Genomic DNA, 56,841 nt, shown 5'->3' with positions numbered 1-56,841 from the left:
AAGCCGGGGATCGTGGGCGTACCACTTCCGCAGTTCGGTGGACGGGGCTACGCCTTTGCACCAGTCATCGAGATGCGCCTTTTCCTTGGTCAATCCGCGTGGCCAGAGCCGGTCCACAAGGACGCGGGTGCCGTCTGCCGGAAGCGGATCGTCATAGATCCGCCGTACCCTCACTGGATGCTGCATCGCCATGAGCCGGCCTCCTCTGCGCGGCACCCCCCGTATCGGTTGATCCAATGTGGAGAAATCCCGCTCACCCAAACGCTAACTCTTCACTTGGGCCAGGGCTGGTGCCGGCGGGTTTCCGGCCGGGAACACCGGGCCGGCGAACGGGCGTTTGGCGCGCAGCTCCCCATCCGTTCCGTGGGGCCGGACCTGCCTGACCACCCAGGGGACAAGGTATGCCCTGGCCCAGGACAGGTCGCTCGCCCTTGCCTGGCGCCAGCTGCTTGCCGGCAGGCTCTTGGGCTCCAGGGGCTGCAGGGTGTGCGGGACGTTGAGGGCTTCCAGTACCGCCATGGCCACGGTGTGATGTCCCAGCGGCGAGAGGTGCAGCCGGTCAGGGTCCCACATCCGGGGTTCCCTGAGTTGGGTCAGCGCCCAGAGATCTGCGATGAGTGCGCCGTGGCGGGCAGCGAGGGCGCGGACGTTTTCGTTGAAGATGGCCACCTTCGCACGGTTGCGGCCCAGGACCAGGGTGGAACCCCAGTCCGGTCCGGTGAACAACACGATCGTTGGGCCTGCCTGAGCCAGTTGGCTTACGCCGGCCTCGAGTCTTGCGGCCAGCTTGTCCGGATCAGTGCCGTGAAACACCATGTCGTTTCCGCCGGCTGACAGGGTGACCAAGTCAGGCTGAAGGGCCAGTGCCTTGCCGATCTGCTGGTCCATGATCTGCTGCAGCAACAGGCCCCGTACTGCCAGGTTGGCGTAGCCGAAATTGGTCCGACCCGCAGCCAGTTCTTCGGCAACCCGGTCAGCCCACCCCCGCAGTCCTCCTGCGCTGGCCGGTTCCGGATCCCCGACCCCCTCGGTGAAGGAATCACCCAGTGCCACGTACCGGCTCCACGGGTGCACGCGGTCGTCAGTCTGCAGGCTTCGGGCAACGTTGCGGCGCTCCGCGCGGGAGGGCCGGGCGCCTGCTGGTCCATCATCCTGAACCAGACTCCGGGCAGCGGCTGGGCCACGCCACCTCATCGCCGTGCCTCCCTCGGTGTGGAAGAACGTTCTTATATGGTGATAACCGTCTGACCCGCAATGATGTTCCCGTTCCTCCCGCCTAACGGCCCACAATCTCCTGTAAGGTCCGTGCACAGGCAATGACCCGGCGGGTGGCCTCTTGCCGGAGGCAACAGGATCTCCGATAGTTAGTGGAGATGTTTCGACCGTGAAGTGCTGTGGAAGAAGCCGAAGATGGCCAACGGGGATGTCGAGAATAACGCCGGCTCCGTTGGTCCCGGAGCAGTCACCCTGATCCAGGGGACTTCATTCTGCATTTCGTCCTCCAACGGGGATATGGCAGCGGGCCTCCCTCACGGAGTGTTCTTCCAGGACACCCGCTTCATCAGTGATTGGGCCCTGAAAGTCCAGGGCCTGCCGGTTGAAGCGTTGTCGGCGAGTACGCCGGACCCCTTCCACGGAGTCTTCGTCGGAAGGGCCCGCAGGCCCGATCATGCCGATACCTCCCTCCTCATTGACCGGGAACGAAAGCTGGGGACAAGCCTGACGGAGATAGTCACGGTGCATAACTACTCCAGGATTCCGCAGCACTGCCATGTGGAGCTGTTTGTTGACGCCGACTTTGCCAGCCTGTTCGAGGTGAAGGAAGGTAAGCGGGTTCCCCGGCACCGGTCGCGTCGATTCATTCAGGACGGAGTAACGCTGGAGTCAGTGCGGGATGGCCACACCCGGCGCATCACCGTCGCCTGCCCTGGTGCCAGGGTCGAGGGGGACAGGCTGGTGCTGGCCGCCACCATCGAAGCCCACGGGCACTGGTCATTCACCATCTCGGCCACACCCCTGCTGGAAGGGACTGCCGGGGAGCCGGACGCCGAAACAGGCGCGCCCGCAGCCGATGCCGTCCGCCGTGTCATGGAATGGCGCAAGTCCATGCCGACGGCCAACCTGCGGAACCGCTCGGTGGAGAAGATCATCAGGCGCAGCCAGGAAGACCTGGGGTCCCTTCGCATTTTCAACCCGGAGCACCCTGACCGGGCTGTGGTTGCTGCAGGTGCACCCTGGTTCATGGCACTGTTTGGCAGGGACAGCCTCCTTGCCTCTTTTATGTCCCTGCTCCTGGATCCTTCCCTGGCGAAGGGGACGCTCCTGACCCTGGCGGATTACCAGGGAACAAAAGTGGATGCAGCCTCCGAGGAAGAGCCGGGGAAAATCCTCCATGAAGTACGCCTCGGCGCCAGCGCCGGGCTCGCACTGGGCGGCAGCGGCGTGTACTACGGGAGCGTCGACGCGACCCCGCTGTTCGTCGTCGTCCTGGCCGAGCTGAGCAGGTGGGGGCTTGACGATGACGCCACCCGCCGGCTGCTTCCGGCGGCAGACCGGGCCATCCGGTGGATGGAGGACTGTGGTGACAGCGACGGCGACGGCTTCATCGAATACCAGCGGAAAACGGAGAAGGGCCTGCGCAACCAGGGCTGGAAGGATTCCGCGGACGGAGTGAATTTCGCGGATGGGTCCCTCGCGGAGCCGCCCATCGCCCTCTGCGAAGTCCAGGGGTATGCCTATGCCGCCTACCTCGGCCGGGCGCTGATGGCGATCGCCGCGGGTGACGGAGCGACGGCTGATGCCTGCCTGGCCAAAGCGTCCACACTTAAACGAAAATTCAACGACCAGTTCTGGCTCCCGGACCGCGGCTATTACGCGATCGCCCTTGACCGGGACAAGAAACCCGTTGACGCCCTGGCTTCGAACATGGCGCATTGCCTGTGGACCGGGATCGTTGATGATTCCAAGGCGCCGCAAGTGGTGGAACACCTGATGTCCCCCGAAATGTTTACCGGATGGGGGATACGGACACTGGCATCGAACATGGGCGCCTACAATCCAGCCACCTACCACAACGGATCAGTGTGGCCGCACGACAATGCGATCGCCGCTGCAGGGCTGATGCGGCACGGCTTCGTCAAGGAGGCCCGGAAAGTGGCGTACTCCCTCCTGGAGGCGGCCGACCGTTTCGGCGGGCGGCTGCCGGAACTCTTCTGCGGACTGGACCGTGCAGCCTACCCCGACCCCGTCCCGTACCCTGCCTCCTGTTCCCCGCAGGCCTGGGCGTCGGCCGCCCCCGTTCAGCTCATCCGGACCCTGCTGCGGTTCGATCCCGGGCTGCCCTGGGACGAGGTCTGGCTTGCACCCACGTTGCCCCCGCACAACACCTACTTCCACTTCGACAACGTTCCCTTTTCCGGCGATGACAACCGGCTCTCAATCCACATCGACGGTGAAACAGTCAACGTCCGGGGCCTGCCCGAAAACATCAGGCTGCGTCGTGAGCCGCGCCCGCCGCTGAACGAACTGGTCAAGATGCGTTCGGCCCTGGCCACCGACTAAGACTGGCGCCGGCCTGGCGCGGAACCGTCACAAGCTATCCCTTCGCCGCGTACGCCTTCGGCACGGAACACGGGGGAGACGGCGTCGGGCGGCTGCGCCAGGCTCGGCAGGTAAGGCGCCGGCCTGTAAACGAGTACCGGCTACTCGTGCCGCACCCGGAGGGTGTTGCATAAGCTTGCTGCACAGCGCAGTTGAGATTCACGGCGCTGAGGTCTCCGCCCGTTGAACTTCCTGAGGGCATTCTCAGGTACCAGGCCGGGGCCGGCGACGAGAGTGTCCGTCTGAGACCGCGGGCACCACCCCCCAGCCGTCGCCGGCTCCTTTCTTTGGGGCTCGCAAGAGGCAGAAGCCTTAGCAGGTACCCGCCGCCGGACAGCCGTTAAGCACGTAGCCGGACGCCGGAAAACGGGTAAGCCCCGTGCAGGGTCCCGCGCCTAAACTGAGCCATGGATGCGATCCCGGCGGTGTTCCTTATTTTTGGTGTGGCATTGGCCTGGCTGGGCTTGACCGTATTCGTACTCCTCAGGCTGCGGCGCCGCAGGCATGGATCGTCGCTGGTCGCAACAGCATCCCCTCCTGCGGACCCCACCGTCAGCCACGTTCACAGGCCCTGGCGCCGCATCCACCCCGCAACGGGCCACCCGCCGGGGCGGCGGCGCAGGTTGGGTGCCAGGGGAATCCGCAGTTGAGCCGGGCTGGAGCGGGCCGGACCAGTATCGGAATAGCGCCCGGCCGTTCAGTGTGACTCTTCGGGTTCCCTTACGGGCCGCGGGCTCTTCCACGTGGACTCGCGCGGGCCCGGCGGGTAGGCCGCCGTCTTCCCCGCCCAAGCGATCACCAGCGCTGCAAGAACCGGGACCGCAGCCGCCGCGGGAACCAGCAAAGGCCCGGCAATAACCAGCGAGGCCGAGCCGTAGAGGGCGCCGATAGTGATGCCCAGCTGGATGGTCAGGACCGTCAGCCCGTTGGCTGCGTCCTTGTTCTCACGGCCGGCCCGGAGGATGGCGGACTGGTTGTAGATGCCGATGGCCCCCAGCCCCGCGCCCCACACGGTCATCAAAGCCAGGGCGAAGAAGAGGCTGCCACCCACAAACGGCAAGGCAAGCATCGAAGCCGCAATTGCCGCCGTCGTCATCAGCAGCGAACGGCGCGGGTGGGAATCAACGGTGATGCCAGCGATCCAGATGCCCAGCAGGCCGGAGACGCCCAGGACGGTGAGGGAGAGGCTGATGGCGTAGTCCGGCAGGCCGGCTTCGCGGATGTACGGGGCGATATAGGTGAAGAGCGCGAAGTGCGCCAGGACAAGCAATGGCCACGCGATGGCCACGGACTTCACGCCCGGCTGGGCGATGGCCGCGCGCATGGAGGGGCGGGCTTCGCCGGCGCCGCGCTTGACGGACGGGAGGAAGAAAAAGCCCAGGACCGCGAGGGCCACACCGAATCCGGCGAGGGCAAGGAACGCCGAGCGCCAGCCGAGGACTGTGCCCAGCGCAGTGCCAATGGGTGCACCAATAGCCAGGCCCAGGCTGTTGCCGCTGAACACAATTGCCAAAGCCTTGCCCACCTTGTCCGCCGGCACTACGCGGGCGACGTACGGGGCCATGGTGGTCCACAGGAGCCCGTGCGCCAGGCCACCCACCAGCCGTGCCACCATCGCGAAGGTGAAGTCCGGGGCCAGGCCCACCAGGGCGTTGCTCAGGGCGAAGGTCAGGACAAGCGCCACCAGCAAGGGCCGCTTGGGGATGTTGGCCAGCAGCCGTGCGGCGGGCACCACGGTGACCACGATGACGGCGGCGTAGGCCGCGGCGAGGTAGCCGGCCACCGGTTCGGACACGTTCAACCCGGTGCTGATCTGGGGGAGCAGGCCGGACGGGAGCAGCTCGGTGGTGATGGCGGTGAAGGCGATGGTGGCCAGGACCATCATGGCGGCCAGCGGGAAACGCTGGGGCGCCGGCGCGGAAATCGCGGAGGACATTAAGGGGTGTTCCATTCAAGGGGGAGGGAGTGTGGAACCGGGCGCTTCTGGCCTAACAATTCCTCCAACAAGTTTACCCGGTGAACTAAGGGCTTCCGTCGACGACGCGCTGCCCGGCTTGCCCGCGACCGGCCGTAGCGCCGGCCGCCAATGTGCGGAGTAAGGAATTGCGCTTGGGCAAGCAGTCTGCACGGCTCATAGTGGACCGCAAGCGCTTGCAATAACGTCACAGGAATGGTTACCGTGGGAAGGTGTCCCCAACAGTTGAGCAAGTAGCCGCGCGAGCCGAAGTGTCGGTTTCCACCGTTTCCCGAGCCTTGCGGGACGTCCCTGGCATATCTGCAGCAACTCGCAAGCGCGTGCGAGAAGCTGCTGAAGACTTGGGATATGTCATCTCCCCGAGCGCCTCCAGGCTTGCCACCGGACGCACGCGCACCGTGGCTGTGGTGGTGCCGCTGTTGTCCAAGTGGTTCTTCGCCGAGGTCATTGCTGCCGCCGGCCGGGTGCTCAGCCGGGAGGGCTACGATGTGCTGCTGGTGGAGCTCTCCTCGGCCGGGCTGCGGGAGGACTTTTTTGCCAGTCCACGGCTCCAGGGCCGGTCCGACGGGGTTCTGGTGGTTGCCCTCCAGCTGACGCCCGGCGAACTGGCGGCACTGCAGGGGCAGGGCCAGGCCGTAGCGCTGGTCGGATCCGAGAGGGCAGGTTCCTCATCGGTCCGGGTGGAAGACAGGGCGGGCGGACGCGCAGCAACCAGGCACCTGCTCAACCTCGGACATGAACGGATAGCCTTTCTTGGCATCCGGCAGGCGGAAGGATCACCGCTTGGCGGAGTGCCGCCGGCCGAACGCCTCCTGGGTTACCGGGAGGCGCTCGCCGAGGCGGGCCTTCCGGAGGAGCCGGACCTTGAGGCGGCCGTGGACAACACCGTCGACGCCGGAGCGGCAGCCATGGCTGCGTTGCTCACCACCGCTGAACCGCCGACGGCGCTGGTCGCCGCCTCTGACGAGCTCGCCTTTGGCGCGATGTCCACCCTCCGCGGCGCGGGGATGAGCGTCCCGGCCGACTTTTCCGTTGTTGGCTACGACAACCATGAACTCGCTGGGGCCATCGGGCTCACCACCATGGACCACGGCGTATCCGAACAGGGCCGGCTGGCGGCAGAAGCAATCCTCGCCACCCTTTCGGGCGCACCGGCCTCGGCCGGACTCATCACGCCCCGCCTCGTGGTCCGGGGAACAACTGCACCGCCCCGGCGCCTCCGCCGCAGCTAACAGCCAGTCAGACACTCCGAGAGGAAACGATGGAATACCGCAAGCTTGGCAAGTCAGGCATGTACGTCAGCGAGATCGCGTACGGCAACTGGACCACCCACGGCGAACAGATCGACCAGGACGCGGCCACCAGCTGTGTAAGGACGGCGCTCGACCTCGGCATCACCACTTTCGACACGGCTGACGCCTACGCGGGGACGCGTGCCGAGACAGCGCTGAGGGAAGCCCTGGACGGGGTCCGCCGCGAAAGCCTGGAGATCTTCACCAAGGTCTATTTCCCCACGGGCGACGGCAAAAATGACCGCGGCCTGTCCCGAAAGCACGTCATGGAGTCCATCAACGGTTCACTGCGCCGCCTCCGCACCGATTATGTGGACCTGTACCAGGCCCACCGGTACGACTACGAGACTCCGCTGGAAGAGACGATGCAGGCCTTTGCGGACATTGTCCGGGCAGGGAAAGCACACTACATCGGCGTCTCGGAGTGGACTATGGACGAGATCCGCAGGGGGGTAAAGCTCGCGGACGAACTCGGCATCCACCTCGTCTCCAACCAGCCGCAGTACAACATGCTCTGGCGGGTCATCGAACCTGAAATCGTGCCGCTAAGCCAGGAACTGGGGCTGTCCCAGATCGTGTGGTCACCCATCGCCCAGGGCGTCCTGACGGGCAAGTACCTTCCGGGAGGAAGCGGGCCGGTTGCCTCACGCTTCACCACCGCCGACGGCGACGCCAAGACCGAGCACCGTTACATGCAGGAGGCGGTGCTGGAGCGCGTGCAGCAGCTGAGGCCGCTGGCTGAGGATGCAGGCCTGTCCACGGCCGCCTTCGCCGTGGCCTGGGTGCTGCAGAACCAGAACGTCGCCTCCGCCATCGTCGGAGCTTCCCGCCCGGAACAGCTGCGCGACAACGTGACTGCGGCCGGGGTAACCCTTGACCCGGCCCTCCTCACCCGCGCCGACGCCATCCTGGGCGACCTGGTGGAGCGGGATCCCGCCAAGGTGGAGTCCTTTCCCGAGCGCGTCTGAGTCCGTCCACTGCGGCGTGCAGGTTGCCGGGGCGGTTATGTGGTCAGCTCGGCGGCAGCGAAAGACACAGTGAAACGGGCGCACCAGATGCTGACCGACGTGTAGTCGCCCAGGTTCGCCGCCGCCGGGATCTCATAGTTCTGGTTGCCTTTGTTGGCCTTGAGAGAGCCCAGGTCGAGGTAGCGGCCGTCGTCGAACAGGTACCAGCCTGCTGTCCCCTCAACCACCGGTGCATCAGTGAGCCATACGTGCAGATCGGGGCCGTCTGAGGTGTCCAGGCCTTCGAAGCGGAGGACCCGGCTCCCGTCAGGGAGCTCGAGGATTTTCACCGTTCCCGAGCTGGCGTGTTCGTGGGAGATGAGTTGGCCTGTTGCCAGTTCCCGCGGAGCGGCGACGGCGGAGGGTGCGGTACCAGCGGAGGGTGCGGTACCGGCCGAAGGCGCAGCGCCGGCGGACGGCGTTTCAGTGGGTCCCTGCGACTGGGAGGCCGGGGCGGGGGCAACCGGAAGATCCTCGATGACCGTTGAGCTGGTGAAGATCCGCCAGGGCTGGAACAGGTAGAGGCCTACGGCCACCACGATGGCGGCAATGAGAAGCGCAGCCGGAAGGATTCTGCGCTTTCTCATGTAACGTCAACGTCCGGCTTCGCGGCGCCGTTCCGGCCTGGAAGACCGTTCGCCAAGGAGCTGCCCGGCGTGTCCCCGGCGGCCTCCCGATCCGTAGAAGCATCATCAGGCGTGACCGTCCCGGCGTCGCCATCCACGAGGATCCGCTGGCCGGTGGCCAGCCGCTGGGTGGCCACGCCGGTACCAAGGACGGCGGGGATCCCGTACTCGCGGGCCACGATGGAGCTGTGGCTCAGCGGACCGCCCACATCGGTCACTACGGCGGAAGCCATCGCGAACAGCGACGTCCATGCGGGAGTGGTGATGCGGGCCACCAGGACGTCGCCGGGCCGCATGGTGCCGAAGTCCTGGGGACCTGTCAGGACGCGGGCGAGAGCAGTGACCTTCCCCGCACTTGCTCCCACACCCTTGATCACGCCGCCGGGCTTTTGCCGGGGGCCGGCCGGCATCATCGATCCGAAGGCCTTGTCCATCCAGCGGCTTTCCGGAAGCATCTGCGGCGCGGCGGCCTTCGCCTGGCCCCGCCACAGCATCCTGCGTTCCTCGACGGCGGCGGCGCGGACGGGCCGTTCGGCTCCGGCAATAACGACGGCGGCCCGCGCCCCGGGCTCAGCAAGGCCGAACTCCACCGCGCTCCGCAGCTCCTGGTGCCGGAGCCAGAACACGTCGTCCGGGGCAGCGATGACGCCGGAGCCCACCAGCCGCTGCCCGAGTTCCAGCAGCATTTGCCGCAGAAGCGGCCAGGCCAGGCCGACGTCGGCCAGCGCGTCCTCGCGGATAGGAGCTGTGTCCTGCGCCCACCGAAGCAGGCGGAGGAAGGCGGCCCGGCGGCGCGGCCCCAGCCGCGCAGCCATCTGCTCACTGAGCGATTCCCGGCGCTCGGTCAGCAGCCGTTGACGCTCATGCGGGTCGGTGCCCTGCCCGCCCAGGTAGAACTTCACCGTTTCCAGCAGGGCGGACGGATCGTCGGCAGGTACCGGGCTGGCGAAATCCAGGTTGTAGACGGCATGGCCGTAGAGGGCCAGGTGCTCCCTGAACGCGAAACGCCATTCCTGCCACAGGCCATCGTTCACGCCGGCGGGCGGGGTGCCCGTGTGGTGGGACTCGGCCAGCGCCGCCGTCGGCTCGTCCAGCAGGGCCGAGGTCAGCTCGGGATCGCTGCGGGCCCAGCCGGCGAGGTCGTAGAGCGACTTTTCTGCACGGATGGGTTCGCTGTCGTAGCCCAGGAGGAATGTCTGGGCCGGTGGATCGCCGTCACGCCGGACCAGTTTGTCGTAGAAGGCCTGGAAGGAGATCTCGCTGGTGGCGGCGAGCGGAATGATGGACTGCACGGCCGTGTAGTAGACGGTGCCGGCGTCGAGAAGGGCCTGCACTCCCGCCAGCAGTTCCTCGCCGGTGAGCTCCGCCGTCGGCCTGGTGGACCAGTCCTTGATCGCGTTGACATACCGCGGGTGCGAAAAACCCCGCCAGCCGGCCACGCCCATGTGCGCCTTGCCGCGGACCAGAGCGCCCAGGGCCTTTGGCAGCTTGCGCATCATCCGCCACATGCCCGAGTTGCGGTAATAGTAGTAGGCGTAGCCGTTGATGGTGGGCAGCCCGACGTCGCCCTCGCGGATCACGGTCTTGCCCAGGGCTTCGGCCATCAGGGATTTCAGCGACCGCGCCACGGAGCCGTCAATCATATCGGCGAACAGTGGTGAGAGCGGGTCCGGCAGCTGTTCCACAATGCTCGCTCGGAAATAGAGCCCGTTCGGATAGGGCAGGGGCCACGTGTCCGGGGTGTCTGCCGCTGGCTCGGGCAGTGCTGTGATGGGCCGGGATTGCAGAATGTGGAACCGGCCGCCGGCCCGCGCCCACTCGATGTCCTGCGGCGTGCCGAAATGGTCTGCGATCTGCCGGCCGTACCGGGCCAGCTGGGCGGCGGTGTGGTCATCGAGCACTGGCTCACGACGGCGGGCTGCCGCCACCGGCTGCTCCTGCGTTCCGTTCTCCGCGTAGACGGTCATAACGTCCTTGTCCGCTGTCTGCCGGGAGACCACAGCACCGGTCCCGGCGTCGACCACCACGTCATCGGTGCTGACCGTCCCGCCCACCACCGATTCGCCCAGGCCCCACGCGGCACTGATCACCGCCTGGTCCCGCCGCCCGTTGGTGGGGTTGGCGGTGAACATCACCCCGGCCGCGTCCGCCTCCACCATCTGTTGAATGACGACGGCGAGGCGCACCTGGTCAGGCGCCACGCCTTCGCGGGCACGGTACGCCATGGCGCGCGCCGTCCAGAGCGAAGCCCAGCAGTCGATGACCGCTTTCATCAGGGCTTCCGCGCCCCGCACGTTCAGGTAGGTGTCCTGCTGGCCCGCGAAACTGGCCGACTCCAGGTCCTCTGCGGTGGCGGAGGAGCGCACTGCCACAGCTGCATCGCCGATGCCGAGGCGGCCGTAGGCTTCGGCCAGTTCGGCTGCGATCCCGGCGGGCATGGTGCCGCCTTGGAACAGTGAGCTGATTCGCTCCGAGGCCTCCTCATAGTCCCGGGGCTGCGCGTGCGGCGGGAGCGTGGCCAGGTCCTGGATTGCCGCCGCGAGGTTGTTGTCGGTGACGAAATCCGCGTAGGCGGCAGTGGTGAGGACGAACCCCGGCGGGACCGGCAGCCCGGCCTGGATGAGGCCGCCGAGGCCCACTGCCTTGCCGCCGGCCCCGGCGACGTCGCCGCGACCCACCTTGGCTAGATCATTGATATAGCTCATGAACGCGTCCTTGTTGCCCGGATGGGGCGGCTGGAGTTGAACTGGTTCTCCACATACTGGCACTGCCGCGGGCGGGTGGCCATAACTTCGGGGCATGACCGGGCTCCGCCGGCCCCCCACAATGGAGGATCCATGACCCGAAGGGATGGCTGTCGCCGGGCCTCGGCTGGACTTAACCGCAGCAGCGCCTGAAGGATGAACACCATGGCTGATGACCTGGCACCCGCCGCCCCCTTCGACCGTTTAGTCCTGATCTTCAATCCAGGCAGGGCCGGAATGGCCGGGCGCATAGAAACGCTGCAGCGGGATTTGGCCCTCGACCTGCAGGGCCTGCCCGTTGAGCTGCTCCCAACAGGCTTTGCGGGGCACGCCCGCGACCTGGCGAGGTCCGAGGCCGGGCGAGGAGCCCCGCTCATCGTGTCCGTCAGCGGCGATGGCGGATACAACGAGGTAGTCAACGGGGTGATGGACGTTCCCGGCAGCAGGGCGGTGTGCACGGTGCTTCCTGCAGGCAATGCCAATGACCATCACCGGAGCTTGCCCGCAAGGCCGCTGACGGACGCCATCCGCGAGCGCCGGCTACGGCATATTGACCTGCTGCGCATCACATTCCGCCGCGCAGGCGGTGAACAAATCCAGTACGCCCACTCCTACGTCGGGTTCGGGCTCACGCCGTTGATGGCGATCGGCATCGAGAAGGGCGGAAAAGGAAAGGTCCTGGAACTCATCTCCGTTGCCCGGACCCTCTCCGGACTGCGGCCGTTCGAGCTTGTACGGGATGACGGGGCCACGGCGCAGTTCGACAGCCTGATCCTGGCCAACATCTCCCGGATGGCGAAGTACGGAACAGTCAGCGAAGCGCACCACCCGGACGATGGCCGGTTCGAGGTGGTGACGCTGCCCCATGCCGGTCGGTGGAAGATGGCGCTGATGACACTGCGCGCCGTCACGCTGGGCCTAGGCCATCAACCCGCGGTCAGCAGTTATGCCTTCACCACGCGCAATGCGGTTCCCTGCCAGATCGATGGCGAAGTTGTGCATCTCCAGGCGGGCACGCACGTCCTAGTGGAGAGCGCCAAGGGCGCCCTCACCACCATCTGACGGATCTTCGCCGGGGTGCTTTCCTGGCGCTGCCTAGGGTTGCACGGAGTCGAAGAACGTGTACCCGGAATCTGGCTTCGCGGCCTCGGCTTCGTGCGACTTCATGCGGATGAAATCCACGTCCTCCTGGCAGAGCGTAGTCTCGCCGTGCGGGTCCCCGTTGAGGGGGTGGCCGGTGGCTGCACTGATTTCTGCAGACAAGGTCCGGGGAAGGATCATGCAGCCGGGGTTTTCGATCAACCACTGCGTAACCGCTGAAGGAAGCCGGTGCCACTGGTCTTGGATAAAAGTGTCGGTCATTGCGTGCCAACGATCTTGTGGATCCACTGTCCGTCCGCAGGAAACGTGGAACGGTTGTGGCTGGGGGCAGCGACCCGGGTCCGGATCACCGCAGGGAGGGGCGACGGTTGATGCCCGTTCCGGCCTGTGGTGCCATCAGGGCCGTCCTCGTTAATCAGGGACCGGATGTCCAGTCACGGCGTCCCCGACGTACAGCGAGTCTACGCTCCAACAGCGCACATTCAGCGGGTGCAGCCGGGGCAATCTACGCCGAGCTAAGGGACCGCCGGAGCCAGCGTGAAAGAAGGGGCGGAATCACCGAAGGAAGGACGCCGGCCGGATCGGTAAGCGGACTCGATGACCGGTTCGAGCTCGTCCAAAACGGTGTGGTTCCCGGGGAGAACCACGTGGGCCAGAAATTCGGATTCCAGAGTGGCAAGGCCTGCCGCCACCGCTGCCAGTTTGGCCTCTATTGACACGGACAGGGCGTGCCAAAACCTGCGGTTGGCGCGTTCAAGTGCCTTTTCCTTCGCTTCGCCGATGGGGCCCTGCGCTGTGTCCCCCGGGATCATCACGCTCCCGTCAGAGTCCGGCAAGGAAACTACTATCCGGAAGTGCCTTCCGCCGCCCCTGAAGGCGATGGCACTCTGATGACCGCGCTGACTGAAAAGAACGTCGGTGGCGCCGTAATTTACGAGCGCTAGCCTGATGCGTTCCCGGGAAGCGCCGCTGCTCAACGAGTCGCCGCGGGTGTAAGGACTGGTCATGGTTCAACTATGCGCCCTTTGGCCACTCCTTCCTACGCCGGGCAGCCGCGGGTCTCCCTGGCCGGCGTCGCCAGCAGGAGGCCATAGACTCGGAGCCATGTCAGCTTCTGGGGGAGTGCCGGCACGGCGCGGAGGAATGGATATGGTTTCCGGTGCCTGTGCCGGGACGTACGGAGCCAAGCTGACCATCGTGAAGGGTGACGGCGAACCGGAGGCCTCCAGCTTTGAGTGCGGCTCCACCTTGGACCGCTTTGTCAGGCACGACGGCGGGCCCATCACCATCAGCGCGGTCCCGCCGTCGGGCAAGCCTGCCGCAACAGGGGTCAAAGTCCAGACCAATCCGGACCGCAGGGCCTCCGAGCTGGAGGATCTGTCCGAGTGGTCGGAGGAGCAGCTGCAGCCGCGGCTGCCCGGCGAGTTTCGCGGCACCAGCAGCGGAAACACCACCAGCACCGCCAGTTTGATGGCAGCACCGGGCCAGTACGAGCTCCAGTTCGTCTGCGACTGGCTGCCGGGGGCCCAGCTGTCCGTGTCCACGGCGGCAGGCGTTGAAGTCCTGGCCCCGGTGCAGGTGCCCTGCACGGGGACGATGTTCAAGGCGCCAGTGCAGCTGCCTACCGAGGGAGTGGGCCTAACTATGATCCGGGACGGTGGGCTGGAGGGCCGCTTCGCCTACCGGCTTGTTCCAGGCGGCCAGCCCTGAGGAGTACTACCTCAGCCTGTTTCGTAGGGGCAGTCCCTGGATCCGGCTGTATCCTTTCCTAAGCATGCTTACCATCGGCATTTCGCGGATGCCGGGCACGGACGGGCATTATTAAGCTCTGCGTTTGCCCTGATGGGTAGATTGCCGCAGGCACGCAGGACGGACGAACAGGGGCTTGAATTGGCAGGGAATGCAACCTTCCGGCACAGCAACACCGCGCTGCTCTCGGTGAGCAGCGTCGAAGCTCCGAGGATCGTGAGCTCTACGGATTTTGACCGCCGGTTGGCTTCCACCCTGCAGCGGCTGAAGTTCCCGCCCCGGCTGCTGGAACGCGTAGCCGGCGTCACGCATAGGCGCTGGTGGGCGGCCGGAACGTCCTTTGATGATGCTGCCGCCGAAGCGGGGGCAAAGGCCTTGGCGGAGGCCGGCGTTGAAGCGTCCGATGTGGGCCTGCTGATCAATACCTCCGTCACGCGGCGCAACCTGGAGCCGTCAGTGGCCGTGAAGATCCACCACGGACTTGGCCTGCCGTCGTCGGCCATGAACTTCGACCTCGCTAACGCCTGCCTGGGATTCGTCAACGGCCTGACCCTGGCGGCCAACATGATCGATTCCGGCCAGATCAAGTACGCCATGATCGTCAACGGCGAGGACGCCGAGGCAACGCAGGAGGCCACGCTGGCCCGTCTGCAGCGGCCCGAAACCACGCGCGAGGACTTCAACCGGGAGTTCGCCACACTCACCCTGGGCTCCGGCGCCGCCGCCGCCGTCCTGGGCCCCGCGGACCAGCACCCCGGTTCACACCGGGTGGTGGGCGGCGTGATGCGCGCCGGCACCGAACACCACGAGCTCTGCGTGGGCGGCATTGACGGCATGGCCACCGACACCAAGGGACTGCTCGACGGCGGCCTGCAGCTCGTCGTCGACGCCTGGCACGAGGCGCGGGCAGAGTGGGACTGGGCCGCCATGGACCGGTATGTCACGCACCAGGTGAGCAACGCCTACACGCAGGCGATCATTGACGCGATCGACCTGGACCCTGCCAGGGTGCCCATCACGTTCCCGCACTGGGGCAACGTGGGCCCGGCGTCGCTGCCCATGACCCTCGCGGCCGAGGCGCAGTCCCTGGAAGCGGGGGACCGGGTGCTTTGCATGGGCGTCGGATCCGGATTGAACACCGCCATGATGGAAATCGTTTGGTAGCCGCCAGCTGGCCCGGCGTGGACCCGGAGTGGTCGCGTGACATCGAGGTTGCTTCCACGTCCGACGCCGATCGGCCTGGCACAGTGCGCCGCTGGCACCTGCTGGACAACGGCGCGCAGCTGTCCCGCCGTGGCCTGGTCCCCGCCGGCACCCTGCTGTGCGTGCACGGCAACCCCACCTGGTCCTATCTGTGGCGGACGCTGCTGGCTGCCGGATCCGATCCGGCCCGCCCGTGGCGCGTTGTGGCGGTGGACCAGCTGGACATGGGCTACTCGGAGCGCACCGGCACTTTCCGGCGGCTGGCCCACCGGATCAACGACCTCGGCGACCTCACGGACGCCCTGGGCCTGGACGGGCCGGTTGTCACTGTGGGCCACGACTGGGGCGGCGTCATCAGCCTGGGCTGGGCGCTCGCGCACCCGCAACAGTTGGCCGGGGTAGTGCTGACCAACACCGCTGTCCACCAGCCCGCCGGGTCGGAAATCCCGCCGGCCCTGCGGCTTGCCCTGCACCCCGCCGTGCACAAGTGGGGAACCACGACGTCGGACGCTTTCCTGCGCGTGACGCACTCGCTGGCGCACCCGCCGCTGCCCGCCGAGATCCGAGACGCCTACATGGCCCCCTACCGCGGAGCCGACCGCCGGGCCGGGGTGGGGAACTTCGTTGCCGACATCCCCGCTGACGCCTCCCACCCCAGCTTTCCGACGCTCACTGGCGTGGCGGAAGGGCTGCGCGGGTTGAAAGTCCCGGCGCTGATGCTCTGGGGCCCGCGGGATCCCATCTTCTCGGACCGGTACCTCAAGGACCTCATCAACAGGCTCCCGCACGCGGAGGTGCACCGCTTCGAAGGTGCCGGCCATCTTGTGGCGGAGGACCGGGACATCGCAACGCCGGTTTTCCAGTGGCTTGCCGGGAACGTTGATGGCAACGAAGGCGAGTCCACGAAACCTGTAACCACGCCTGCCGGCGGCCAGCAGCAGGACGCGGCCCAGCCCGCGCCGGCCGAATTCCGGCCCCTCTGGCACCCGCTCCAGCAGCAGGCATCAGGACCGGCGGGAGCGGACACCGCCGTCGTGGAAATGGCTCCCAACGGTACGGCCGCCCGCTCGCTCAGCTGGCGGCAGCTGGACCGCAACATCCTGGACCTCGCCGCTGGGCTGCGGGAAGCCGGCGTGGAAAGCGGCAGCCGGGTCAGCCTGATGGTTCCGCCCGGGGTGGACCTGACCGTGGCCCTCTACGCCTGCCTCCGGCTGGGCGCCGTGGTGGTGGTGGCCGACGCCGGACTGGGAACCAGGGGCCTGAGCCGCGCCGTCAAAGGCGCCACCCCTGATGTCCTCATCGGCATCGACAAGGCCCTCGCGGCCGCTTCACTACTGGGCTGGCCCGGGCGGCGGATCAGCGTGCGGGACCTCCCGGCTGCCCGCCGTCGGATCCTGGGCGTGGAGACCTCCCTCGACACCCTGGCCCGCTCCGGAGCCGGCGGCGGACCGGGGCATTCAGCAGACATGGTGGACCCGGACGCCCCGGCCGCCGTGCTCTTCACCTCCGGCTCCACCGGCCCCGCCAAGGGTGTGCTTTATACGCACCGGAAGCTGGCGGCGATGCGGGACACGGTTGCTGAAACGTTCGGGATCCGTCCCGGTGCCCGGCTCGTGGCAGGGTTCGCGCCCTTCGCGCTGCTGGGACCGGCGCTCGGTGCGGTGTCAGTGACGCCGGCCATGGACGTCACCGCGCCGCGCACCTTGACGGCCAGCGCGCTCGCCGACGCTGCCGCGGCCATCGACGCCACGGTGGTCTTCGCCTCGCCGGCGGCTTTGCGCAACGTCCTTGCCACGCAAGACGGCCTCAGCAGCGCAGGGCATAAAGCCCTGGAACGTGTTGAGCTGCTGCTCTCGGCCGGCGCCCCCGTCCCGGAACCGTTGCTGGCCGATGTGCAGCGGCTGTTGCCCCGGGCCTCGCTGCACACCCCGTACGGGATGACCGAGGCGCTGCCGGTCACCGATATCAGCCTCGAGCAGATCCAAGCGGCCGACGCCGATGCTGCCGCCGGCACCTCCGCTGGAGCAGACGCCGTGGCGGGAGCGGGTAACGGGGTGTGTGTGGGAAGGCCCGTGCATGGCGCACGGGTAGGCATCGTCCCACTGGCCGCGGACGGCACCGCCACAGGAGCCGATCTCGGAACGGAGGCCGGCATCACCGGCGAGATTCTGGTGTGTGCCCCGCACGTCAAGGAAGCGTACGACAGGCTCTGGCTGGTCCAGCGGGAGAGCGCCAGCCTGCCGGGCTGGCACCGCACCGGCGACGTGGGGCATTTCGACGCCGCGGGCCGGCTTTGGGTAGAAGGACGCCTCGCCCATGTGGTCACTGCGCCCGGTGGTGTGGTGACACCCGTGGGTGCCGAACAGGCCATCGAACGCCTCGAAGGCGTCCGGCTGGCGGCGATCACCGGCGTCGGACCGGCGGGCACCCAGGCCGTGGTGGCCGTCGTCGAGACCTCCCCTCCTGCCCGGAAAGCCGGACCGGCTGAGCCGCACCTGGCCGGGCGGGTCCGGAAGGCTGCATTGGAGGCCGGCGTGAACGTCTCCGCCGTGCTGGTGGTCCCCGCGCAGCCCACGGACATCCGGCACAACGCCAAGATCGACAGGCCCCGCCTTTCCCGCTGGGCTTCGCGGGTGCTGGCCGGCGGCCGTCCGGGCAAGCCATGAGGGTCCTCGTCACGGGTGCCAGCGGGCTGCTCGGGGGAGAGGTGGCCCGGCTGCTGGTGCACCAGGGCCATGATGTGGTGACGTTCCAGCGCCGTCCGTCGGGGGTCGACGGCGCCACGGACTTCTGTGGGTCCGTCACGGATAAAGAGGCGCTCCGGGCAGCAGTTGCAGGCGCCGACGGAATCATCCACCTGGCGGCGAAGGTTTCCTTCACGGGACGGGCCGCGGAGTTCAATGAGGTGAACGTTGAAGGGACCCGCCGTCTGCTCAATTGCGCCCGCGCCGCTGGGGTGCGGGACGTGGTGTTTGTGTCCTCCCCATCGGTGGCCAATTCCGGCGCCGCCATCACGGGGCAGGGCGCTGAGCCGGCGGACCCGGAGCACGCGCACGGCGACTACGCACGCACCAAGGCCGAGGCGGAACTGCTGGCCCTGGCAGCGGATGGGCCGGACTTCCGGGTGGCGGCGGTTCGTCCCCACGTTGTGTGGGGCCCGGGGGACACCCAACTGGTGGAACGGGTCCTGGCGCGCGCCGGCCAAGGCCGCCTCCCGCTGCTCGACGCCGGTGCTGCCCTGATCGACACCACGTACGTGGACAATGCCGCCGCGGCAATCGTCGCCGGACTGCACCGGATGGACCATATCCACGGCAGGGCTCTGGTGGTGACCAACGGCGAGCCGCGCCCGGTGGGTGAGCTGCTGGCAGGGATCTGTGCCGCGGGTGGCGTCCGCCCGCCGTCGTGGTCTGTGTCCGGTGCGGTGGCGCGTGCGGCGGGAGCCGTGGTGGAGAAGGTCTGGACCTGGGCGGGCCGGGAAGAGGAGCCGCCGATGACCAGGTTCCTCGCCGAGCAGCTCTCCACTGCCCACTGGTTCGACCAGCGCGGGACCCGCGAACTCCTGGACTGGACGCCCGCCGTCTCGATTGATGAGGGCTTGGCGCGGCTGGCCGGGCACTACGGGACCAAGCCGGAGGCCCGGTCCTGAACGTCAAGGGGACAATCAACCCGCCAGTCCGCTAAGCCGGGCCTGGAGGAAGCGCCGTTCGGTGTCGTTTTCCGTCAGGATCAGTGCCTCCTCGAAAGCGCCGCGTGCCTCCTCGAACCGGCCCAGGCGGACCAGGAAGTCGGCCCGCGCGGCGGCAAGGTACGGGTAGCGGGCCAGCAGGGGTTCGGTTCCCAGCGCGTCCAGCTCAGCCAGGCCTTCGGCGTGGCCCACCGCGAAGCCGAGGGCGATCGCCCGGTTGAGCCTGACGACGGGGGATGGCCACTTTTCCAGGAGCAGGTTGTACAGGCCGAGGATTTCCTGCCAGTCCGTCCCGGACCACGACGTGCTTTCATCGTGGACCGCCGCAATGGCCGCCAGAAGGGCGAAACGGCTCGGCGGACGGATATTCAAAGCCTCGCGCAGGAGAGCAAGTCCTTCAGTGATGGCTGATTGGTCCCACTTCGATCGGTCCTGGTGCTCCATCAGCACCATCTCCCGATGTTCGTCCAGCCTGGCGCCACTGCGGGCATCGGTGAGCAGGATCAGCGCAAGAAGCCCGGCAATGTCGCCATTGCCGGGCAGCAGGACGCGAAGCATCCGGGCGAGCTCGTGCCCCCGTTCCGCCAGGTCCCGGCGCATCAGGTTCCCGCCCACAGGCGCAGTATGCCCGGTTGTGTACACCAGGTAGACAACAGACAGGACGCCGTCCAGGCGTTCCCGGAGTTCTGACGCCGCCGGAATGCGGTAGGGGATCCGGGCAGCCGCGATCTTCTTTTTCGCCCGGGTAATCCGGGCCGCCATCGTGGGTTCCGGTACGAGGAACGCGCGCGCCACATCGGCCGTGGAGAGCCCGCAGAGCAGCCGCAGCGTCAGCGCCACCTGGGCTTCCGGGGCGAGGGCAGGGTGGCAGCAGGTGAAGATCAACCCCAGCCGGTCATCGGGCACACCGTTACCATCCTGATCCGGCTCGCCTTGCCCGAAGTCACCAGGGTCCAGGAGCTTGGGAAGCGCCCGCCGCTCGGTGGCGGCGCGGCGGTGCATGTCGAGGGAACGTCGCCGCGCGGCCACGGTGAGCCACGCTCCGGTGTTCTTCGGGATGCCGCGCGGACCCCACGTGGACAAGGCACTGGCGTAGGCGTCCTGGACCGCTTCTTCGGCCGTGTCGATATCGCCGGTGACGCGGACGGTGGCCGCCAGCACGAAGGCCCACTCCCTGCGGTGTGCGTCCGCCACCGCGGCAGCAACTTCCGAGCTGGCGGCCGGGGACATCAGCTGACCACCCGGACGGGCCGGACCTCTACCCCGACGCCGGCAGGAACCTCCTTGGCGATCTCCAGCGCCTCGTCCAGGTCGGCTGCCTCAATCAGGAAGTAGCCGCCCAGCACCTCCTTCGACTCGGCGAAAGGACCGTCCGTGACGGAGAATCCACCAGATCCATCACGCCGGATAGACGTCGCCGTCGAGGCCGGGTGTAGTGCGGCCCCACTGAGCAGGGACCCGTTCCGGCGCTGCATAAACTCCTGGTAGGTGGGGCTGATGGACTCGCCCTCCGCTTGTCTGGCAACTGCCTCGTCCTGGAAGATCAGGATCAAATACTTGGACATTGTTATCCCCTCATCTGTTATCTGTAAGGCCGTCCTTTGCGGCCCTACATATCCGACGCGCGGGAGGAGCCCGGATCGACAATTGCCGGCAGCAATTTTTGGGAAGGCTCCCGCGAATATTCTCTGCCTAATCCAGGCTTTGGGCTGGGCGTAGGGTGGGAGCTGGACGAAAAGGAGCACTTCATGAAGAAAATCCTCATGGTACTAACCAGCGTTTCCGAGATCGGCGATACAGGAGAGAAGACCGGCTACAACGTGGCCGAGGCTGCGCATCCCTGGAAGGTCTTCAAGGACTCCGGGCATTTCGTCGACTTTGCGTCCATCCAGGGCGGCCAGCCCCCGCGTGACGAGGTGGACTCGAAAGATCCCATCCAGGTCGCCTTCACGGAGGATGAGACCACCCGCGCCGGCCTGTACAACACTGCCCGCGTGGACGTGGTTGATCCGGACCAGTACGACGCCGTCTACCTCGTGGGCGGCCACGGCACCATGTGGGACTTCCCGGACAGCGAAGGCCTGCAGAACCTCGTGGCCAGGGTTTACAACAACGGCGGCCTGGTGGGGGCGGTCTGCCACGGACCGGCCGGCCTGCTGAACGTGGAACTTGAGAACGGGCTGCGCCTCGTCGAGGGCCGGAAGGTTGCCGCCTTCACCAATGACGAGGAGGTTGCCGCAGGGAAGGACAAGGTCATCCCGTTCTTCCTGGCGGACCGGTTGGAGGAGCAGGGCGCCACCCACGTCTCCGCTGACGTCTTTGAGAAGCAGGTGGTGGTTGACGACAGGCTTGTGACCGGCCAGAACCCGGCGTCGGCTGCCGGGGTGGCCAAGGAAATGGAGAAGCTCTTCGCTGAGGTCATCCACCAGGAAAAAGCCGAGGAACGGCACGAGACCGAAGCCCTGCGCGCCGAAAAAGACGCCGAAAAAAGCGCCAGGAAGGCTGCCGCGGAAGCGGAGCACTAACCCCGGCAGCGCACTGGAACTGAATGCCACCCTGAATGACAGGGTGGCCGTCACTTAAAGGAGCTGTGCCCTGCTTCTAGCCGTTGCCCGCACCTTCTCCGGTGTCCTCCCGCATAACGTCCAGATTGTGGAAGGTCAACGGGCCGTCGCACAGCGACGCCATTTTGGCAGCGAACTCCGACGTTTCCGGGCGCCCGGAATTTTCCATCGCCGACTCGAAGGAATCGAATTCGACGATGGTGAAATAGGTTCCCGGGTGGTCCCTGTCCGCCGTGGCAATAATGCGGCGGAACGTGGCTGGGCGGCTTCCCTCGGTTGTTGAGGGACCGCCCAGCGCTTCGATCTCCTCGATGCGGGAGGTCTTGAATTCGATGATCTGTACAAACCCGGCCATGACGGCTCCTTTGCTACGGTGGACGCTGGTGCGGATCAGGCTAGTCCCGGTGCCGGGTGGTGCAAAGGGGAGAAATGCCCCTACTTTTGCCGCTGCGGTGCCTCCCGGCTCGTGCCAGTCGGGCGGCCTGCAGCCACGGCGGCGGCGCAGTTCCAACCACCCTCCCCGCATTGCCCCAACGGCGGCGCCATTAGGTATCCGGCGCATATTGACTGCCTGTAGTCGGAGGAATAGGTTCTGCGTATTGGGGCCACCAGGAGGGAAAGACCATGCCGAAGTATCTTTTTGAAGGAACGTACGTGGGCCCGGGCGTCAAGGGTCTGATGCAGGAGGGCGGCAGCAAGCGGCGTGACGCGCTGGCGGAGGCCCTCAGTTCGGTGGGAGGTTCGCTGGAGAGCTTCTACTACGCCTTTGGTTACTACGACGTCCTGGGCGTTTTTGAGGTCCCGGATGATGCGAGTGCTGCAGCACTGTCGCTGCTGATCAACTCGACGGGAAACGTCAACGTCCGCCTGAAGCCGCTGCTGACCGTGGAAGACCTCGACGAAGCCGCCAAGAAGACCCCGTCCTACCGGGCCCCGGGACAGTAGGGGAGTTATACACGTGGGTGGCGGGCCGCCGTCGTAATGTACGACGGCGGCCCGTCGCCTTGTGCTTCACAGGGGCGGCCAGTTCTCCGCGCCCGGTCCGTCGAACAGCGCGCTGGTGCTGCCCTGGGGCACCACGACGTGGACGGCGTTGCGCTGGATGGTGAAGTCGGTGGGCGTCGCGGCCGCAATCTCGCCGTCGAGGTTCACGGGCAGCGGCGGGTCGGTGACCAGCCGGACAGCCCGGCTGGTCAGGTGGTGCACCCGGTCGTGTTTGATGAAGCTTCCGTCCTTGAGCAGCCGCGCGATGCTCACGTGTTCCCGGAGCGGCCCGGCCACGATGGCATAGATGTCCAGGGTGTGGTCGTCGATCCCGGCCGTGGGGGAGACCGTGTTGCCGCCGCCGTAATGCCGGCCGTTGCCCACGGCCACCTGAAGCAGGTCCTCGAGCTCAATCGGCTCATGGTCACCCTCGGGGAATTCGAGGCGGGCCCGGAACGACTTGTGCCGGGCATAAGCCGATAACGTGGCGATGCTGTACACCAAGGGCCCGATGTACCGCTTCAGACGTGGGCTGAGGGCTTCCGTCACAGCCACCGACAGGCCCACGGACGCGACGTTGAGGAAGGGTTCACCGTTGGCCCGGCCGAGGTCGATGTCCACCACCTTCCCGTCGGCCAGGGCAGCGCAGGCGTCGGAAAGATTGCCCGGTATCTCCAGCGTGCGGGCGAAGTCGTTGGCGGTCCCCAGCGGAAGAACACCCAGCACAGTGTTGGTGCCGGCAACCCGGCCGGCGGCGTAGGACACAGTCCCGTCGCCGCCGCCCACAACCACCAGGTCGTGCCCGTCCGCAAGCACCCGGTCAAGCGTCCCGGCCAGGTCCGCCCCGGAGTGGACAGGATGGACGGAGGAGATGGGCACGCCTGCCTTGCGCATGGTGTCCACGGCAAGTTCGTGTGCCGCCCCCCGGCGTGATCCGGCGTTGATCACCACGGCGGCAGAGCGTGCGTCCCGGGCAGCCTTCATGTGGGCCATGTTAGGTGGTGGACCTGTGAATTCCTCTGGGGGTGGGGCTAAAACCGACCCACTGCTTGAGTTGTGGTGCCAAAAGTGGCACCATAAGGCGTGTGGCGGGGATCGATAAGATCGAGAAGCAAGCTAGAAACTCTCCTGAGAACGTCTCTTACACCGACATGATCAAGCTTTGTAGCCATTACTTCGGCGAACCTAGGTCAGGTTCCGGGAGCCACAACGCAATCTTCAGAATGCCCTGGGCAGGAGACCCCAGGGTCAATCTGCAAAACAAGAACGGCAAGGCAAAGCCGTACCAGGTAAAGCAAGCATTAGCCGCCATCGATAGGAGCAAGGAGAAGTAGATGTCCACTAAAAAAGCAGCTGCCGGGCCGTCTACGGTGGCGCAGTATCGGTACTCGGTCCAGTGGTCGCCGGAGGATCAGGAGTTTGTGGCCACGGTTCTCGAATTTCCTTCTCTCTCTTGGCTGGATGAGGATCAATTTGAGGCACTCCGTGGCATCGAGCGGTTGGTGTCTGATGTCATCGATGAACTCACCCAGTCTGGCGAACGCGTGCCTCAGCCAATTGCAACCCAGACATTCAGCGGCAGGCTCAACCTCCGGGTGCCTCCCGAACTTCACCGCAGGCTGGCAATTGAAGCTGCCAATCACGGAGTGCCCCTCAACAAGTACGCAACTGAGCGGTTGACGGCCTGAAGCGTTCACCCGCTGAGCCCCGGAAGCCGGCTGGCTCAGGAGCAGCTGCAGTCTCCGTGGGTATCGGCATGCAGGACGTCGCCAGCGGGCGGCTCTTGTACGACGCCGCGGTTGAGCAGGGGCTCGGGGTGCAGGTGGACATGGCGGGGTGATTGCATCCGTCGTCGGTTGGCGTACGACGGCGGCACTCCAGGAAGTGCCTCCCTTTCCGTTATTGCCACGGCGCGGCAGTCGCAGGATGATCGAAGGTGTTGGGCTCCTGCCGGCCAGGCGGGCCGGAAGAACGACGGCGCGTGCCCAGCTTAAGAACTGAGGCGGCGGTGAGCGGGCCATGACAGAACGCAACGGGCAGCAGCGGCGGCTGCGGGTAGCCGACGTCAACGTGGTGAACCACCGGACGCTGCGGAAGGCGCTGGGCGGCACCATCGTCGGCAACACCATGGAGTGGTACGACGTCGGGGTGTTCGGCTACCTCATCACCACCATGGGGCCCGTGTTCCTGCCCGAAGCAGACAGGGCAGTGCAAAACCTGTTCCTGCTGGGAACGTTCGCAGCCACCTTCATCGCCCGGCCCCTGGGCGGGATCTTCTTTGGCTGGCTGGGGGACAAGATCGGCCGCCAGAAGGTCCTGGCCATGACGCTCATGCTCATGGCCGCCGCAACGTTCGCCGTCGGCCTGCTTCCGGGGTACGAGGTACTGGGCCTGTGGGCGGCGGTGCTGCTGGTGGCCACCAAGCTCGTGCAGGGCTTTTCCACCGGCGGCGAGTATTCCGGGGCCACCACCTTTGTGTGCGAGCACGCGCCGGACCGGCGCCGGGGCTTCTACGTCAGCTTCCTGGACATGGGCAGCTACCTCGGTTTTGCGGCGGGCGGGGCGGTGGTGTCCGCCCTTCAGCTGACCCTGGGCCAGGAGCAGATGGGGGAGTGGGGCTGGCGGATCCCGTTCCTGGTGGCCGGTCCGCTGGGCATCGTCGCCGTGTATTTCCGGATGAAGATTGAGGAGTCGTCAGCCTTCAAAGCCACGCTGGAGGCCGAAGCCGCGGCGGCCAAGCGTCCCGGCGCCGAAGAGCTCCGTCCCGTGGGACCGGTGGGCATTGTGAAGGCCCACTGGCGGCCGCTCGTGCTGGCCATGATCCTGGCGGCGGCAGCCAATACGGTGGCCTACGCCCTGACGTCCTACATGCCCACGTATTTGACCAGCAACAAGGGGTACGACGAGGTCCAGGGGACGCTGCTGACCCTCCCGGTCCTGGTGGCCATGGCACTGTGCATCCCGTTCACCGGGCTTCTCTCGGACCGGATCGGCCGCCGCCGCGTGCTGTGGATCGGGGCCTTCAGCACCGTGGTCTTCGCCGTTCCCGCGTTCCTGGCGATAGCGGTGGGCAGCCTTCCCATGACATTGCTCGGCCTTGCCCTGATTGCCTTCCCGGTGGCGTTTTCGGTGCCGAACCTCGCCTCGGCGCTGCCTGCGCTGTTTCCCACCGAGCACCGCTATTCAGCCATGGGCATCGCCTATAACCTGGCAGTGGCCATCTTCGGTGGAACGGCCCCGTTCATCATCGCGGCCCTCATTGAGCTGACCGGCGACGATATGGCGATTGCGTACTACCTCATGGCGGTGGCCGTGGTGGCCGCCGTGGCCATCCGGTTCCTGCCCGAATCAGCCGGGCGGAACCTGCCCGGGTCGATGCCCAGTGTGGACTCGGAGGAAGCCGCCCGGAAGCTGGTGGAGACGCAGGACAACAACCCGTTGCTGGACCTGGACTCGCTGCCGTTCGAGAGCTTGGAGATCGCCCGGGATTCGCACAAAGGACGGCCCGGAAGGTGATGTAGAGCATGGACGTACGACGGCGGGACTTGCGTGAGTGCCGCCGTCGCCGATGGGTTCAGAGCTGCAGGCCGGCCCGGATCTGGATGAGAGTGAGGTCCAGCAGCGGAGTGGGAACGTTGAGGTCGCGGGCCCTGCGGGCGAGGTCGCCGAGTATGTGTTCAGCTTCGGAAGGGAGCCCCGCGCTGAGATCCCGGTAGAGGGAAGAAGTGAATGCAGAGCCCGGCTCGGTGAGTATGCCCACCGCCTGTGCATGAGCGGCGTCGGAAACTGGATGTCCCGCCGCGGCCGCCACCGCTTCGGTTTCACTGATGGCCTCCAGGATCCTGGACTGCCCGTCGGCCTCGATGATCCGTCCCACCGGCGCCCGGAACAGGCAATTGACGATCCCCGCGGCGGCGATGAAGGCCCATTTGTCCCACAGCGCGCCCCTTACGTCGTCCACTACCGAGAAGTCGACGGCGGGCACGTTCAGAGCTTCGGAAACCTCCGGAGGGACAGGGTTTCCGTTCAGTCCGCCAATCATGAGCGAAGTGAGGGGCATCTGCTGGCGAACCACATCGCCGTCGAGTGTGGCGACGATCCGGGCCAGGCCACCCAGCACCTGTCCGGGGTACTGCTGCTCTAGCCGGTCCACATGGGCCATGCCGTTGAGGATGGGAACGATGGTGGTTCCCGGCCCGACGAAGGCGCCGATCTCGCTGAGTACGCCCTCGAACGCCGTGGCTTTGACCGTGACGAGGATCAGATCGAAGGCCTTTGACCCGTCCGGTGCGGTGATGGTTTTCACCCGGTTCGTCCGGTCAGCGGTGGGAGAGATGAAGCGCAGCCCGTCGCGGCGGAGGACCTCCTGCTTGCGCGGACGCACCAGGTACGTGACATCCCGTCCTGCCTCCTGCAGGAGCGTACCGAACGCCCCGCCTGTTGCTCCGGCTCCGACGACGAGTATCCGCATTTGTGGTTACCTTTCCGGTGATTTTCGAAGAATGTTGACCGGGCAAAGGAGCCAGGAATAGCTGATGGGCTCCCATCCAGGGTAAAGGGGCTCCCACCGAAGATTAACGAAGCGCACGTGTTCCAGATACGCGTGCTGCTCAGAGCCTGTCCTGGATCAGGTAGTTGGCCACGGCCTCCGGGTTTGCCAGTGCCAGGAGGTGGCCACCGGGCACCACGTCCGGCTCCAGCCCGAGGCGTTCGCGGGCGACTCGTCGCTGGAAATCGATCGGAAAGAACCGATCTTCCTCTCCGGCGAGAATTCGGATGGGGATTTTGGGCCATTCGTCGAAATTGCACACTGACTCGAAGACTGCATTTGCCCCGGGGCGCTGATGCATTTCTCCTTCCGCGGCGACGTCCGGCGGGACGTCGTGGAGGAAGTAGGTGCCGACGTCGAACTCGGTACTGTAACCCTGGGCTTCCGCAGCGCTTCGCTGCGCCACAGCCCACCCGGTGTTCTCCCACCATGCACCGGGAGTCTCGCCCGGGACGGGGATCATGGCATTGACGAGGATAAGCTCTCGAACAGCCGTCCGGTGACAGACCAGCGGCGCCGTGAAGGCGCCCAACGATTGAGCGACGAGCACCACGTCCTCGCGCTCACCGATCGCCTCGAGAACCAGGTTCGTGTATTCGGTCAGACCGGCGCTTTCGTCGTCACCTGGTAGGTCGACGGCGACAGCTTCGTGGCCGGCTCTTCGAAGCAGGGGGACCACACGGCTCCAGTACCAGGCCGCGCCGCCTGCACCCGGGATCAGGACGAAGGTGCTCTCTGCTGGTTCCATCTGCTCATTCTCGCCCGAGGGCATGGAAAAGCGGAGCAGGGTGTCCTTCAGAGGCCGCTGTGAAGGACACCCTGCACGGTCCGGCTACTGCTGGTTCAGCCATTCTTCGAAGCGCGTGTTGTAAATGGTCGCTTCGCCTCCGGGAAGCAGTTCGCCGTCCTGAAGCATGGCGTTGAAGTAGCGCGCCGTGGGGTCAGTGACAACCTCGCGGGGGTCGCCACGGAAGCTGAGGCCCTTGCGGATGAGCTCATCAAGGCCGAACTGCTCGGGCCCGGCCACCTCAACGGTGGCGTTTTGTGGACTTCCGACGGCGGTGCGTGCAACAGCGGTGGCCACGTCATCGGCGGCCATGGGTTGGATCAGGGCGGGTGACAGTCGAACAGTGTTTCCCTCGGACGCGGCCTGGGCGATGCTCTTCACGAACTCGAAAAACTGCGTCGCATGAACAATCGAATACGGGACGCCTGATTCCTTGATGAGCTTCTCCTGGGCGATTTTCGCCCGGAAGTAGCCACTCTCGGCCAGGCGCTCGGTGCCCACCACCGACAGGGCGACATGGTGCCCGACGCCGGCGTCCTTCTCCGCGGCGAGCTGGTTGCGGGTGGAGGTGGTAAAGAAATCCAGCACGGCCGCATCTTCAAATGAAGGCGAGTTCGACACATCGACTACAGTGTCCGCTCCCTGCAGCACGTCCGCGAGGCCCTCGCCGGTGAGCGTGTTCACCCCCAAGTCAGGGGAGGCGGCCACGGCTTCGTGTCCGTGTTCACGGAGCTTGCTGACCAGTTTCGAGCCGATCAGGCCCGTACCGCCGATAACTACGATCTTCATGATCTTCCTTTCGATAAGTTTATGAGGGGCTACAGGCGGGCTTGGGACGTCGAGTTCAGCCACGCCTTGAGGGTGATGTCCCCAATGCGGGATTCACCGAGGGGAACGATGCTGGTCTCTTCGATCGGTATGCCGAAGTAGCCGGCTTGGGGATCTGCGAGCACCGGGCGGGAATCATTGCGGGCCGCGAGAACACGACCCACGAATTCATCAAGTCCGGCGCGCTCAGGGCCCGCCATTTCAACGACGCCCTCGATCGCGGGCGAGACGGCAGTCTCCGCCACGATGCGGGCAACGTCAGCGGCGGCCATCGGCTGCATCAGGTGATCTGTCACGTAAACTGACCCGTCGCGTGTTCCGGCGTCGGCGATCAGCGGGATGAACTCGAAGAATTGGGTGGCCCGCAGAATGGTGTACGGGACTCCGCCTTCCCTAACTGCCTTCTCCTGCGCAGTTTTCCCGGCGAAGTAACCGACGCCGATGCGGTCGGTTCCAACAACGGACAGAGCCACGTGATGCGGCACGCCGGCCCTTTTTTCGGCCGCGAGAAGGTTGCGGGATGAAGTGGAGAAGAAGGGAACTACTACCTTCTCATCGAAATCGGCGGCGTTCGTCAAGTCGACAACGACGTCCGCCCCGACCATCGCCTCATCCAGTCCCTGGCCGGTCACGGAATCGACCCCGGTGGAAGGGGACGCCGCTTTCGCCTCATGGCCCTGACTGCTGAGGATCTCCACAACCTGCTTGCCGATCAGGCCTGTGCCGCCGATTACAACGATCTTCATGATGATCTTCCCTCCGATAATGGCTGAGCGGAATGTAGTGACATTCCTTCCACCAGCTATGACCGGGTACCGGATCAATCTGTGACAAAGGCTTTGGAAAAATGCGCTGTAGGGCCGGCAGGTTAGGCGCCGACCCTCGTCACGCCGGAGAGTTTGTCTGGATTCATCGTCCACAACAGCCGATCAATACCATCGGCAGACGCCGTGAGCGTCACCACCGCAAACACCACCCCGTCCTGAACCAGCCGTGCCGAGGGCCGGCCGTTGGCCATGAACGGCTGGGTATCCACGCCAAGCCAGAAACGCGACGCGAACGCCTGGTAGTACTTCGCCACCCGTTCCCGTCCCACAACTGGGAACTTGGAAGCCCGGACCTTGCCGCCGCCGTCGGAGTAACTGACGACGTCGGCGGCGAACAGTGCCTCCAGCGCGGCCAGGTTTCCGGTCCGGGCCGCAGCCAGGAATGCCTCCAGCAGCTGCCGCTGTTCGCTCACGCTCACCTCGGCGCGTTTCTCTTCAGCAAGGCGTTTGCGGGCGCGGCTGACCAGCTGGCGGGCATTCCCTTCGGTCTGCTGGATGACCTCAGCGATCTGCTCATACGGGTAGTCAAACGCCTGTCGCAGCACGTACGCCGCCCGCTCGGTCGGCGACAACTTTTCCAGTACCAGCAACACCGCAAACTCGAGCGCTTCGCCGTGCAAGGCGCCCAGTTCGGGGTCGGCGCTGGTGTCCACAGGCTCGGGCAGCCAGGGACCTACATACGTCTCACGGCGGACACGTGCCGACTGCCCGACATTGATGGCTAGCCGGGTGGCGGTGGTCGCCAGGAACGCGGGTGCATGCCGGACCTGACTCCGATCGCAGGTCTGCCAACGGACCCAAGTCTCCTGGACGATGTCCTCCGCCTCGCTGACACTGCCGAGCATGCGGTAGGCGATTCCGAACAATCGAGGACGGACCTCGGCAAAAATTGTCGATGCCGTTTCCAATTCGTCCGTTGACCCGGCGTCGGCATCCATGCGCCCAATATTACTGCTGCGAGGATTTGACCCAGGCGGTGAAATCCCGGGGCGGGCTGGCATACGACGGCGGGCAGATCTGGCTATAAGTTGGTCTGCCATCCTTAACTGTTTCCTTGCTCTGCACGCTGTTTCAGGTCTCGTCGCCATCTAAGACCGGACACAGCTCGGACTTGTGACAGAAGAAACCGCGTCTCGTTCTAAGACATTGATGCAGATGCAGCGCCGTCGTATCCCCACCAGCCAGCGGTGTGGACTAGTTCCCAAGATCTATCTGGGCGTGCCAGTACCGGGCGTTGGTTCTCGAGGACGCCAACACCACCAGACCGGTTTGACCGTTGACGTTTTGTTTCGTTGACGTGGGGTCGTTGATGTCGTCGTCGGTGCTGCTGCTGATGATGGGCGTGCCCGCGCCAGGCGCGAAGGAAACGTTGTCAATCGGAGACTTCTTGTAATAAAGGGTGCCGCCTTCCTCAGGCGCGATTGCGAACATCCAGATCTGACCATGCTGTTCGTCGATCATCACCATGGGCCGGGTGTGGACGTCCTGCACTTCGCCAAACGCCGCGCTGGTCCATTGGCCCTTGCCATCGCGCACCAGGAGCGCCACCAACGTCTGGCCGACTTTTCGATTAGCTGTCTTGATCGCTGCGTAGAGGCGGCCGCTGCCGTCACTTGTGAGTTGCCTGAGGTTCAGGTGGTCGTTCGCGCATCCTCCGGTGCAGTTCTTTCCCCCTCCGAAGGCGACCTCCGTCTGCCACGCGTCCTCTGGCTGACCGTCCTGGTGGACAGCAAAGTAGAACCTCTTATGCTCTTTCCGCTGATTGCTCCACATAATTCCGATCTTGTCGCCTTGGAACGACGTGACTGCGGAGATATCGTCCGGGTTCACCTTGGCGTTGGGCGTCGGCAGGACGAACGGCGTCCCCCACACCAAGTCACTCGTCGTCGAGTGGTTGACGTAGACATCGTTGCTGTCGGCGGACGAGACGACGGTATAGGTGACCCAGAGCTTACCGAGCGAATCTTTGGCCACGGTGATCGATTCCGTGCTCCCGCGGTGAAGGGTGACGGGGAATCCGGCGTCCTGGGAGTAGGTCTTTGTCGACGCGTTGTAGCTGAAGCGGAGAAGCACTGCGGATCCGGAGGCCACCTCTTTCTGGGTTGGCGGCGCGGCCCACTCCGATTGCACAGTGGTGCCCGACACGATGTAAAGCTTGCCGTCCTTCTCGTCCCAGAGCGCGTCGCCGCGCGCACTCGGACGTTCGTCAACAACTGTGTCCGTCTCCTGCCAAGCCTGCGTAGCGGCGTCAAGCCGGTGGATCTTCGTCGCATGTGTGGATGGGCTCCACAACAGCCCCCACCAGCTTCCATCCTGGAACCAGAGCTTGCTTTGGGCCTTGTCCGCAGTCGGGGTTCTGACGCCGTCGCTTGCGTATGACGGGCCGGGAACTCCGACGTCGGCCGCCTGGGCGGGGACGGGGAGCGCGACGGTGACGGCTGCGGCGAGTAGCAGGGCGATGAAAAGGCGTAGCAAACGCATGATGGTGTCCTCTGAGATCTGTGGGTGGACGGGAGGCCGTTTCATCACCTCTATGCGGCAAAACTCTACGTCTGCGCGCTGCACCGTGAGCCCCAGGGGTACCAAAAAGGGGAGCCGAAAGGGGAGGGCATTAGGTAGCTGTTTGCAAACCCCGCAGGTGCCACCCGGGTCATGGAAATGCGCCGGCTTCTATAGCGTTCTTCACGTATGGGCACCCGGAATATCGCGGACATTATCGACCGCCCCTGAATTTGAGGAGCTGGAGCCTTTGCTCTTCGCTCATCCGGCCGGGGTGAACGACCGGGAATTGGAAGATGTGCCGGGAATCGATCGTAGTATCCCAACAAATCAAGGCCCCCGGTGACTACCGGAGGCCTTGATTTGTTGCGGACGAAAGCTATTTGACGGCGACGAAGATCTTGTCGGCGATCATGCCCGGCCGGACGGCGAGAACACCTTGGCCGGCTGTGGCGGACGGTACCTGAATGGCGATATTGCCGGTTGCTGTGCCGCCCTTGTAGAGGGTGTTGCTGTCGATGGCTTCAGGTGCAACGACATGGTGGTCGTACGCATTGATGGTTTTACCGTCGGCGGTGACGTAATCCACAGAGACGAAGGAAGGTGTCTGTCCATTGGCGTCGTCGCCGACGTACGTTGCCGAGTAGTTCACCAGGATGTATTCCGAGCCCGCAGCAGGAGCATCATTGAATTGGTTGGCCGCTACAACTGCATCGGAAGCCGCAAGGGTGACCGAGTTAACAACGACCTTCCAGTCCTTAGACTCCACCACCGAGCCGATTGGCGAAGGATTTTCACGTGTTCCGGCCTTGGCGCCGGGCTTTGCTGCTGCTGGAGCATCAGCACCTGCCTCACCGGTAGGTGCCGAAACTTTTGTGTCACCACCGCCGAAAGCGTCCTCGGCGGACGAGCTTACAACGGAGAAGAAGACAACAAAGCCGACGATGGTTCCCACGATCGACAAGATCAGGGCTGTGATGCCCATTCCCTTGGCTTTGTCTTTTAAGAAGAGAGAAACAATCGCCAGGATGAACGCAATCGGCAGCAAGACCCAACCGATAATGAGCGCCCCGGGAATGCACGCAAAGATGAAACCTGCAATTGCGGCAATAAGTGCAACGAGTCCGATGATATTTCGCTGCTTCTTTGCCTTCGCATACTCTTGAGGGCCCGAAGCGCCCGGTGGACCGTAGTTCGGCGGCATAGGTGGAAATTGCGGTTGCTGGTGGGGCGCAGTCTGCTGAGAGCTTGCCCCCGGAAGCTCTGGTGTAGTCATGTGATGATGATGACAGAATTGTTGGCTTTACGCATTCGTGGCCTTCACACGAAAAGGACTAGCCGATACAAGTTTTCGCCCATGTTTTCGCAGGCAATGCGCTCAATGTCCAATAAATCTTGCCCTAATGCTGCAGCAATAATTCGTTTCTATGAGGGAAATCCTGCACAAATCTTGATGTAATTTTGACGAAGTTGCATCTGCCGACCTCTGAGGATAGACGACGGTTACCCCGCCACCGCCGCCTTCGCCGCCTCCTTGGCGTTCATCCATTCGCTCAGCCACGGCGCCCGGACGCTGGACGTGATCCGGCAGTCGGCCACGAAGGTGCCCTTGGCGCCGGCGTCGATCCAGTCCGTGAGGGCCGAAAGGTCCGCCAGTGAGCGGATGATCGCCGACTCGGCACCCAAAGCGCGCGCAATGCCGCTGAAGTCCACCTCGGGGATCAGCATGGGCTTTTCGGTCAGGCCCTGGGAGCCGTACTGGTGGATCTCAGCTCCGTAGGCGGCATCGTTGTAGATCACCACGATGGCGCTCTTCGCCGCGCCGATCAGTGATTCGAGGTCGGCCAGGCCCATCAGGAAACCGCCGTCGCCGGAGGCCAGCACCAGGGTGCGGCCGTCCTCCACCGCCCGGGCCGCCCCGACGGCGCTAGCAAGGCCCAGCCCGATGGCCTGGAACGCGGTCCCCACCATCACCAGGTCCTGCGGCCGCGGAATGTTCCAGTACATCGGCGCCCAGCCCACGAAGTGCCCGCCGTCCTGGACCACCGTGCGGCGCTCCGGCAGAACGGCGTCGAGTGCCGTGGCGAGGGAGCGCGGGTCCAGGCGGCCGTCCGGCGTTTCGTCCGAGCCCGGGTGATGTCCCGGGCCCGTAGCCAGACGCTTAGAAGCTTCCGCACGCCAAGCTTGAGCCGAAGCCTCGCCATCAAGCATCTGAAGAAGACGTCCCGCGGCGGACTTCGCGTCCGCGCTGACGAACAGGTCCACCCGAGAGTTTGAGGGCTGCAGGGCGGTGTCGATCTGGATAACCGTGCTGTCCGGGCCGAGCAGGTGCCCGAACCGCATAGTGAACGGGCTTAGGCTCGCCCCGGCCACCAGCACCACGTCGGCCTCGCCCATGAGCCCGGCCGCGGTGTCGGTGCCGAAACCGCCGGCCACACCCAAGTACCCCTCGCCGTTGAGGAGGTTGAGCGCCAGGGCGGTTCCGGCGGTCAGGGCGCCGAGCCGGTCGGCGAGCTCCCTGAGTTCCGGGCCGGCTCCGGCGAGGTGCGCGCCGCGGCCGGCGAGGATCAGCGGGCGCTTGGCTCCGGCGAGCAGGCGGGCTGCCTGCGCAAGGCCGCGGTCGACGTCGTCCGTCACCTTTGCTGCCTGCGGCTCGGGGAGGTCTTCTTCCGCAGCCTCGAGTGACGCGAGGTCGTAGGGAATGGCAATCACGACGGCGGTGCGCTTGGTGAGAGCGTACTCCACGGCCTGCTGGGTGATGGAGCCGGCGGCGTCGCGGGTGACGGTGAAGGTGGCTGCGCCGAGGCCGGCGGCGATGGCGGCCTGGTCCACGTCCTGCGGCCGGGCGCCACTGCTCGGAGCGTCCCCGGTGACGAGCACGACGGGGATCTGCGCCTGGACCGCCTCGGCCAGGGCGGTGAGTGCGTTGGTGTAGCCGGGGCCGTAGGTGGTGGTGCCCGCCGCGAGCCGTCCGGACGTCCGGTAGTAGGCGTCGGCGGCGGCGATCGCGGCACCCTCATGCCGGACGGCGGAGAAGCGCAGGCCCATCTTTTCGGCGGCGTCCAGGAAGTAGACGTTGCCGTTGCCCATGACGCCGAAGACGTCGCTGAGGTAGCTGCTGAGAACCTGTGCCACGCGGCCCGAGACGGTGAGAGTAGTCATGCAGGAATCCTGCGGGGCAGCTTACGGATAAGCAATAGAGATGCGTCTGACTGGGATTATTGGCAGTCAGGAACAACAGTAATTGAAAATATGCCTACTTGTGGCCTGCGTCACCCGTAGTTTCGTCCGACGGGTGGGATTCCTGCTTCGAGAGCCGGTTCAGGAGGCCGTCGTACCGGGGCGGCATAAGTTCGACGACGGAAATGGCGGTGCTGGTCCGCTGGATACCGTCGATAGCCAGGATCTGGTTGGTGATGCGGTAGAGGTCGGCCGTGCTCCGGGCCACCACCTTGGCCATCAGGTCCGCGTCGCCGGTGGTGGCGTGCACCTCGATCACCTCCGGGATGGCCGCGAGTCCGTTCTCCACCGCGCCCGCCCGGGTCTGGCTGATGGCCAGCGAGAGGAATGCCATCAGGTCGTAGCCGAGCGCGGCGGGGTCCAGCCTGCGGCTGAAGGAGCGGAGGGCGCCGCTGCGCTCGAGCCGCGACAACCGGGCGTGGACGGTGTTTCGTGCGACGCCGAGTGTCCGGGAGAGTGCCAGGGCGCTGGCTTCGGGATCCTTGTCCAGGGCCAGGATGATCCTGCCGTCGAGGGAATCCAGGGTGCGGTAGTTAGCGATGGTCATATTTTCACCACATGCAGTAGAAGTTGAGCAGAAGTCCCAATGCCTTGAGGGTATCTTGCCATGTGCGCCGGGTCACAATCATGATCGGTCCTCATGACCCTCACTCAGCTTCAATCGGCACCGGCCGCCGCGCGCCCCACCCTTCGTGGCGCGGTGACCGGCCTGCCGTCCTACGTCCCGGGCCGGCGCAGCGCCGGCATGGACATCGCAGCCCTAGCCAGCAACGAAAGCCACTACGAGCCGCTGCCGGCAGCAATCGCCGCCGTGGCCGGAGCGGCCGGTGCCATGAACCGCTACCCGGACATGGCCGCCGTCGAACTCCGCGAACGGCTTGCCCGGCACCTCGGCGTCACGGCCGGGGAGATTGCGGTGGGACCCGGCAGCGTGGGCGTCCTCCAGCAGATCATCACCGGACTGTGCGACGCCGGGGATGAGGTCATTTTCGCGTGGCGCTCCTTCGAGGCGTACCCCATCCTGGTGGAGCTGGCAGGTGCCCGGCCGGTCCGCATCCCGCTGGACCACCTGGAGGGCCACGACCTCGACGCCATGGCCGCGGCCGTCACCGACCGCACCAAGGTCATCCTGCTGTGCACCCCCAACAATCCCACCGGCGTCCCGATCAGCCATGACCGCATCGAGGCATTCCTGCGCGCCGTCCGCTCGGACATCCTCGTGGTGATCGACGAGGCCTACGTGGAATACGCCGACGCCGGCAGCGGCCCCGATTCCCTGGCTCTCTACCGCGAGTACCCGAACGTCTGCATCCTCCGCACCTTCTCGAAGGCCTACGGACTCGCCGGCTTGCGCGTGGGATATGCCGTGGCGGCGCCGGAGATTGCTGAGGGGTTGCGCCGGACCGCGCTTCCCTTCTCGGTGAGCGCGCTGGCCCAAAAGGCGGCCGTCGCGTCGCTGGACGCGGGGGAGGAGATGGAGGCGCGGGTCGCCGTCGTCAAGCAGGAGCGTGCACGGATGTCTCGGGAGCTGGCAGCCCGGGGCTGGAAGCTGCAGCCGAGCCAGGGCAATTTCCTGTGGATCCGTGCCGACGACGAGCTCCGGACGCGGCTGATGGAGGCGTTCGACGGCGCCGGCATCATGGTCCGGGCCTACCAGGGCGACGGCGTGCGGATCACCGTTGCCGACGCCGCCGCCAACGACCGCGTGCTGCGGATCCTGGCCGCCCACGCGGCCTGAACTTTTATCCCCAATAAGTCCTACTGACTAGAGGAATCCCATGGAACAACAGACAAAGACGTCTGCCCGCGCGCTCGGCGCGGCCCTCAAACCCCGCCAGCTCACCATGATGGGGCTTGGAAGCGCCATCGGCGCCGGCCTCTTCATCGGCTCCGGCGCCGGTATCCAGGCTGCCGGCCCGGCGGTGCTGATCTCCTATCTCGTGGCTGGCACGCTCATCATCCTGGTGATGTGGGCCCTCGGCGAGATGGCCGCCGCCAACCCGGACAGCGGTGCGTTCTCGGTCTACACGGCCAAGGCCTACGGGCCGGTGGCCGGCGCCACCGTGGGCTGGCTGTGGTGGCTGCAGCTGGTGGTGGTCATCGCGGCGGAAGCGCTCGGTGCGGCAGGCCTGCTGGCCACGATCTTCCCCGCGCTGCCGGTGTGGCTGATGGCCTTTGTGTTCATCGTGGTGCTCACCGCCGTGAATCTGACCAGCGTGAAGAACTTCGGCGAGTTCGAGTTCTGGTTCGCCCTGCTCAAGGTGGCGGCGATCGTCGGGTTCCTCCTGGTAGGCGCTGCCCTGCTGTTCGGTTGGCTGCCGGGCGTCCAGTCGCCGGGGCTGTCCAGCTTCACCGGTGAGGGCTTCGCGCCCAGCGGCTTCGCCGGGATCGCCACGGCCCTGTTCGTGGTGGCGTTCGCGTTCGGCGGCACCGAGATTGTGTCCGTGGCCGCAGCCGAGACCGCCGAGCCGGCCCGCAGCGTGAAGAAGGCCGTCCGGACCGTGCTGTGGCGCATCCTCGTGTTCTACATCGGTGCCATCTTTGTGATCGCGGCCGTGGTTCCCGTGGGTTCGGCAGGACTGAAGAGCCCCTTCGCCGCCGTGCTGGACGCCGCCGGCATGCCCGGCGCAGCCACCGCGATCACTCTGGTAGCCGTGGCAGCACTGCTCTCTGCCCTCAACGCCAACCTCTACGGCGCCTCCCGGATGGCGTACTCGCTCGCCGAGCGGGGTGAGGCACCACGGCTGCTCGCTTCGGTGTCCAAGGCCCGGGTTCCGGTGGTGGCAGTCCTGGCCAGCGTCGCGTTCGGCGTTGTTACGGTGGTGCTGGAGTTGGCTTTCCCCGAGATGGTCCTTCCGATCCTGCTCAACATCGTGGGTTCGACGTGCCTGCTGGTGTGGACGTCCGCGCTCCTTGCCCAGCTCGCGCTGCGCCTGCGTGCCGACCGCGAGGGAACCGAGCTTCCCCTGCGGATGCCCGGCTTCCCGTGGCTCACTTCCCTCGGTCTGCTGATCCTCGCGGCGATCTTCACGGTGGGCTTCATCGGCGAGGACTCCCGTCCCCAGCTCCTGAGCACCTTCGGACTTGTGGCGCTTTTGGCGGCGGGGTGCTGGGTGAATCATCGCGGCGGCCGGAAGGTTGCGGGCGGCGTTGAAGGTTCGGAGCATGACAAGCAGCCGGTGCTCATCGACTGAAACGGGTGCTGACCCGTTCGTAAGTTCTGTGCTCACCGAGGGCGCGTCCGGCTACCGCCTGGCGCGCCCTGGCATAATGTATGCCGTGGTGGCCAAGTTGGCCACCGAACCACCTGCCGCAGCTCAGTTATCCGACCGGGTCACCAGAGGGGTGTCGCCGCGCCGTGCGCGCGTAACCGTGACTCGCGGCCAATATCGCGATGGAGGAAGTACTAGCTAGGGGACGGGTTCTGCCCGCTGTAACCGCTGTCGCAACAATACTGACGAGGTTTTGAGTATCGCGGGCTGCAGTGGTGGTCTCGTTTCGACCTCCACGAAACATCTCCACCGACAGCGCGATATTGCGGCTTCACGCGCGTATGACTCCCGACTGAGTAGGAGTGCGGAACCTTTCAACCGCAACCAGCCGAGGTGTGGCGGAAGCGCTTGGTCATGAGGTCCTATTGCAGGTGGTCGTTGTTGACACCTAAACTGACCATTCCTAACGCTAAGTTGAGGGGAGTCAAATTGATCGCTCAGGCAACAGCGGGGAGTTGGAGCATCTTACATATCTCGGACACCCAGTTCGGGAAGTACCACCGGTTTTCGGGTGGCCCCGACTCGTTAGCGAAAAGATTGCTTGAGGATCTCGTAAGTCTTCGTGACACGGTGCCCCCAGTGCGTCTCGTCGTTTTGTCCGGTGACATAACGGAAAGGGCTCTTCCTTCTGAGTTTCGCGAGGCAACCGCATTCCTCAAGGGTGTGCTAGAGCAACTCGCTTTGACAACGCGCGATGTCCTATTTGTCCCGGGCAACCACGATGTGAACTGGAAGGACTGTGAGGCGCACTTTAACCAGCGAGAAGCGCGCGGTCTAGAACCTGTTGCGCCGTTCAAGCCGAAGTGGTCTAAGTACGCTTCATTTCGCCGCGCACTTACCGGTGAGACAACGCTTCACTCTGTCGTGCATCGGCCCGATCTCCGTCTGAGCGCAGTTTTAATTAATTCGACGGTACGTGAGAGCCACCAGCAGCATTTCGGCTGGTGTGGGGAGGACCAACTTAGGGAGTTGGCAGGGCAGTTGCGTGAGGGTGCCCTGGACCTGAGGATTGCAATACTCCACCACAACGTACGCCGAGGGGCAACTGACGATAACGAGAACCTGCTGGATGAAAGGGAGTTCACCCGTATTCTCGGCCCGTATCTGACTTTGGTTTTGCACGGGCATACTCATAATGGTCGTCGTGACTACCTAAGCGATGGAACCTTGGTTCTGTCTACTGGGAGCGCTGCCGTGTCAAGCGCATACAGGCCTGACGAGGTAGACAACCAATACCAGGTAATTTCCTTCAATGACGGACAACTGCACCGTTGGGCTCGTAGGTACGCGGCGGATGAAAAACGCTTTGTTGCTGATTCGCGAATTGGACCTGAAGCTCACCCAGGCCGGGAATCCATTCCAATCGTTGGCACGGCTAACAATAGTTCCGCTCGTGGACCCGTAGAAGGTGTCAGCCGTAAGGCGCGACTGCGCCTCGGTCAGTACGACGAGGACGAAACGTTGAGAGACGGGAAGTCGAATGGACTATGAAGTGATCAAACAATTCGTTGCGGTGGGCGGGACAATAGAAATTGCTATTACCGGCGGAGCAAGAATTGTTGGGACAGTCAAAGTCTTGACCGAATCTACATTGGGATTGGAAACCGACGGACGTCTAGATTTCGTACAACTAAGTCTCGTTGATCATTTGGTGGTATTGGCCCCCAAACAAGTCTTGGCTGAAGTCAACGGAATTCGGCCGAGTACATCCCAAAGCGTCAGCGGCCCCGCGGACCCCCCTAATTACGCTGCGGACGATTTTGAATCTGAAGAGACGCTAAAGTTACCGACAGAGCCCCTTCTGCCCCATCAGGATGCATCTCCGACTGCTAGAAGCATCACATCCGCGGCAACCGGTGAATCAATTCAAGACAGTGCACTCGCGCCGGAAAGTTCTCAGAATATACCTACTTCTGACGCTCGTGACCGTACGTCCACAGATTCCGCACCCGTCGTGATTGAAGGCAAAGCACGTACTGAAGGACTAGAAATCCAACGGCTCATGCGGACGTTATCCCAAACGGAGACTGTAACCCCTACCTGGACTAGGGATGTTTCCTTGGTTGCACAGGCCCAGCTTGCCTCGGCCCAGTCCGCCTTCGACTATGCGAGCAGGATTCAGGAGACCGACCCAAAATTTGGCCGGATGCAGGCGGTCTGTGCCAAGGCCTACACCGCTTTGTTGGCAGAACCAAAAAACCCTGGCCTCTTGCGACTCCTCGGCGAACTCGAGCTTATAAATCAGCGCCCCGAAAGGGCCATCGGATATCTGGTGAATGCCGCTGAGTTAGGGCCGGATGCGTCAGCATGGCGTCTTATTATGGTCGCGACCGCTGCCTTGTCCGACGAAGAAGGCGCTGTTTATGCTGGCCTTCGCTACATCCGCGTGGCGGGTATCGCGGCCGCGGGCCAACTTTGGGACCAGTGGCTAGCGTTGGTCCGCGCTACAGGGCGTGTTGGGCAGCTCCGAGAACTTCTGCATAACTCGACACTTGCTCGTGACAAGGCTGTCATCGAGGAAATCGTACAGGGTCAGCCGAATGTGGACCCGATGGAGCGACCTGCAGCTTTGCGGCCAAGGCCGTTAAGATCCAAGCCCGTCCTTGTCCTCCCTCGAACCGATCCTGCACCGGAATCATCTTCCCTCAAGCCCCTGAAGCAGCCTGCAACGAAGTCTCAGAAGACGGATAAAGGGGTCAAACGAATAAGCTCATCACCGCGGTCGGGCGTAGCCGATTTTTATTCACGGGCCCGCGAAATTGAGCATGCGGGGGGCAACCTTGAAGAAGCAAAGCAGCTCTATCGCCTTGCAATTGCAAATGGTAGGCATGGGGACGACTGGCGCGAGAGCAGGGTCAAAGATCTGGCTTGGCTCGTTAGGCGCACTGAAGGCCCTGTCGCTGCCCTAAGGGTCATTGAGGAGGAGTATCAAGGTTCGCTTAAAGCGAGCGACTCCCTTGACAACATACTAATTGATTTCCTAGTTGGTGCTGAGCGTTATTCCGACGCTCGCCTTGTCGTTGAGCGGCAACTCTTGAGAAATACGATCAGTTATGCCCGCCGCCAGTTGCTGCAACATCAGCTTGCCACGATAAAGCTGCGACTTGGAATGGACTCAGTTTCGGATTGGATGGCTCTTGTTGAGGGTGGCAACAACAATGCTTACGCCCGCAGAGGTCTTGCTCTTGCGTATTTGCTCCGAGGCAAAACAGACGATTTGTATCTTGCGGAACGCGCAATTTCTGATGATGACGATGCGGAAGCTGACGATATTCGGCTCAGGCTCGAAAAAGTACGCCAGGGTGGCGATGGCATAGACAGTTATGTTCTCGACTTCGCTGGGCTGCTAGAGGGTGCCCAATCGCTAAAGCCACCCCTTATCGACTACGTGACCCGACATTACTCCCAACAAGCGGAAAATTACATTGAACAGCGTCAGCGGGAGAAGCGGACGAGTCATCCAGCCGACGCTGCGAAATTGGCAAAGAATGCCGACGCGCTCCGTGGCTTTCAAAGGGAGAACAGTGCTGACGGATATATCTCGGCTGCGGTGATAGTCAGGGACAGCCTCGAACGAACCTCCCATGACGAGCGCGCGAGTGACGAGTACAGGCTTTACTTGGTCCAAGGCTTAGTCGGTTTGGCCGACGTCATGCTCGATCGTGAACATCAGGACGCAGCTCGCGACTTGTACGCCACAGCCCTGTCTGTATCGGAGGGTGTGCCAAATGCCGAAGCTACAAGGGACGTCAAATACGGATTCGTCCGATACTTTGTATCCCTTGAGGGTCGTAGGGCACTTGCAAGAGTACGAGGGAACATAGATGAGGAGAATCTGGACGAGACGATACGCAGGGAATTGCGCGAGTGCTGCAAATCTTCGAGCGACGACGTTTTTGACCTCGTTATAAAGTTGTTTGCTACTTCATCCCACGCGGGCCGGCGCGTTCTGAGTGTGGTAGCCAGCGACGAAGAGTTGCGTAAGGAAGCGCGCCGTTATATTGCTGCTCGTAAGGGAGAGGCATTAGAAGTTGCTGCAGAAGTCACTTCTCCTCAAATATGGACGGCATTGGCGAGGTCTTGGCACGCAAAGCAGCGTGTCATCGTTCAAGCGCTGCTGTCACTCCAGAATGTTGAGATGTCCGAGGAGTCGCTTCAATCCGCCATAAGCGCCCTTTCTGCCACAGATGCTGCCTGGCCATCTCCTGCTTCGAGCCACCTCGGCAGTCTCGCAGCCGTCCTCAATGAGATACATCGGGCTCTATATGAGCGTGCCTTCGAGGAACGCGAGGCCTGCTATCGTCGTGCGCAGGAGCGGATGGACGCCATTCTGCACGAGATTCAACTGGCACCTACCGAGTTTGCCGTAGAGGCTTTAGTTCCCGTGGCGGAGCATATTAAGGTTTTGGCGGCGACAGCAATGACCGATTTGTATAACGACTATCCCGCTGAACCAACTCTCACCGCAGCCCTCGAAACAGTCGCAACTGATAGTGACGGACGGTCATTGCTTCAAGTCAAACTTGCCAACGCTGAAGGGCGGGCGCCAATCGAGTCGCCTGAAATTCGCGTCTCCGAAGCGAGCGACGTTTTCGTGTGTGAGAACACCCAGGTAACACTCCCTGTTGCAGTGCGAGGGGGTGGATACAAAATTGTTGTCTTGAAGCTAGCTGTTACACCCCAGGGCAGGAGCCAAGGAGCATTTTCCGTGCCCCTCACTCTCAGTTATCGATCGAGAGGCAACGCCGGAACGATGAATTTAGCAGTGAGTATTCCGATCCAGCTAAGCACCGCAGACCAGTTTGTCGAGGTGGGGAACCCCTATGAGGCAGGCTCATTGGGACGGCCCGTTGGTCAGCCAGACATGTTTTACGGCCGGGATGACATTCTGGACCGAATCTCAACACGCCTGTCAGCGGCAGATGGCGGGGGCACCGGGTTTGCAATTTATGGTCAAAAGCGAGCGGGAAAGTCATCCATACGCTTGCATCTGGCCCAGGCGCTGTCCCACACCTCGAATCTTGTATTAGTTGACTTAGGAAATGTGGGCAAATTTGCGCCAGCCGATGCTGGATTTGCCACCAACCGGCTGCTCGGGTCTTTAGCTTGGCAGATAGTCAACAAGACTAATCGTGCGCTCCAAACGGCAGGCTACTCGCAGATGGGCGATGGACAGAACCTTCGATCAGTGCTGATAGATAGTCCTACTCCGATCGTCGACTGCCTCGATATTTTCGACGGCTACCTCGCTGACACCGAATCCGGGGCTCCCCCGAGGTTTGTCCTCGTCTTTGATGAGTTCCAGTATTTTGAACTCTGGATGCGGCGCGGGTTACTCGATCGTTCATTTATGCAGAGTATAAAGGCGATGATTGAACGTGGACTATTTGACATAATAGTCATCGGCCAAGATGCGCTCGATCGGCTAATTTCCGAGCACGCTAACGTTTTTGCAGTCTTTGCACGCGAGAGAGTTACCTATCTTGATGACACTTCTGCCCGCCGCCTCATAGACGAACCGTTACGTATCGGTGGCAAAGATGGTCCCAGCCGTTACAGGGAGGGCGCCATCGGTCGAATACTCGAGCTAACCGGTGGTAGTGCGTTCTACATACAAAAGTTCTGCTACGAACTGGTGCGCTACATGAACTCGCATCGGGCACCCTTCGTTACAGAGGCCGACGTTGAAATGGTTCGGGTAAGCCTCCTTCAGCGTTTGGATCCCACCGACTTCAACAACCTGGAGAGCTCCGGATACATAGAGGAGGAACTTGCCCTGGCTCAGCTTGCCGAGACCGAGGCGCCGTCCGCGAACTATGCGGAGGTGCTCCTCGCTCTAGCCATGGCTTCTCGTGAGGGTCCGGCTCCACTCGATCGCGTTGCTGAATTCTATAGTGGGCACCAGACGCTCGAAGATGTACTCGACGACTTGGCTACTAGGGACGTAGTAAGGAGGGAGGCAGGGCGTTATCGCATTGTGGTACGCCTATATCACGACTGGCTGCTCTTTCACCACCTTGGAGGCGATGAATGACGAGGATCGCTAATCCATACCAAGGCGCGGGACAAATCGCGGCTGGACCAAGATTTATCGTTCGGCAGGCGGAATTGTCGGATATACGAAGTGCTTGGGCTGGTGACAGGCCAGGAAATGTCTCTATTCGGGGTAACTTTCGCATGGGCAAATCTAGTTTGGTCCGAAGTGCCGCAAAGACTTACGCCCTAGATACTCCACGTCATGTTGTGGTGGTGGTGAGTGCCGGAGCAGTCACTGATGGCAAAGGTCTCCTACGGCTGATGGCCAAGAGAGCGCACAGGGCGCTACAGGGGACGGGCTTTGATGCAACTGTTGCACAAGCTAGCTTAGGTCCGCTACAAGCGGCTATGGAACTCGAAGAGTGGTTCGATGTTTGTGAAGCGGTCACAGATTTTTTTCTCGTCTTGGCCGATGCGCGAATTGGTGTGCTCATGATTGTCGACGAGCTTGACCGTATGGCTGGGTGGTCCGGTTTAGCGGAGTTTCAATTTCTACGGGACTTGGCAAGTGAGCCGGAGTTTTCCCTCGGACTAACAACGATCTCGCGCCGTTCCGTGTACGACATTGAGACGAGTGGATTTGGAGGATCCACTCTGGGTGGTGTGCTGGGTCACTCCGTACATATCGGTCTCTTCAGCGAAGCAGAAGGCCAAGAGATGATTGCCAGAGGGGCTTCGGCTGGTATTTCCCTTACTCCGGCTGAGGAAGACCTCAATTATCTTGCGGGTACGCACCCTTTTCTACTCGAATCCGCCTGTTTTTGGTTTTTTGAGGAGTCGCAAATGGGTGTTGGTGCAGGACGCGCAGAAGTCCAGGATCGCTTGACCGAGCAGATCACATCGCTTTATCGGGTGTATCTGAGGGACCTTGAAATCGACCTCCCCGGGGCAGTTAGTGACATTAGCCGGACGCTAACTGCTGGGCACGATATGGCGCGCCTCCCAGTTGCGACGAAGCTCCCAGCGCTCGGTTTGGCACGAGCCTGTAATGGCCAACTCATCCCCTTCAGCCGCCACTTTGGCGAGTATTTGCGTTCAATCAAATAGCAAGTGTAGTGACGGATACAGGGTTTCTGGCCCTGCGAGCAGCTTCAGATAAGTACGCGGGAGGAACGTCTCTGAAACAAGCGCGGTCAGATCACGTCAGTCTTGCTGGATTGGTGCAGACCCAAGAATTGCACTTCCCAGGCTCTTCGCTGGTTGCAGCCCCATAAACATCGTCCGGTGCAGGATGTCCACGTGCTTCCGTGCGACCTCCACCGCTTCCTCAACACGGCGGGCCCGCAGGGCTGCCACCAGCGCGATGTGGTCGTGGTTGGACTTGTGCAGCTTCTCGATGGGATAGGGGATGAAGTAGTCGTAGAGCTCGGCGAGCGTCTCGTGATAGACGTCGACGGCGGAGTCCAGGCACGATGCGGTGCCCACTAGTTGATGGAACTGCTCGTCCATCCGGTGGTGATAGGACCAGTCGCTCGACTCCGCCATCTCACCCGTCAGCCGCTCCAGCTCGTCCAGCTGCTCAGATGAAGCATTTACCGCGGCATAGTGAGTGACCGCGCATTCGAACAGCAGCCGGCGGTCCACCAGCCGGTTCACGGCCTGGGACTCCGCCGGTGACGCCGAAAGTGAAGCCAGAACCTCAGTAGGCGGAGAATCCGCCACAAACGTTCCCCCGGCCCGGCCGCGCCGCCGCACCACCACCCCCTGCTCCGCCAGGCTCGCCAAGGCGCGGCGTGCGGTAATCGGGCTGACTGACAGGCCGAGGGCCACGTCCTCCTGGTCGGGCAGCCGCTCGCCCGGCTTTAGCAGCCCCAGCGAAATCGCCATCCCGATCCGCATCCGCACAGCATCCATCGCACTGCGCCGCTCCATCCCGGGCATCCTGCTCGCGTCAAGGCGCGCGGGTTCGGCGGTGTCCTCCAGCTGACGGGTCATATCCGCAACTTTACGGCCCACACCAGCCCCCTTTCCTTTATTGGATCATTCTGATCTAATATAACCCGGATCACACCCCCACAGCGGAGAAAAACCCATGCAACGCACCCTTCCCCTCGTCGCCGCCCAGGCCCGGCCGCGGCTCATCGGCGAACCCGTCTCGGCCTTCGCCGACGAGGTCAAAGAAGCCCTCGAAGCCCAGCCGCACAGCAAACTGGTCGTCTTCCCTGAACTGCACCTCTTCGGCGACGAAGACCCGGACCTGCAGCGCACCGAAATGCTCCAGGCGAGTGCCGAACCCCTCGATGGGCCAAGGGTCAAAGAGCTCAAGCAGCTCGCCAAGGATCTAAACATCTGGCTCGTCCCCGGCAGCGTCTGCGAACGCGGTCCCGAAGGCCAGCTGTTCAACACCCAGCTGGTCCTGTCCCCGGAAGGGGAGTTGGCCGGCTACTACCGGAAGATCTTCCCCTGGCGCCCGTTCGAGCCCTACGATCCCGGCGACCGGTTCACCACCGTGGACCTGCCCGGCATCAGCAGGGTGGGCTTGAACATCTGCTACGACGCCTGGTACCCGGAGGTGTCCCGCCAGCTCGCCTGGATGGGCGCCGACGTGATCCTCAACGTCGTCAAAACCACCACCCCGGACCGCAAGCAGGAACTCATCCTCGCCAAGGCCAACGCCATCGTGAACCAGGTCTTTATGGTCAGCGTCAACTGCGCCGGCCCCACCGGCCAGGGCAAAAGCATCATCGTGGACCCGGAGGGCAACACCCTCACAGAAGCAACAGACGAGAAACCCCAGCTGCTCACCGCGGAACTGGACCTGGCCGCCGTCGACCGCGTCCGCACGCACGGCACGGAGAACCTCAACCGCCCCTGGTCGCAGTTCCGCGAGGGGGAGCCCGCCGTCGAACTTTCCGTCTACCAAGGCCGGATCATCCCGGCCACCTGGACACCGCCGTCCTACAAGCCCTAAGGAAACCCCGTGACCACCACCCTCACCCGCACGCTGAAGCTGCCCTCGCTGGTCCTGTTCGGGCTGGCGTACCTGACCCCGATCATCGTCCTGGCGATCTTCGGCATCATCGCCGAAACCACCGGCGGCGCCGCGCCCGCCGCGTACCTCGTGGCGCTCGTGGCCATGCTGTTCACCGCGCACAGCTACGGCCGGATGGCCGTCGCCCACCCCGTGGCCGGCTCCGCCTACACCTACGTCGCCGCTCCATCGATCCCCGCGTCGGATTCCTGGTGGGCTGGGCCGTGCTGCTCGACTACCTCTTCCTGCCCATGGTCATCTGGCTCATCGGCGGCTCCTACCTGACCGCCCAGTTCCCCGGCATCCCCATCGGCGTCTGGATCGTGGGCTTCATCGTGGTCACCACGCTGCTGAACATCCTGGGCATCAAGGTGGCGGACAAGGCCAACTACGTGCTGATGGCGTTCCAGCTGCTGGTCCTGGTGTTCTTCGTGGCGCTGGCCATCGGCAACGTGGTGTCCGCCAACGGCGCCGGGGGACTGGCCAGCGGGCAGCCGTTCTTCAATAGCACCGCCAGCTTCACCACCATCTCCGCCGGCGCGGCCATCGCCGCCTACTCTTTCCTGGGGTTCGACGCCGTCACCACCCTCACCGAGGAAACCGTCAACCCGCGCCGGACCGTGCCGCGCGCCATCATGCTGGTGGCCCTGATCGGCGGCGGCATCTTCGTAGCGGTCTCCTACGTGACCCAGCTGGTCCACCCCGGCGGCGTGTTCGAGGACTCGGCCTCCGCGGCCAGCTCCATCGCCCTGCAGATCGGCGGGCAGCTGTTCGGCGCCGTGTTCCTGGCCGGCCTGGTGGTGGCACAGTTCGCCTCCGGCCTCGCCGCGCAGGCCAGCGCCTCCCGCCTGCTGTACGCGATGGGCCGCGACTCCGTCCTGCCCAAGGCCGTCTTCGGCAAGCTGAGCGAGAAGTTCCACACCCCGGTGGCGAACCTGGTGATCACGGGCATGGTGGGCCTGATCGCGATCTTCCTGGACGTGGCCACGTCGACGTCGTTCATCAACTTTGGTGCCTTCACCGCCTTCACGCTGGTGAACGCCTCGGTGGTGTTCCACTATGTACGCCAGCGCCGGGCCGGGCAGCAGCTGAACCCGGTGTCCTATGTGGTGGTCCCGGTGATCGGCGCGGTCATCTGCGCCTACCTGCTCTCCCAGCTGGACAGCAACGCCATTACGCTGGGGGTGTCCTGGCTGGCGCTGGGCGTGCTGGTCCTGGCCCTGATCACCCGCGGCTTCAAGGCCTCGCCGCCCGAGATGACGGCCACGGAGAAGGCAACGGTCGAGGCGGCCGCCTGACTCTGAAGTTTGTGATGTGGCCGCCGGGCCGAGGGAGGGAATGGTTGTGAGGATTGCGCTGGGGCAGCTGGAGTCGGGCGCCGACGTCCAGGCCAACCTCGCCGTGATTGACAGCTTCGCCGCCGAGGCAGCGCGCGACGGCGCCGCGCTGGTCGCCTTCCCGGAGTACGCCACCTACGAAAAGAAGAAGGTGGACGCGACGTTCCCGGCAGTGGCCGAGCCGCTGGACGGGCCGGTCTGCCGGGAGCTCGCCGCCATCGCCCGCCGCCACCGCATCGCGCTGGTGGCGGGCGTGGTGGAGACTTCCGACGAGACGGGCCGGGCCTACAACACATTGGTGGCTTTCGGGCCCGACGGCGGCCGGCTAGCTTTCTACCGGAAGATCCACCTTTTCGACGCGCAGGGCTTCGGGGAGTCCACGTTCATCAAGCCGGGCCCGTCCACTGAGCCGGTGGTGTTCGAGCACGGGGGAGTGCGGTTCGGCCTGATGACCTGCTACGACCTGCGGTTTCCGGAGCTGGCCAGGTCGTTGGCCGACGCCGGCGCGCAGGTCCTGCTGGTCTGCTCGTCCTGGGTGCCGGGCGAGCACAAGACGGAGCAATGGCTGGCGTTGAACGCGGCGCGGGCGATCGAGAACAGCGTGTATGTGGCGGGGGTGTGCCAGGCGCCGCCGGTCTCGGTGGGGCTGAGTGTGCTGGTGGACCCGATGGGGGTTGTCGAGGCTGACCTTGGGCTCGAGCCGGGTGTGCGGGCGGTGGAAGTCTCGCTGGAGACGGTGGACCGGGTGCGGGCGTCGTTCCCGATGTTCCGGCAGCGGCGGTTGTAGAAACCGGCGGCCAGCGGAAGAATACCGGCCCAAAGCCACCTGTGAAGGCAATCAGGTAACTGACGTGCGGCAAGCTGTAAGTCTAGGTTCTGCCGCCATAGCCTGCTTCCAATTCCAGGAAGGAAAGGGGACGAACGATCGGTGCGGAACGCCGGCCATAGTACGACGTTTCCGGCAGCGGCTGAATTTCTAGGCCGGACGCGCGGATCAGGGCGTTTGTATAGTCGATATTTCGGACCCATGCGCCACCCGTTCGCCCGGCCCCTGAGCGATTCTTAAAGACCTTGCTCCCGGGAAAGATCCAATTCCGCTTACCGTCGAGAATTTCGTCTACGACCCGCATGAGTGGCAACTGCGTTCCCCGCAAGGCGCCTGATGAATCATCCAGCCGGGCGATAGTTCCTGCAACTTCCATCACCGGAACACAGCGGGGTGCGCCTTGTTCCCATGGCTTTAGGGCTACATAGGGCTGATTAAAGGTTCTCACCCTAATGAATGCTCCCCGTCCTAAATAGACTTGGTGCTGCATTTCAGGTGACAACTGCGCCGAGTCGGTTATCAACCATAGAACCTCATGGCCTAGAGATAGTCTGTGCTCAGTCCTGTGATGGATGTCTGTGTCCCAGCGCTGCACTTCGATGGCGAGGGACCGGTTGGTAGCGTCATTGAGAATAAGAACGTCTGCGTTGGACTCGTAGTCCTCGACAATTGCCCTCATGTGGGACCGTCTTGAGACCTGCTTGGCAATCTCATGCTGGTACCACCGATGTTCGTCGGACATTGGTCCGCCGCCCCGAGTCGAGTGATCCGCTGGACGGGCCGTGAAATGACGGCAGTCAATAGAGCCTGCTGCATTCCGGAAGTGGCGAGTGCCTTGTCGATCCACAGCGACGAGCTTCACGTTACAGAGTTTCACTGGGCATTTGAGCACCGGCTTATTGCGCCGGATATACGACCAGTCACTGTCGTTATGGACGTTGTAGATCTTCCCGCTTGGTTCTTCCCACAGAACAGCGTCCTGCTTTGACCCTTGAGCGGGAACTTCTATGTGCTTCTCCTTCATGCTTTCCCCCAGAACACGAACGGTAACGAAAATGCGGTATTTCTCTAAGCGTAAGTATTAGCACTGACAATTCGCCGCTTAATCTGTTGGTTTTCGCCATAATACCTACTCCGAGCTGAGCGGCGAAGTAGAAGATGGACAAACCTGTTCTTTGCTCCGCTCGGTGCGGAGGGCTACCCTCGCTCGCCGGTTGCCGCCACACCAACCGGCTGTGCCGGACCTTAAGGATGGCTGGACGCGGCTTGAAGATCTCCAAGGAGTGAAATGCCCCCGCGCCTTGATCTACTAGCATTTGTTGTTGTGCGGCAAAGCCGCTATAGACTCAAAGCTGGGGGACAAAGAACTTTATGCCAAACGAAACGCGGCGGTCCGAGATCGCAGAATCCCTTGCCGTTATCACTGAAGATACCGCCCTCGCATATCTCCATAGATATTACGGCCTTGGCTCTTGGGATGGGCTCGCCTACACGGGGTCCCACTTTGATGGTCTTCCGACAGTGTCCACTAACAGAATTACTGCAGAGGACATCATCGCCGTCGGTTGTTTGTCCATTCACGTCCCGGCGGCGGCGTCAGTTGAGATCCTGGGTAAACAGGGGGACGAGATCGCCTCGCTGTTGTCCGAAATGCCGAACCTGAACCTCGAGGAAATTTCACCGGATCAGCACGAAGAATGGCTTGGGGATGGGTCTGCGGCTTTCAGGCTTTGGAGCTTGCTTCGCCAGCTGGATCGGGTGGGCCCAACCACCGCCAGTAAGCTCATGGCACGAAAGCGTCCCGGACTCATACCAATCTATGACTCCGTGGTGGCCCGCGTAACTGGCTTCGACACTTCTGCGGGGACTTGGCATGCTTGGCATAGCGCCCTTTCCAATGAAGCATCCAAGGAAAGTCTGCAGAAAATCCGCTCGTCCGCTGCACTGGAACACATCCCGTTATTGCGAGTTCTGGATGTGGTTGTTTGGATGCACGGTAAGGGGTTTCAACAGCCGGAGCGAGTCGATGAAGGAGTAGGTGCCTGAAGAATGCCCGTTGGAGCGGCACAGGCAAATTTCGATCGAGCGGCGGCGCGGGATGGCACTCAGCTTGAGGCTGTACGGGTTCCTTTGATCAACCAGCAAGGACATTTCGCCCTTCCACGTCCTGCTGCTGAAGCTGTCCGTGCGGCTTTAGAGGCCGTATTTCGGGCGTTGGATGGAGAGGCCGCAGCGCAGATCGGCAAACGCCAGACTTCCCTGCCTGGGGATTTTTACCACGCACCCACAGGGACCTTCACCGAAACCGATGAAACCCAGCACTTTACAAGCAACGGTCCGGCAAAGTAGTGGCAGGGGTTGAAGAGACTGACGATGCCAAGGTGCCAGCATTCTTGGACTGAACCAGGCATTCGAATGACTTCCTTCGTTTAGGTCACGCATAGGTGGTCGGCTTTGGACGGCGTTCCGTAGTGGTGTCCTGGACCGGATGCCGGAGCGTACGATAGGCGGCGAGGCATTGCCGGTTCCCGTCGCTTAGTCCCCAATGGTGGATCCCGAGCCCAAGCGGAGAGTCAGGGTCAACGGGGCTCGCAGATCGGATAACGTGGCGATGATCCCGTTACGTACGGGCGGGAACTTCTGACCCAAAAGGGGAATGTCGGCATAAATGGAGAACGGCGAAATGACGGGGAACGGCTCCTTGGTCTGGCATTACACCGACGGCCTGGGGCTGAATGGCATCCTCAAGAACAACACTCTTTGGGCTAGTTCGGCTGCATACCTTAACGATTTCAAAGAGCTAGTCAGCGGTAGCGATAGGCTGAAGGAAGTGTGGGAACTGGACGAGTATGCAGACGTGCGGGAGGAGCTTGAGAAAAGCCTCGAAGGCTTCAAGACACCCCGCGAAGAGCATTTCATATTGTCTGCCTGCGAGAGCGGAGACAGCCTGACAATGTGGCGGTACTACGGCAAAGACGAAGTCAGCTTTGCCGTTGGCCTGGACCGTGACGTTCCGCTCGGAGTGCGTGCTCAGAGCAAGGGCGACAGCCACCCGTTTCCTCCGCCGGGCTATGAGGAAGGCCCTAGGGATCCTAACGGGCAGCTTGAGTTTGACCCAGACCAAGATGGGCAATCCGTTGAAGGGTGGGATCCGATGGTCTATGAACGAGACGAGCAGGAAAAGATTGTTGCGCAGGCGCTCTCCAAGTTGCGTGACGCCTTTGAGGTAGCGAAGCAAGACCGCAGCGTGTTTTCTTTTCCCTTCCTTATGGAACAACTGTCACTCCATGGCCAATTGAACCGGATCAAGGACAATGCCTTTCGCGACGAGCAAGAATTGCGGACGCTCGCCGAAGTTTCACCCGCTTGGAAGTACGTACTTCATCGGCCAGGGCGTTACGGGCTGATTCCATACGTAGAACTGGGCCTTCCAAAGGGTGGGACGAAAGGCCGGAAACGGAAGTTCCCCGACCGTGGTGGCCCTCAAGAAATGGAGCGGTTGCCGATTAGGCAGATCAATATTGGGCCCACGCCGTACCTAGAAGAGGCTAAATTTGGCCTGTTGCAATTTCTTAGCTTTTTGGGCTATCACGACGTGAAGGTAGAAGTTAGCTCGATTCCCTACCGGTAGTCGTGGCGAGGCTCTCGGCATGTCCGCTCAACACCCCTGCCCGCGGTTTCGTGGAAAAGCGATTGGGATACGAGAGTCTAATTCTCTTGGCGGGTGACACGATTTCCTGTGACTGGTCCACTCACGTCGGCGTCAGCGACCCGAGTCTGTCCATGGCAGCTTTGATATAACTAATCCGTCAGCTGCTTATACGGGTTTCTGGGCTGTCGACCAGGGTCCAGCCCATGCAGCCCAACCATTCGATGCAAAGCAGGTCGACGCCGCCGTAGCTGGGCGATGGTTCTAACCAGCATCTTCTCGTCGCGGTTTCGACGGTTCTTCACTACCCGCGTGGCGAGCGGGTATTTGACGCGGAGCATTTTCTCGAAGGGCTGATGCCGAGATGGACGACCAAATGCGTCCTGAGACTCGATAAGGCACAGGTGGGCGCCTTTACGGACTTAGTCGCCTTGTTGCGAAGTGTGGATGGTCGAGGGGTTTGTTGTTGTGGTTGGCGTCAGATCGTAGTCTTCTAGCCACTGCCGCGTCCACCGCCCAGCGCTGGGGCAGCCTGATATTCCTACACACCGGGAGACGCCGTTGCGGTTCTGGAGGCCTCAACACCGACGACATCAACTGCGTCAGCTGCCATTCCTCGAATCCGACACGTTTCTCTCGGGGCAGGACATGAAAGGTGAGGATGTAAGGATTGTTTTGTGAGTGATAAGAAAAGACCCCATGCGCGCAAGCCATATAACGCTTCAAGCAATGAGGCTAGCGCGCCGGAGCCGGCGGATCCTGAGTCGGGTGGGGATACGGATCCTTCCGCTGCTCAAGCTGGCCACATAGTCACGCTCGATGAGACACTCACCAATGTTAAGGGTAGCGGCCAGCGAGATGCTGAGAAACCTCACCAGTTGGACGCCATTGCCTTTCCGCAGAAGGACCTGGAACGCCTCCAACGGATCGTGTCGGCACCGTGGTTGCAATCCTATGCAGCTTCCAATATTCCCCTCGCCAACATGACGGATTCCTTGGGTAAAATGGCAGACCTAGACCTGCTGAAACCGCATATTTCGACCCAGCTATTGGAAAGCGTCAATCGGGCGCTCAAAGTAGCGACACCTGACGTCTCGCAAATGCAAAAGGTGCTCGGGGATGCCTTATTGCCCCTCGGGCAGATGCAGTTACAGCAGAATATGTCGCTGAAGCCCATCTCGGACGCTTTGACGAAATTTATGGAAACCTCTCTGCGGCATGCCACGTTTGCGGGTTTCGCCAAAAGAACGCAAGAGTGGCTTACCACTACGGAAACTCTGCGGTATCGAAGCAACACCTACGTGTGGCATTACACCAACGGCTATGCCTGCCTGTCCATCATCAGGAGTGGAAATCTTTGGGCATCAAGCCCCGAAAGTCTGAATGACGCTTCCGAGATGACCCATGGACTGACCCTAATTCGTGAAGCCTTCAGTAAGGTGAAGGATGAAGCGAAGGAAGATCAGGATTACGACCCGGACGGGTGGGAAACGGTCGATTTGCTGATGCCCGAAGTCTTGGACGCGGCCTACTTCGACACCATATTGAACGAGGTCTATTACATATCCGCTTCGAGCCAACCTGACAGCCTCACGTTGTGGAGGAACTATGCGAACGGTGACGGCTTCGCACTCGGTCTGAGCACGAAGATAGAACTGTCCGCTGACGGTATCGCCCTTGACGACGAGGACGATAACGAGAGCCTTCGGGACGACATACCTCCCATCAGCGGCTGGTATCGAGTTACCTACAAGAAAAACCAAAAAGAACGGCTGGCAAAAGAGTTTATCCAGAATGCTATCGAGGACATCGATCGTGCTGGTGAAAGGGACCAGGAAGCATTGGTCAAAGAACTTCGAAAGCAGGCGGTCATCTTGGCGTCAGTGATGAAGCATGACGCTTTCGAGGACGAGAAGGAGGTGCGGTGGATTACGACCAACTTCACTAACTTCGATCCAGTCCACTACGAGCATGGCCGAAGGAGTATCGTTCCTGTTCTTCATGTAAGAACTGCCTCGCAGGATGAGGAGGCACTGTTACCGTTACGAGGTGTGCGGTGTTCCCCAGTCGCCCCTGATGGCATCGTGCGGACCATTCAGGGCTTGTTGGCACAGATGGACTACAGGCAGGCGAGCAGCAACGTCAAGAAGTCTGAGCAACCATTTAAGGGCTGACCAGTGACACGCCGGGATGGGCGCGGTGCTGTTCTTGCATAGGCTGCGAGACCCAGCTGTCGGTGACGGTCGAAAAGTGAGCCATTGTGACGGTTGAAAACTGAGCCACCCGTTCCAAACGATTGGGTGTGTGATCACAGTGGAGGATTGGGCGCTTATTCGGCGGTTGCATCTGGCCGAGGGTGAGTCGATGAGGCATACCTGTGGGTGCCGGCAAGGCTAGGGTGTTGCCGGTCCTGGTGATGGTCTGCTCGCATTCACGGTTTATCATGGCCCGGATGATCCCGTCCCGGATGACCGGGGACCTGCTGGCCGGGATGTGGGAGCTGCTCGGATCCCTTGGCGCGGTTCCGCGGCGACTGGTCTGGGACAACGAAACCGGCATCGGCCGGCGGAACAGCTACGCCGCCGGAGTCGCGGCATTCGCAGGGGTCTTGGCCACCCGGATCGTGCAGGTCAAGCCCTACGATCCGGAGAGTAAGGGCGTGGTGGAGCGGGCCAACCAGTTCCTGGAGACTTCCTTCCTGCCAGGCCGGGTCTTCGCCTCCCCGGAGGACTTCAACACCCAGCTCGCCCAGTGGCTGCCGAAGGCCAACGCCCGGCTGGTCAGGCGGACCGGCGCCCGCCCGGCGGACCTGCTCGCTGCGGACAAAGCGGCCATGCTGGCGTTGCCACCGGTTCCACCGGTCACGGGCTTCACCGCGCGGGTTCGGCTGCCGAGGGACTACTACGTCCGGATGGGATCCAACGACTACTCCGTCCACCCGCAGGCCATCGGCCGGTTCGTCGACGTCACCGCCGACCTCGGAACCGTCACGATCAGCCTGGACGGCAGACCCGTCGGGACCCATCACCGGTCCTGGGGTTCCGGTCTGACGATCACCGACCCCGAGCACGTCGAGGCGGCAAGGGCACTGCGGAAGGCCTTCCAAACACCTCATCCGGTGGGCGAAACGACCGGGCTGCGGGACCTGGCGGACTACGACCGGGCGTTCGGGGTTGTCCTCGATGACGGGCAGGTCGCCTGATGCCGGCCGCTAAGGAAACCATCGGCCAGATCGAGTACTACTCCCGGGCGATGAAAGCACCCCGGATCCGGGAAGCAGCAACCCGGCTCGCGGACCAGGCAAGGGAAGGCGGCTGGACGCATGAGGAGTACCTCGCCGCTGTCCTGTCCCGGGAAGTCGCAGCCAGGGAAGCCTCCGGCGCCGAGATCAGGGCCCGGGCCGCCGGGTTCCCCGCCCGTAAATCAGTTGAAGACTTCAACTTCGATCACCAGCCCGGCCTCAAACGCGACACCATCGCGCACCTGG

At 63.4% G+C, this 56,841-nt stretch carries 50 protein-coding genes (1 of these 50 only partly in view); 28 read left to right on the top strand and 22 right to left on the bottom strand.

Annotated features, from left to right (window positions below):
• Together QRN11_RS07270 and QRN11_RS07265 are read right to left on the bottom strand one after the other, a co-directional pair.
• A protein-coding gene (locus QRN11_RS07270) for a DUF488 domain-containing protein (protein WP_285250446.1) crosses the window boundary here: on the bottom strand, positions 1-192 show its 5' portion. 174 nt of this gene lie to the left of the window's left edge; the window shows 192 of its 366 coding nt (coding positions 1-192); the start codon lies at positions 190-192; the stop codon falls past the left edge of the window.
• A 72-nt stretch (positions 193-264) separates the two neighbouring features.
• The gene (locus tag QRN11_RS07265; protein ID WP_285250445.1) at positions 265-1,194 is read right to left on the bottom strand and encodes an SGNH/GDSL hydrolase family protein; all 930 of its coding nucleotides are present in this window, start codon (positions 1,192-1,194) and stop codon (positions 265-267) included.
• Positions 1,195-1,410: 216 nt separating this feature from the next.
• Between QRN11_RS07265 and QRN11_RS07260 the strand changes: the two genes are divergently transcribed.
• Positions 1,411-3,561, top strand: a complete 2,151-nt coding sequence (locus QRN11_RS07260) for an amylo-alpha-1,6-glucosidase (protein ID WP_285250444.1) — start codon at positions 1,411-1,413, stop codon at positions 3,559-3,561.
• A 736-nt stretch (positions 3,562-4,297) separates the two neighbouring features.
• Here the strand turns inward: QRN11_RS07260 and QRN11_RS07255 are convergent.
• The gene (locus QRN11_RS07255) at positions 4,298-5,536 is read right to left on the bottom strand and encodes an MFS transporter (protein ID WP_285250443.1); all 1,239 of its coding nucleotides are present in this window, start codon (positions 5,534-5,536) and stop codon (positions 4,298-4,300) included.
• A 251-nt stretch (positions 5,537-5,787) separates the two neighbouring features.
• Here QRN11_RS07255 and QRN11_RS07250 point away from each other — a divergent pair, with 251 nt between their 5' ends.
• Positions 5,788-6,807 carry a LacI family DNA-binding transcriptional regulator gene (locus tag QRN11_RS07250; RefSeq protein ID WP_285250442.1) on the top strand — a complete coding sequence of 340 codons (1,020 nt, stop codon included), beginning with the start codon at positions 5,788-5,790 and terminating at the stop codon, positions 6,805-6,807.
• A 29-nt stretch (positions 6,808-6,836) separates the two neighbouring features.
• Entirely contained in the window at positions 6,837-7,835 is a 999-nt protein-coding gene (locus QRN11_RS07245) for an aldo/keto reductase family protein (RefSeq protein ID WP_285250441.1), read from the top strand.
• A 35-nt stretch (positions 7,836-7,870) separates the two neighbouring features.
• On the opposite strand, the gene QRN11_RS07240 is transcribed toward QRN11_RS07245, so the two are convergent.
• On the bottom strand, positions 7,871-8,461 hold the full coding sequence (locus QRN11_RS07240) for a DM13 domain-containing protein (RefSeq protein WP_285250440.1): 591 nt from the start codon (positions 8,459-8,461) through the stop codon (positions 7,871-7,873).
• Positions 8,458-11,205, bottom strand: a complete 2,748-nt coding sequence (locus QRN11_RS07235; protein ID WP_285250439.1) for a PEP/pyruvate-binding domain-containing protein — start codon at positions 11,203-11,205, stop codon at positions 8,458-8,460. Before QRN11_RS07235 ends, QRN11_RS07240 begins: the two co-directional genes overlap by 4 nt.
• Positions 11,206-11,409: 204 nt before the next feature.
• Between QRN11_RS07235 and QRN11_RS07230 the strand changes: the two genes are divergently transcribed.
• Positions 11,410-12,306, top strand: a complete 897-nt coding sequence (locus QRN11_RS07230; RefSeq protein ID WP_285250438.1) for a diacylglycerol/lipid kinase family protein — start codon at positions 11,410-11,412, stop codon at positions 12,304-12,306.
• 33 nt (positions 12,307-12,339) lie between these two features.
• Here QRN11_RS07230 and QRN11_RS07225 read toward each other — a convergent pair whose 3' ends face one another.
• Together QRN11_RS07225 and QRN11_RS07220 are read right to left on the bottom strand one after the other, a co-directional pair.
• Positions 12,340-12,606 carry a hypothetical protein gene (locus tag QRN11_RS07225; protein WP_285250437.1) on the bottom strand — a complete coding sequence of 89 codons (267 nt, stop codon included), beginning with the start codon at positions 12,604-12,606 and terminating at the stop codon, positions 12,340-12,342.
• 254 nt (positions 12,607-12,860) lie between these two features.
• Entirely contained in the window at positions 12,861-13,352 is a 492-nt protein-coding gene (locus QRN11_RS07220) for a hypothetical protein (protein ID WP_285250436.1), read from the bottom strand.
• Positions 13,353-13,449: 97 nt separating this feature from the next.
• On the opposite strand from QRN11_RS07220, the gene QRN11_RS07215 reads away from it, so the two are divergent.
• The 4 genes from QRN11_RS07215 to QRN11_RS07200 all read left to right on the top strand — a co-directional run bounded on the left by QRN11_RS07215 (position 13,450) and on the right by QRN11_RS07200 (position 18,946).
• Positions 13,450-14,055 (top strand): hypothetical protein, encoded by a 606-nt coding sequence (locus QRN11_RS07215; protein ID WP_285250435.1) that lies wholly within the window; start codon positions 13,450-13,452, stop codon positions 14,053-14,055.
• Positions 14,056-14,235: 180 nt separating this feature from the next.
• Entirely contained in the window at positions 14,236-15,258 is a 1,023-nt protein-coding gene (locus QRN11_RS07210; RefSeq protein WP_285250434.1) for a 3-oxoacyl-ACP synthase III, read from the top strand.
• Positions 15,252-17,963 (top strand): alpha/beta fold hydrolase, encoded by a 2,712-nt coding sequence (locus QRN11_RS07205; protein WP_285250433.1) that lies wholly within the window; start codon positions 15,252-15,254, stop codon positions 17,961-17,963. Before QRN11_RS07210 ends, QRN11_RS07205 begins: the two co-directional genes overlap by 7 nt.
• On the top strand, positions 17,960-18,946 hold the full coding sequence (locus tag QRN11_RS07200) for an NAD-dependent epimerase/dehydratase family protein (RefSeq protein ID WP_285250432.1): 987 nt from the start codon (positions 17,960-17,962) through the stop codon (positions 18,944-18,946). Before QRN11_RS07205 ends, QRN11_RS07200 begins: the two co-directional genes overlap by 4 nt.
• 15 nt (positions 18,947-18,961) lie before the next feature.
• On the opposite strand, the gene QRN11_RS07195 is transcribed toward QRN11_RS07200, so the two are convergent.
• Together QRN11_RS07195 and QRN11_RS07190 are read right to left on the bottom strand one after the other, a co-directional pair.
• Positions 18,962-20,215: an RNA polymerase sigma factor gene (locus QRN11_RS07195; protein ID WP_285250431.1), complete on the bottom strand. Its 1,254-nt coding sequence runs from the start codon at positions 20,213-20,215 to the stop codon at positions 18,962-18,964.
• Positions 20,215-20,550, bottom strand: coding sequence for a YciI family protein (locus QRN11_RS07190; RefSeq protein WP_285250430.1), 336 nt, complete (start codon positions 20,548-20,550; stop codon positions 20,215-20,217). The genes QRN11_RS07195 and QRN11_RS07190 overlap by 1 nt, the downstream gene beginning before the upstream one ends.
• Before the next feature lie 183 nt (positions 20,551-20,733).
• Between QRN11_RS07190 and QRN11_RS07185 the strand changes: the two genes are divergently transcribed.
• Positions 20,734-21,510 carry a type 1 glutamine amidotransferase domain-containing protein gene (locus QRN11_RS07185; RefSeq protein WP_285250429.1) on the top strand — a complete coding sequence of 259 codons (777 nt, stop codon included), beginning with the start codon at positions 20,734-20,736 and terminating at the stop codon, positions 21,508-21,510.
• 76 nt (positions 21,511-21,586) lie between these two features.
• Here QRN11_RS07185 and QRN11_RS07180 read toward each other — a convergent pair whose 3' ends face one another.
• Positions 21,587-21,904: a hypothetical protein gene (locus QRN11_RS07180; RefSeq protein WP_285250428.1), complete on the bottom strand. Its 318-nt coding sequence runs from the start codon at positions 21,902-21,904 to the stop codon at positions 21,587-21,589.
• Between the two features lie 269 nt (positions 21,905-22,173).
• Here QRN11_RS07180 and QRN11_RS07175 point away from each other — a divergent pair, with 269 nt between their 5' ends.
• The gene (locus QRN11_RS07175) at positions 22,174-22,494 is read left to right on the top strand and encodes a GYD domain-containing protein (protein WP_285250427.1); all 321 of its coding nucleotides are present in this window, start codon (positions 22,174-22,176) and stop codon (positions 22,492-22,494) included.
• Between the two features lie 66 nt (positions 22,495-22,560).
• Here QRN11_RS07175 and QRN11_RS07170 read toward each other — a convergent pair whose 3' ends face one another.
• Entirely contained in the window at positions 22,561-23,517 is a 957-nt protein-coding gene (locus tag QRN11_RS07170) for a lipid kinase (protein WP_285250426.1), read from the bottom strand.
• 101 nt (positions 23,518-23,618) lie between these two features.
• Here QRN11_RS07170 and QRN11_RS07165 point away from each other — a divergent pair, with 101 nt between their 5' ends.
• The 3 genes from QRN11_RS07165 (at position 23,619) to QRN11_RS07155 (ending at position 26,049) form a co-directional block, all read left to right on the top strand.
• On the top strand, positions 23,619-23,867 hold the full coding sequence (locus QRN11_RS07165) for a toxin HicA (RefSeq protein WP_285250425.1): 249 nt from the start codon (positions 23,619-23,621) through the stop codon (positions 23,865-23,867).
• On the top strand, positions 23,868-24,221 hold the full coding sequence (locus QRN11_RS07160; protein ID WP_285250424.1) for a type II toxin-antitoxin system HicB family antitoxin: 354 nt from the start codon (positions 23,868-23,870) through the stop codon (positions 24,219-24,221).
• Between the two features lie 331 nt (positions 24,222-24,552).
• Positions 24,553-26,049: an MFS transporter gene (locus tag QRN11_RS07155; protein ID WP_285250423.1), complete on the top strand. Its 1,497-nt coding sequence runs from the start codon at positions 24,553-24,555 to the stop codon at positions 26,047-26,049.
• A 58-nt stretch (positions 26,050-26,107) separates the two neighbouring features.
• On the opposite strand, the gene QRN11_RS07150 is transcribed toward QRN11_RS07155, so the two are convergent.
• The 9 genes from QRN11_RS07150 to QRN11_RS07110 form a co-directional block, all read right to left on the bottom strand.
• A complete protein-coding gene (locus QRN11_RS07150; protein WP_285250422.1) occupies positions 26,108-27,004 on the bottom strand; it encodes a ketopantoate reductase family protein in 897 nt (298 codons plus the stop codon).
• A 139-nt stretch (positions 27,005-27,143) separates the two neighbouring features.
• On the bottom strand, positions 27,144-27,830 hold the full coding sequence (locus QRN11_RS07145) for an alpha/beta fold hydrolase (RefSeq protein WP_285250421.1): 687 nt from the start codon (positions 27,828-27,830) through the stop codon (positions 27,144-27,146).
• Positions 27,831-27,914: 84 nt separating this feature from the next.
• Entirely contained in the window at positions 27,915-28,658 is a 744-nt protein-coding gene (locus tag QRN11_RS07140; protein WP_285250420.1) for an SDR family oxidoreductase, read from the bottom strand.
• Positions 28,659-28,687: 29 nt separating this feature from the next.
• A complete protein-coding gene (locus QRN11_RS07135) occupies positions 28,688-29,443 on the bottom strand; it encodes an SDR family oxidoreductase (RefSeq protein ID WP_285250419.1) in 756 nt (251 codons plus the stop codon).
• A 122-nt stretch (positions 29,444-29,565) separates the two neighbouring features.
• On the bottom strand, positions 29,566-30,462 hold the full coding sequence (locus QRN11_RS07130) for an RNA polymerase sigma-70 factor (RefSeq protein WP_285250418.1): 897 nt from the start codon (positions 30,460-30,462) through the stop codon (positions 29,566-29,568).
• Between the two features lie 256 nt (positions 30,463-30,718).
• Entirely contained in the window at positions 30,719-32,089 is a 1,371-nt protein-coding gene (locus tag QRN11_RS07125; RefSeq protein ID WP_285250417.1) for a hypothetical protein, read from the bottom strand.
• Positions 32,090-32,402: 313 nt separating this feature from the next.
• The gene (locus QRN11_RS07120) at positions 32,403-33,299 is read right to left on the bottom strand and encodes a DUF4352 domain-containing protein (protein WP_285250416.1); all 897 of its coding nucleotides are present in this window, start codon (positions 33,297-33,299) and stop codon (positions 32,403-32,405) included.
• Between the two features lie 227 nt (positions 33,300-33,526).
• Positions 33,527-35,185: a thiamine pyrophosphate-binding protein gene (locus QRN11_RS07115; RefSeq protein WP_285250415.1), complete on the bottom strand. Its 1,659-nt coding sequence runs from the start codon at positions 35,183-35,185 to the stop codon at positions 33,527-33,529.
• 94 nt (positions 35,186-35,279) lie between these two features.
• On the bottom strand, positions 35,280-35,810 hold the full coding sequence (locus tag QRN11_RS07110; protein WP_285250414.1) for an Lrp/AsnC family transcriptional regulator: 531 nt from the start codon (positions 35,808-35,810) through the stop codon (positions 35,280-35,282).
• A gap of 93 nt (positions 35,811-35,903) precedes the next feature.
• Here QRN11_RS07110 and hisC point away from each other — a divergent pair, with 93 nt between their 5' ends.
• From hisC to QRN11_RS07085, 5 genes are all read left to right on the top strand, one after another.
• Positions 35,904-37,001: a histidinol-phosphate transaminase gene (gene hisC / locus QRN11_RS07105; protein ID WP_285250413.1), complete on the top strand. Its 1,098-nt coding sequence runs from the start codon at positions 35,904-35,906 to the stop codon at positions 36,999-37,001.
• A gap of 40 nt (positions 37,002-37,041) precedes the next feature.
• Positions 37,042-38,457, top strand: coding sequence for an amino acid permease (locus tag QRN11_RS07100; RefSeq protein ID WP_285250412.1), 1,416 nt, complete (start codon positions 37,042-37,044; stop codon positions 38,455-38,457).
• A 432-nt stretch (positions 38,458-38,889) separates the two neighbouring features.
• Complete coding sequence (locus QRN11_RS07095) at positions 38,890-40,026, top strand: metallophosphoesterase family protein (protein ID WP_285250411.1); 1,137 nt, start codon at positions 38,890-38,892, stop codon at positions 40,024-40,026.
• 568 nt (positions 40,027-40,594) lie between these two features.
• Entirely contained in the window at positions 40,595-44,569 is a 3,975-nt protein-coding gene (locus QRN11_RS07090; RefSeq protein ID WP_285250410.1) for an ATP-binding protein, read from the top strand.
• A complete protein-coding gene (locus QRN11_RS07085; RefSeq protein WP_285250409.1) occupies positions 44,566-45,618 on the top strand; it encodes an ATP-binding protein in 1,053 nt (350 codons plus the stop codon). The genes QRN11_RS07090 and QRN11_RS07085 overlap by 4 nt, the downstream gene beginning before the upstream one ends.
• Positions 45,619-45,714: 96 nt before the next feature.
• Here QRN11_RS07085 and QRN11_RS07080 read toward each other — a convergent pair whose 3' ends face one another.
• Entirely contained in the window at positions 45,715-46,506 is a 792-nt protein-coding gene (locus QRN11_RS07080) for a FadR/GntR family transcriptional regulator (RefSeq protein WP_285250408.1), read from the bottom strand.
• Between the two features lie 97 nt (positions 46,507-46,603).
• Here QRN11_RS07080 and QRN11_RS07075 point away from each other — a divergent pair, with 97 nt between their 5' ends.
• From QRN11_RS07075 to QRN11_RS07060, 4 genes are read left to right on the top strand one after another with little or no spacing between them, the layout of a single operon-like run.
• Positions 46,604-47,482, top strand: a complete 879-nt coding sequence (locus QRN11_RS07075; RefSeq protein WP_285250407.1) for a carbon-nitrogen hydrolase family protein — start codon at positions 46,604-46,606, stop codon at positions 47,480-47,482.
• A 9-nt stretch (positions 47,483-47,491) separates the two neighbouring features.
• Entirely contained in the window at positions 47,492-47,827 is a 336-nt protein-coding gene (locus QRN11_RS07070; RefSeq protein WP_285250406.1) for a hypothetical protein, read from the top strand.
• Positions 47,755-48,840 carry an APC family permease gene (locus QRN11_RS07065; RefSeq protein WP_285250405.1) on the top strand — a complete coding sequence of 362 codons (1,086 nt, stop codon included), beginning with the start codon at positions 47,755-47,757 and terminating at the stop codon, positions 48,838-48,840. The genes QRN11_RS07070 and QRN11_RS07065 overlap by 73 nt, the downstream gene beginning before the upstream one ends.
• 40 nt (positions 48,841-48,880) lie before the next feature.
• Positions 48,881-49,666, top strand: coding sequence for a carbon-nitrogen hydrolase family protein (locus QRN11_RS07060; protein ID WP_285250404.1), 786 nt, complete (start codon positions 48,881-48,883; stop codon positions 49,664-49,666).
• Positions 49,667-49,748: 82 nt separating this feature from the next.
• Here QRN11_RS07060 and QRN11_RS07055 read toward each other — a convergent pair whose 3' ends face one another.
• On the bottom strand, positions 49,749-50,729 hold the full coding sequence (locus tag QRN11_RS07055) for a hypothetical protein (RefSeq protein ID WP_285250403.1): 981 nt from the start codon (positions 50,727-50,729) through the stop codon (positions 49,749-49,751).
• A gap of 347 nt (positions 50,730-51,076) precedes the next feature.
• Here QRN11_RS07055 and QRN11_RS07050 point away from each other — a divergent pair, with 347 nt between their 5' ends.
• The 6 genes from QRN11_RS07050 to QRN11_RS07025 form a co-directional block, all read left to right on the top strand.
• Positions 51,077-51,751 (top strand): DUF6308 family protein, encoded by a 675-nt coding sequence (locus QRN11_RS07050; protein WP_285250402.1) that lies wholly within the window; start codon positions 51,077-51,079, stop codon positions 51,749-51,751.
• A 3-nt stretch (positions 51,752-51,754) separates the two neighbouring features.
• A complete protein-coding gene (locus QRN11_RS07045; protein ID WP_285250401.1) occupies positions 51,755-52,054 on the top strand; it encodes a hypothetical protein in 300 nt (99 codons plus the stop codon).
• Positions 52,055-52,373: 319 nt separating this feature from the next.
• Entirely contained in the window at positions 52,374-53,336 is a 963-nt protein-coding gene (locus QRN11_RS07040; protein ID WP_285250400.1) for a DUF2971 domain-containing protein, read from the top strand.
• Between the two features lie 695 nt (positions 53,337-54,031).
• Positions 54,032-55,528, top strand: coding sequence for a DUF2971 domain-containing protein (locus QRN11_RS07035; protein WP_285250399.1), 1,497 nt, complete (start codon positions 54,032-54,034; stop codon positions 55,526-55,528).
• 278 nt (positions 55,529-55,806) lie between these two features.
• The gene (locus QRN11_RS07030) at positions 55,807-56,556 is read left to right on the top strand and encodes a Mu transposase domain-containing protein (RefSeq protein WP_502935018.1); all 750 of its coding nucleotides are present in this window, start codon (positions 55,807-55,809) and stop codon (positions 56,554-56,556) included.
• On the top strand, positions 56,556-56,841 hold a 286-nt coding region (locus tag QRN11_RS07025), incomplete at its 3' end, for an ATP-binding protein (RefSeq protein WP_285250398.1). The genes QRN11_RS07030 and QRN11_RS07025, both read left to right, overlap by 1 nt.

The organism is Pseudarthrobacter sp. fls2-241-R2A-168 (assembly GCF_030209335.1).
Lineage (GTDB): Bacteria > Actinomycetota > Actinomycetes > Actinomycetales > Micrococcaceae > Arthrobacter.
This window is presented reverse-complemented; position numbering and strand designations above follow the sequence as displayed.

Bases quoted from the DNA above. Each gene is read 5' to 3' on its own strand.
- QRN11_RS07265 (WP_285250445.1), bottom strand. From the start codon at position 1,194: ATGAGGTGGCGTGGCCCAGCCGCTGCCCGGAGTCTGGTTCAGGATGAT.
- QRN11_RS07260 (WP_285250444.1), top strand. From the start codon at position 1,411: ATGGCCAACGGGGATGTCGAGAATAACGCCGGCTCCGTTGGTCCCGGA.
- QRN11_RS07255 (WP_285250443.1), bottom strand. From the start codon at position 5,536: ATGTCCTCCGCGATTTCCGCGCCGGCGCCCCAGCGTTTCCCGCTGGCC.
- QRN11_RS07245 (WP_285250441.1), top strand. From the start codon at position 6,837: ATGGAATACCGCAAGCTTGGCAAGTCAGGCATGTACGTCAGCGAGATC.
- QRN11_RS07240 (WP_285250440.1), bottom strand. From the start codon at position 8,461: ATGAGAAAGCGCAGAATCCTTCCGGCTGCGCTTCTCATTGCCGCCATC.
- QRN11_RS07235 (WP_285250439.1), bottom strand. From the start codon at position 11,205: ATGAGCTATATCAATGATCTAGCCAAGGTGGGTCGCGGCGACGTCGCC.
- QRN11_RS07230 (WP_285250438.1), top strand. From the start codon at position 11,410: ATGGCTGATGACCTGGCACCCGCCGCCCCCTTCGACCGTTTAGTCCTG.
- QRN11_RS07225 (WP_285250437.1), bottom strand. From the start codon at position 12,606: ATGACCGACACTTTTATCCAAGACCAGTGGCACCGGCTTCCTTCAGCG.
- QRN11_RS07220 (WP_285250436.1), bottom strand. From the start codon at position 13,352: ATGACCAGTCCTTACACCCGCGGCGACTCGTTGAGCAGCGGCGCTTCC.
- QRN11_RS07215 (WP_285250435.1), top strand. From the start codon at position 13,450: ATGTCAGCTTCTGGGGGAGTGCCGGCACGGCGCGGAGGAATGGATATG.
- QRN11_RS07200 (WP_285250432.1), top strand. From the start codon at position 17,960: ATGAGGGTCCTCGTCACGGGTGCCAGCGGGCTGCTCGGGGGAGAGGTG.
- QRN11_RS07195 (WP_285250431.1), bottom strand. From the start codon at position 20,215: ATGTCCCCGGCCGCCAGCTCGGAAGTTGCTGCCGCGGTGGCGGACGCA.
- QRN11_RS07190 (WP_285250430.1), bottom strand. From the start codon at position 20,550: ATGTCCAAGTATTTGATCCTGATCTTCCAGGACGAGGCAGTTGCCAGA.
- QRN11_RS07185 (WP_285250429.1), top strand. From the start codon at position 20,734: ATGAAGAAAATCCTCATGGTACTAACCAGCGTTTCCGAGATCGGCGAT.
- QRN11_RS07180 (WP_285250428.1), bottom strand. From the start codon at position 21,904: ATGGCCGGGTTTGTACAGATCATCGAATTCAAGACCTCCCGCATCGAG.
- QRN11_RS07175 (WP_285250427.1), top strand. From the start codon at position 22,174: ATGCCGAAGTATCTTTTTGAAGGAACGTACGTGGGCCCGGGCGTCAAG.
- QRN11_RS07170 (WP_285250426.1), bottom strand. From the start codon at position 23,517: ATGAAGGCTGCCCGGGACGCACGCTCTGCCGCCGTGGTGATCAACGCC.
- QRN11_RS07160 (WP_285250424.1), top strand. From the start codon at position 23,868: ATGTCCACTAAAAAAGCAGCTGCCGGGCCGTCTACGGTGGCGCAGTAT.
- QRN11_RS07155 (WP_285250423.1), top strand. From the start codon at position 24,553: ATGACAGAACGCAACGGGCAGCAGCGGCGGCTGCGGGTAGCCGACGTC.
- QRN11_RS07150 (WP_285250422.1), bottom strand. From the start codon at position 27,004: ATGCGGATACTCGTCGTCGGAGCCGGAGCAACAGGCGGGGCGTTCGGT.
- QRN11_RS07145 (WP_285250421.1), bottom strand. From the start codon at position 27,830: ATGGAACCAGCAGAGAGCACCTTCGTCCTGATCCCGGGTGCAGGCGGC.
- QRN11_RS07140 (WP_285250420.1), bottom strand. From the start codon at position 28,658: ATGAAGATCGTAGTTATCGGCGGTACGGGCCTGATCGGCTCGAAACTG.
- QRN11_RS07135 (WP_285250419.1), bottom strand. From the start codon at position 29,443: ATGAAGATCGTTGTAATCGGCGGCACAGGCCTGATCGGCAAGCAGGTT.
- QRN11_RS07130 (WP_285250418.1), bottom strand. From the start codon at position 30,462: ATGGATGCCGACGCCGGGTCAACGGACGAATTGGAAACGGCATCGACA.
- QRN11_RS07120 (WP_285250416.1), bottom strand. From the start codon at position 33,299: ATGACTACACCAGAGCTTCCGGGGGCAAGCTCTCAGCAGACTGCGCCC.
- QRN11_RS07115 (WP_285250415.1), bottom strand. From the start codon at position 35,185: ATGACTACTCTCACCGTCTCGGGCCGCGTGGCACAGGTTCTCAGCAGC.
- QRN11_RS07110 (WP_285250414.1), bottom strand. From the start codon at position 35,810: ATGACCATCGCTAACTACCGCACCCTGGATTCCCTCGACGGCAGGATC.
- hisC (WP_285250413.1), top strand. From the start codon at position 35,904: ATGACCCTCACTCAGCTTCAATCGGCACCGGCCGCCGCGCGCCCCACC.
- QRN11_RS07100 (WP_285250412.1), top strand. From the start codon at position 37,042: ATGGAACAACAGACAAAGACGTCTGCCCGCGCGCTCGGCGCGGCCCTC.
- QRN11_RS07095 (WP_285250411.1), top strand. From the start codon at position 38,890: ATGAGGTCCTATTGCAGGTGGTCGTTGTTGACACCTAAACTGACCATT.
- QRN11_RS07085 (WP_285250409.1), top strand. From the start codon at position 44,566: ATGACGAGGATCGCTAATCCATACCAAGGCGCGGGACAAATCGCGGCT.
- QRN11_RS07080 (WP_285250408.1), bottom strand. From the start codon at position 46,506: ATGACCCGTCAGCTGGAGGACACCGCCGAACCCGCGCGCCTTGACGCG.
- QRN11_RS07075 (WP_285250407.1), top strand. From the start codon at position 46,604: ATGCAACGCACCCTTCCCCTCGTCGCCGCCCAGGCCCGGCCGCGGCTC.
- QRN11_RS07060 (WP_285250404.1), top strand. From the start codon at position 48,881: ATGGTTGTGAGGATTGCGCTGGGGCAGCTGGAGTCGGGCGCCGACGTC.
- QRN11_RS07055 (WP_285250403.1), bottom strand. From the start codon at position 50,729: ATGAAGGAGAAGCACATAGAAGTTCCCGCTCAAGGGTCAAAGCAGGAC.
- QRN11_RS07050 (WP_285250402.1), top strand. From the start codon at position 51,077: ATGCCAAACGAAACGCGGCGGTCCGAGATCGCAGAATCCCTTGCCGTT.
- QRN11_RS07045 (WP_285250401.1), top strand. From the start codon at position 51,755: ATGCCCGTTGGAGCGGCACAGGCAAATTTCGATCGAGCGGCGGCGCGG.
- QRN11_RS07040 (WP_285250400.1), top strand. From the start codon at position 52,374: ATGGAGAACGGCGAAATGACGGGGAACGGCTCCTTGGTCTGGCATTAC.
- QRN11_RS07030 (WP_502935018.1), top strand. From the start codon at position 55,807: ATGATCCCGTCCCGGATGACCGGGGACCTGCTGGCCGGGATGTGGGAG.